This window comes from Microbulbifer yueqingensis, assembly GCF_900100355.1.
Classification (GTDB): Bacteria; Pseudomonadota; Gammaproteobacteria; order Pseudomonadales; family Cellvibrionaceae; genus Microbulbifer; species Microbulbifer yueqingensis.
The window spans coordinates 1-57,441 of record NZ_FNFH01000006.1; the positions used below are offsets into that span (position 1 = coordinate 1).

Sequence of the window (57,441 nt, forward strand, 5' to 3'; positions counted from 1 at the left end):
AAATTGCTAGTCAAATGTGCAGACTTCGTTTGATCCAGCGGATACAAAATGAACAGATTAATACACTAATCCAGATCCATGCTAAGGAAGCGTCACCCGAATTATCGAAGTATATGCTCGATTCAGCTATCTCTCGCGCCAAGAAAAGAATGAGCGAAATTAATGAAGTGTGTGGTTGAGGTAAGGGCAGTAGTTGTGAATGGCAGGCATACACCATAACAAGCGCAAGCAGTTTGCTACGGCCCTTCGGGCCTCCGCGGGACGTCCAATGCTATGCACATTTTGTGCGGGTCGCTGCTCTCCCAGGTTCGCACAAAAGGTGCATAGCATTGGTCGCCCCTGTTGCGGGCGTTAGGCGAACTATATCCAAGGGATAATATGAAAGTAAACGTGCTGTCTGCTCTCTGCGTAATCTTGCTGGCCCCTTCAATCATATATTTCTATGATTTCATCGCTGAATTATCGTTCTACTCTAAAGGCCTCGGCTCAGACGGTCTAAAAGACTTCGAAACTATAATTCTATTTGTAAGCAGCATTGCATTGGGCCAAATTGTAACTTTGTTGACGCTAATTCCTGGGTTTCTAGTCGGTCGGCACTTGCTGGTAAAGAAAGGGTTTCATCCAACTTGGTTTTTGAGGGTGCTTAGATTCTATGCGGTGATATTAGTGGCGACCCTGCCTCTGCATAGTATTATCGGAGCTGCATTAGTAGTTTCATTAAATCAACGTAGTTCCGCGCTGGAGTGCGCCTAACAAGCGGCGGCAGGCGGACCCAGTTTCCGCTCGTTCCTCGCTACAATTGGCCCGCTGCGCTGGGCGTTATGAGCTAATCGAGCATGCTTAGAAGGAAATGCCCCAACTGCTCTCAGAAATCACTGAAAGTACCAGTTTTAAGCAATAATTATATTTGCTCGGAGTGTGTATCAATATTCCATCAACCATGGTGGGCGAATATGCTCGAGGCAGTGATCGCGTCAGCGCTTGGTACTGCTGCATTTTTCTACCTATTGTTTAGCTTTAGCTGGATAGGGCTTGCTGCTGTATTGTTAGCGTTGCCGCTTTTGGTAGATCAAATTTTCAGGAGATTTGGCCCCGTTAAATTAGGTAGAGTAAGAGGTGTACTCCGTAAGCGCTCATAACAAGGCCGGGCAATTTGCTCCGGGCCTCCGGCCCTCCGCGGGACAGCTTACCTTGTGCACCTTTTGCGCAGGTCGCAGCGCTCCCACTTTTGCGCAAAACGCGCACAAGGTAAGCTGCCCCTGCCGGTGGCGTTATGCGTAAGAATTGGCTCGAATGAGGAAGCAATGGCTAAGAACAGTCCTGGTACTCTACGCACTGACGTATTTGATTGGTGTCCCTCAAATATCCTTGGCGTTTAAGGAGAATCCTTGCGCACAGGGCAGTGGGTTTGACTTTTACTTGAGGGGTGGTGAAGCACTAATATCAGCCCTTTCATCTGGTGAGGTTCTGGAAGTTTATGGTCATAGATCTTTCGCGATCGGGCCATTGCTAGCCTTTAACGCTGCAGGTTGGGGTGCTTGTGATTACAAGCAGGTAACTTTTTGGTTTTTTGGCCTCGCGCTCCCTATCTATGGAGAGTATGGCCTTAGTGATTAGCACGCATAACAAGCGCCGGCACAATCGCGCACTACGTGCGCTGGACTCACAACAAGTTGCTCGCCTGTGCGGCGGGCGTTAGTTTCTGGAGGCAACTTAAGCATGTTCGGAATTTTCAAGAAAAAAGAAGTAGAGTGGCCTTTTGACCAGCCCAAGAATTGTGCTGTTTTTACTATCAGCCAGATTATCGAAGGAAAGTGCCCAATCCAGGTTGTGTATCACGATGCAGAAGATGATAGCTGGCAATTTTTGAGTGATATTGAATATACAATGGATGATGCCAAGTTGGTTGGCTTGGAAGAAATCACCAAAATTGATCCTACGGTCTTCGAGGTGGCAACAATAAAGCCAGGCTACCACGCATGGAGAAATCAAGTCGGCGACAAATGGGAAGTGGCTAAAACACCACATGAAGTCGAAGAGTAAACTAACAAGAAAAGGCAGCATCGCCCCTGCGGGGCTGGACCTCACTCCGCTTGGCTAGTTGTTAGGATTTCAAGCTATGGAAATCGTGCCTACCCGGGAAGATGATTGGGAGTCGTTAAAAAAGATTCGTTTGGAATCGCTTCGTGATTCACCTGATGCCTTTGGTATTACATATGGCGAAGCCAACAGCCTTAACCAGGATCAATGGCAGTTAATTGCATCTGAGGAGAGCAGCGTGAAATTTCTAATTGCACGCTGTGGCGGATGTGCCATTGGTTTGATTGGTGGTGTTTACGCTAATGGAGAGTGTGAGCTCACTTCAATGTGGGTTTCCCCTGCCAGTCGCAGGAGTAATGTCGGCTCAAGGCTTGTCGAGGCGCTGCTTGATCACGCTCTTTCGGAGGGATGCGGAAGAGTCACACTAAAGGTTTCTGACAATAATAAACCGGCTTTTAAGTTATACCTGAAAATGGGGTTTGAATTTGCCGGAGAGGCGGGCGTGTTAAAAGGTAATAAGACTATAAAGTTAAAAAATATGGTCTGGCACGCAGCGTCAAGGCCCTGAAATATTAAAGTAGGGAAGAGCAATAACCGGTCTGGCAGGGCTTGTAGGCATTTTTCCCTCTGTTTCGGCCGTGGCAAGTTATAGATCGGCGTTTTCAGGCTATTAGAGAGCGCGTCTGCCGCCCTTGGGAAGATATGAGTTTCGAATACAAAATCAATGAACCTGTAACCACGGACCAGTTTGTAGCGCTATTGAAGGCATCGACTCTGGGAGATCGCCGTCCTATAGAGGATAGAGAGTGCATGGAAGGTATGATTGCAAACAGCAATCTTACGGTGACTGCCTGGCATAAAAACCAGCTTATCGGCATTGCCCGGAGTGTCACGGACTTCAATTATGCCTGCTATCTGTCAGATCTGGCTGTGAGCCTGGAATACCAAAAGTCCGGCATTGGGAGGCGGCTGCAAATTCTCACCCAGGAGCAGCTCGGGCCGAAATGCAAGCTGATACTTATCGCTGCCCCGGCCGCCAATCAGTACTATGAGCATATTGGTTTTGATCATAACCCGCGCTGTTGGGTGCTTGAACGTAGATCGAGCATCAGTAGCTGAAAAGAAAAAATGGTGTGGGCCAGAATCGGCCCTCCCTTTCGTTGATGTTAATCGAATGAATAGATTCTTGGTAACATTTGTAGGGATTGTATTGACCATGACAGCGAATGCCGAAGAGGGAAAGGGAATCATTGGCAGGGTTTACGAAAATGGAGCCCCCGTGATTTACAAATTTGTCAATGAATTGCCCGGTGACGACATAAGGGCTGGATTGCCCTGGCTGGCGGTGATCTCCTGGAAATACGATGGTTCATCCAACAACGGAATGCCCCTGGAAAAGGATAACCAGGGGATGATTGCGCTGGAGGATGCAATCGAGGATCACATAGAAAGCGATGGCTTTCTTCGTCACGTATACAGTCGTACTGGAAATGACCTCAAAGAGCTTGTCTATTATATTGGCGACCAGGAGAGATTCTTGGAAGCACTTAATAATACGTTGGGCAGTCATCCACGCTACCCGATAGAAATCAATTTTTATGAAGACCGGTCATGGGAAGATTTCCGGCGGCTATTAACTGACTTCTCGAATGCTCCCGTCAGGTAGGTAAAGAGGTCAGTATGGACTGTTGGTAAGCCTGGCCCGCCACTGGTATCCACGCTGTGTGGTCAGGTATCGGCCTGTCAGCGAGACATGTGATGGGTGTGTTGAGAGAGTGTGCCCGAACTGGATGATATTTCGACCAGGGCCAGGTAATTGAAAGAGTTGGTGAACCGGGCAGGGCCCGACATGACTTGATTCACAGGGGAAAATGATGGCAGGGAACACAAGGAATAGTTCTGGTTACCGGGCCAGCCGGCTGAGGCTGGTGGCGTGGGCGGGCGCGGTAACGATGCTGCTTCTCCCCGCCATCGCCATGCAGTTTACGGAAGAGGTGAACTGGCAGGTGGCCGATTTTGTAGTCTTTGGCGCCCTGTTGTTTGGCGCGGGGATCGCCTACGAGCTGGCTGTGCGGATGACGCCCAACGCCTCCTATCGCGTGGCTGCAGGCCTGGCGCTGGCGGCCGGATTCCTGCTTGCCTGGCTTAGCCTGGGGGTCGGAGTGATCGGCCGGGACGGAGACCCCGCCAACCTGATGTTTTTCGGGGTGCTGGGTGTGGGCATTGTCGGCGCCTTGATGGCGCGCTTCAGGCCCGCAGGTATGGCCTGGGCGCTGTTTGCCACGGCACTTGCCCAGGGGCTGGCCGCCGGTATTGCCCTGATGGCGAAGCTGGGTCAACCCTGGAGCGGCCCGTTCGAAATCCTTTTGCTCAATGGCTTTTTTGTCGCGATGTTTTCAGTAGCGGCGCTGCTATTCCTGCAGGCTGAGCGGCAGGGCAGCGCGGCCTAGGTCCTGCGCCTGCGGTGGTAAGCGCAATGGACAGGGAAAGTAAGGGAGTTTATTCCTATGGCCGAACGACTTTTACGCTGGTGGGGGGAGCTTACCCGTCCGGAGAGGACCGCGCTTGCCACGCTGGCGGCGATCGGTACGGGAATACTATTGTTCGTACTCGGCATCCAGCTCGGCCAGGCCCTGTGGCTTTTTGCCGGGCTGGTTGCCTGAGTCGCGCGTCTACTTTTCCTGTCAGTCTTTCGCCACCCCGAGTTCCCCCAGGGTGCGGGCGATATCCTCGGCGCTGGTGGCCGGTGTGATGTCCTTGTCTATCTTCAGGATATTGCCGTCCTTGCCGATGTACACCGTCACGCGCCTGGCAACATTCAGCATTGGCATCAGCACGTCGTAGGCTTCTGCCACCTCTCCTTCCGGGTCACTCAGCAGCGGGAAGTCGGCCTTCTCTGACTCGGCGAATTTCTTGTTGGTCTCAAGCTCATCCGTGCTCGCCATGAAATAAGCCACATCGTACTCACGGATCAGGTGGCCGTTTTCCGCCAGTGACTTGCACTCGATGGTGCAGCCCTTGGTAAATGCCTTGGGGTACCAGGCAATCACCACCGCCTTTTTCCCCTTGAAGTCCGCCAGCGAATAGGTCTTGCCATCGGATCCCTGCAGGGTGAAATCCGGCGCCGGCTGGCCGACTTCCAGCGCCAGGGCAGGGACGCAGAGCAGGGTGGCAACCAGCAGGGCAAATACGCGTTTCATGTTCACTCCAGGATTTTGGGTTCTCGACCAGGTTCTACGGCCACATGTTACCGGTGGTTCTCTCCGGCCGCCAATACGTCTCTTCCCGTGTTGGCGCTGGCACAAGGGTCCTGCCTGGCTTATTTTCATACAGATGCGCCGCATGGATAGCGCGGCCGTAACTGCACCAGGGACCGGAGGCTCATATGCGGGCAATGATTGTGCCGCTTTTCTCCCTATGGATGGGGGTTCTCCCTGCCGCGCACGCCGAGCCGGGCAAGCACCTGTTTATTCTCTCGGGCCAGTCGAATATGGCCCGACTCGATGTGGACGCCTACTTCACTCCGCTGATGGAAGCCCGGCTGGGCCGGGATCGTGTGATTGTGGTGAAGGATGCCGAGGGCGGCCAACCGATCGCTCGCTGGTATCGCCGTACAGAAAGTGGAGTTGCTCCAGCGCGCCCGGGCAACGATTTATATACACGCCTCCTCGAAAAGGTTCGTCGCGCGGTGGGCCGGTCGAACCTGCTGTCGGTCACTTTTGTGTGGATGCAGGGCGAGAGGGATGCGCGCAGCGGCATGAGCGAAACCTATGCGGGTGCGCTCGCGGGCCTGCTGGCACAGCTGGAGGCGGACCTGGGTCGGCCCGACATCAACGTGGTGATCGGCCGCCTGAGTGATCACGGCCTGTACGGCCCAGGGCGCAGCCACTGGCGGCGAATTCGCGAGATCCAGGTGCACTTCGCTGAGTCCCGGCCGCGAGGCGCCTGGGTCGATACGGACGACCTGAATGACGGACGCGACCAAAACGGGGTAATGGTACACAACGACCTGCACCTGACCCCCGCGGGCTACCGCGAGCTTGGCGCGCGCTTTGCTGCCCGTGCCCAGGAGTTGCTGCAGCGACGGGCGGGCGGTTACCGGCCGGTTGGTGGACCCGGACCGCACGGGGCTGCGGTGAATGCACCCTCTTCCCCCGGCGATAGGCCAGAATAAGGAAAGCTGGACTTGAGCGGCGCCCATGACCTTCAGTGAATTCTTTTCCACCGTCCCCCTTCTCGGAATGGGCGCCATTTCGATACTGGTAGTCATGGTGTCGTTGGGCCTGGGTACACTGCTCGGCCGGCTGACGGCGCGCGGGCGCGACAGCCGCGGTGACGCTTCCATGGGCAGCGTCGTGGCCGCGACCCTTGGCCTGCTGGCCTTCATGCTCGCCTTCACCTTCAACATGACCGCCGAGCGCTTCGGCCAGCGCAAGGCCCTGTTGCTGGAAGAGGTAAACGCCATTGCCACCACCTACCTGCGGGCTGATTTCCTCGATGAGCGGGGGACGGTGAAAGCGCGCAAGCTGCTGGCTGAGTACGCCCGGGTGCGGGATTTCGACCCGCGCGCAGGCGCCCTGGAGGATTACCGCAGGCGCCTGCAGCGCAGTGAGCAGATACAGCGGGCCCTGTGGGAGCTGGTGGCCCAACACGAGGCGCGGGGATACGAGCCGGAAAGGCTGCGGGCCTTCTACCAGCCCCTGAACGAAGTTCTGGACTACCACACGCGGCGTACGCTGGTCGGTGGTGAGTACCGGATACCCGCGCCTATCTGGGTGGCGCTCTACGCCATCACCGCCTTGTCGATGCTGGCAATCGGCTTCCAGCTGGGCGTGAGCCGGGGCGGCTCGCTCCTGGTGGCGCTGGCGCTGGCCGTGGCCTTTTCCCTGGTGATCCTGCTGATCGCCGATCTCGATCGCAGTTACGAGGGCTTCCTGCTGGTGGACCAGGCGCCGATGAAGGAGCTCAGCGAGCAGCTGCAGCAAGGGGAGCGCCCGCCGCCAGCGGGCTAGCAGGTTGCCAGGCTACAGCGTCTTCAGTTCCGAGGAATTGATGAATTCCCGCATGAAGATTTCCCAGAAGGCGATGAACAGTGCCGCCAGCAACGGGCCGATGGCAAAGCCGCTGATGCCGAACATCATCAGGCCGCCCACGGTGGAAAACAGCACGATGTAGTCCGGCAGCTTGGTGTCCCTTCCCACCAGGATGGGGCGTAGCAGGTTGTCCACCAGGCTGATCACGGCGATGCCGAATACCAGCAGCACAGTGCCCTTGATCATAGAGCCGATGGCCAGGAGGTAAACGGCGGCGGGGAGCCAGATCAGCGCCGCGCCGATGGCTGGCAGCAGCGACAGCAGGGTCATCATCACCCCCCACAGCAGTGGTGCCGGCAGCCCCAGGGCCCAGAATATCAGGCCGCCCAGGCTGCCCTGGGTCACCGCCACCACCAGGTTGCCCTTGATGGTGGCCCGGGTGACCTCGGCGAACTTGGCCAGCAGCAGCTGCTCGCGCTCGTCGCCCAGGGGCAGGGCCCGGATCAGCAACTGCACCAGCGTCTCGCCGTCGCGGATCAGGAAGAAGGTGAGATAGATCATCAGGCCCAGCATCACGAAGAAGTTGAGCGTGTTCTGCCCCAGCGCCAGCGCGTTCTTGGCGATAAAACTGCCGGCGCTCATGAAACCGCTCAGCAGGCGCTCGCGCAGCTGGTCGAAGTCGATCCCCATTCGTTGCAACAGAGCCTCGAAACCGGGGAAGGCGTTACGCACCCGGTCCACCTGTTGTCCCACGTCAATCTCGCCACTCTGGACCTTCTGGTACAGGGCGATTACCTCGTTGACAAAAGAACTCGCCACCAGCAACACCGGGATTACCACCAGCACGGTACACAGCAAGAGCGTCAGCAGGGCCGTAACGTTGGGCCAGCGCGGATAGCGGTTGTACAACAAGCGGTAGACCGGGTGGAAAATCAGCGCGATGGCACAGGCCCAGAAAATCGGCGTGAAGAAGGGTTTGAGCAGGAAGACAAACGCCACCGTAACCAGCAGCAGGGCGAAGATAAACGAGCGACGTTCCAGTTTGGCCTGAACCAAGGGGGCCCCCAGTCTTGTTGTTGTCGATGCGCGCTATGCTATCACTGCTGCCAGCCACTTGCGCAGCTGCTGTTCGCAATCACCAGCGCCGGTAACCGCAGGTGTCCACGTGGAAGCGCACCCCGCTGTAAATGCCGAGCCCCATGTCCCACTTCTTGCCAACATCGCGGTGGATGTCCCGCAGGATGGGCACCAGCTCCTTGCGGGAGTAATCGCGCTCCGGGACCAGGTCCACGCCGCAGAAGTGCATGTGCTTGCTGCGCTTCGAGCCGCCCGCCTTGGCGTTGTAGCTGGAGGTGCGCCAGCCGGAGAGGACCGTGACAGGCCCGATCCGCGGGATGATCTCTTCCTGGATGACCCGCAGGGTGTCCACCATACTCTCCCAGTTCTGCTCCGGAGGCAGTGCAAACGGGGGCTCGCCGATCTCCTGCCAGTCGCTACCCTGGCGCAGCAACTGGTATGAGGGGAGCACCCCGTCCACCTTGTTGATGTGCAGGAAGTGTTGCAGGCGCGTGTAGATCTCGCGCCGGTCGGCCTCGTCGAGGAAGCGCTCGAATGCGCGGGCCGAGGCGGCAGCGTAACCCTTGATGTCGGACACGTCGGGAATGCGGGCCGTCTCGGGAACGCGCTGTTCCGGCACATAGGCCCTCGGCGTCACCACCCGTTCCGCCAGGTCCTGCACCATATTCACGGTAAAAATTGCCAGCAGCAGTACCCCTGCCAGCACCAGTACACTGATCCAGATGACCCGGCGTCGCTCGATATGGATGTCGATCCACTCGTGGTCCGCGCTCTCTTTGATGTCCATGGTGAAGCCGCTCCGGGATTAAGACTGCTTACCAGCTGCGGTAGCCGCAGGTATCGATATGGAAGCGCACGCTGCTGTAGATGCCGAGCCCCACCTGGCTGGAGCGCCCCACCTGGGCGTGGACCATCCTGAGCTCCTCCACCAGCTCCCCACGGCCGATATTGGACAGGGGCACCAGGTCCAGCCCGCAGAATTGCCGGTGCTTGCTGCCGCCGGCGCCGCCGCCGCGGCGGTTATAGCTGTCTGTGCGGTAGGCCGACAGTATTTCCACCGGGCCGATGGCGGGGATCACCTGGTCGCGCACCACCTTGAGGGTCTCGACGATGTTCTCCCATTCGCTGTGGGGCGGGATGGCGAAGGGGGGTTCATTGATTTCCAGCCAGTCCGACCCCTGGCGGAAGAGACTGCCGGTCTCAACCACTTCACCCACGCCCCGTGAATCGAGGAATCGCTCGAGCTCCTTCAGGCGGGCGCGGTTGTCCCCCTGGCGCAGGAAGCTCCGCAGCGTGTGATTGGTGGGTACGCGGTAGCCCTGCACGTCGCGATAGGGCTTTTCCAGTGACTTGAGGTAGAGGTACAGCCACAGGCCGCCCACGATGCCCAGCAGCATCAGCGCGATACCGGCAATTACCAGGCGGTTGGTGCGCTGCCCCGGTGGGCGGCGGCGATAGTTCGAAAACGGCTGGCCTGCGGGCATGGTCTCCCTGCCTGTGGTCGTCGTCGTGGTGAGGCACGGCGCGCCATCTGTCGGCGCGTTATCATTCAATATAGTCGTTTCCGCGCCATTTCTCCGGGTGGGAGCGGACGGCAAGCGTGGGCCACAACGAAAACGCCCCCGGGGATCGCTCCGCGGGGGCGTTTGGGACCGGGCGGCTCAGCTGGCCACCCGCGGGTCGGTTCAGCCTTGCGGGCCGGCGGACCTGACGGTTTCGCTCACCTCGAACTTCTCGATGTTCTCGGCGAACAGGCGTGCCAGTTTGGTGGCCTGCTCGTCGTAGGCGGCCTTGTCACTCCAGGCTTCGCGCGGGTTCAGGAAGGCCTTGTCCACACTGGGTACTTCCAGCGGGATATCCAGGTTGAGGGCCTCCAGGTGCTCGGTCTCGACGCCTTCCAGGGCGCCGCTCTGGATGGCGGCGATGACGGCGCGGGTGACCGGGATCGGGAAGCGCTTGCCGTTGTCGCCGGAGCCACCGGTCCAGCCGGTGTTGACCAGGTAGACGTTGGAGCCGAAGTCCTCGATGCGCTTCATCAGCAGGTCGGCATACTCGCGCGGCGCGCGCGGCATGAACGGCGCGCCGAAGCAGGTGGAGAAGGTCGGGTGGATGCCCGCCTCCGCGCCCAGCTCGGTGGAGCCCACGCGCGCGGTGTAGCCGGACAGGAAGTGGTAAGCGGCGGCTTCCTTGGACAGGATCGATACCGGCGGCAGTACGCCGGACACATCGCAGGTCAGGAAGATGACGTTCTTCGGCTCGCCGGCCTGGTTGCCTGGCTGGCGCATCACCACGTGCTCCAGCGGGTAGGAGCAGCGGCCGTTCTCGGTCAGGCTGGTGTCGTGGTAGTCGGCGGTGCCGTTCTCGTCGGTGACCACATTTTCCACGATGGCGCCAAAGCGGATGGCGTCCCAGATAACCGGCTCGTTTTCCTTGCTCAGGTTGATGGTCTTGGCGTAGCAGCCGCCCTCGATATTGAACACGCCGCCCTTGGCCCAGCCATGTTCGTCGTCACCGATGAGGTAGCGCTCCGGGTCGGCGGACAGGGTGGTCTTGCCGGTGCCGGACAGGCCGAAGAACAGGCATACATCGCCGTCCTTGCCCACGTTGGCGGCACAGTGCATCGGCATCACGTCTTTTTCCGGCAGCAGGAAGTTCTGCACGGAGAACATGGCCTTCTTCATTTCACCGGCGTAACGCATGCCCGCCAGCAGTACCTTGCGCTGGGCAAAGTTGATGATTACCACTCCCTCGGAGTTGGTGCCGTCGCGTTCCGGCTCGCAGACAAAGTTAGGGGCGTGCAGGATGCGCCACTCTTCCTTGCTCTTCGGGTTGTACTTTTCCGGGCGGATGAACATGTTGCGGGCGAACAGGGTGTGCCACGCGGTCTGGGCGGTGACCACCACCGGCAGGTAGTAGTCTTCATGCTGGCCAACGTGCAGCTGTTGCACGAAGGTGTCGGAGCCCGCGACGAACTCCTCGACACGGCTCCACAGGGCGTCGAACTTGTCCTGGGGGAAGGCGCGGTTGACGTTGCCCCAGGCGATGCTATCGCTGGTGGAAGGCTCCTCAACCACGAAGCGGTCCGCCGGGGAGCGCCCGGTGCGCGCACCGGTCTCGGTAACCAGCGCGCCGGTGTCGGACAGTTTGCCCTCACCGCGCAGCAGCGCCTGCTCTACCAGTTGCGCCGACGACAGGTTCTTCAGGACCTGCGCCGTATCATCGATCTGTGCCATTCGTGGAATACCCGTGCAAATTACGTGAAACAATTACGTGAATAAAATCTAGTGTGGTCACGCCACAGGGAGCGGGGCCACCAATATTCGGGTGGCGAATTATGGCAAAGTTCAATTTGGCGGGATAGCAATAAAGGCCGTTTTTTGCCCAATGACAGCGTTGTCTTGTGAAATTTTGTGCCGCTTTATTTGTTTTTGCGATAATGTAGTTTTACTACATAGATATGGTGAATTTTTGAGGCGAAACCGGCAAGGGACCGGGGGCGGGAGCGCCCGGTTGGAAGCGGGCGCTCGCCGTAGCAGTGAGGTCAGTGCAGCGTGTGGGGCGGCGCGTTGAACAGGGCCTCGATATCGTCCCCGTCGAAGCGGTAGCGGTTGTTGCAGAACTGGCAGTCGGCGGTGATTTCGCCACCCTGCTCTTCCAGTAACTGGTACACCTCCTCCGGGCCCAGGGAGATCAGCGCGCGGGCGCTGCGCTCCCGGGAGCAGCTGCACTTGAAGCGGATATTGGCGGTGCCGAGCTGGGCCGGTTTCAGCTGGTGAAACAGCCGTGTCAGCAGCTGGTCGTGCGGCAGCTCGTGGAGTTCCTCGGCGGTCACGGTTTCCGCCAGGTGTTGGGCGGTCTCCCAGGCGTCCTCGTTCTCCTCCGCGTTGGCGGCATTGTTGCCCGGCAGTACCTGCAGCATGATGCCGCCCACGGTGTCGGGCCTGGATTCGATCCAGAAACGGGTGGCGAGCTGTTCCGACTGGGTGAAGTAGTCCTCCAGGCACTCCGCCAGGCTTTCCTTCTCCATGGGCACTATGCCCTGGTAGCGCTCGCCGTCCTCGGGCTCCACGGTAATGGCGAGTGCGGCGCGCTTGCCGATCAGCTGGCGTAGGGTGGCGCCTTCGTCTATCTGCGCCTCTTCCGCCACCCGCGCAATACCGCGCAGGTCGCTGTGGTGGGTGCACTCGGCCATGATCAGTGGCACGTCGCCCTCGCCACGGGCCTGCAGGTTCAGCAGGCCCTCGAACTTGAGTGTGGTGGACAGCAGGCAGGCGGCGGCGAGGAATTCCCCCAGCAGCTCAGCCACCGGCTGCGGGAGCTGGTTGTTTTCCAGCACTTCGCGGTAGGCATCTGACAAGGTGACAACCTGGCCACGGATATCGTGGTGGGAGAAAATGAAGCGTTCCAGCTGGTCGGACATGAATCGAAGGCCTCGGGAAACTCTGGGTAAAGCCGCGGGATTCTAACCTAAATGTTAGCTGTCCGGCGTATCCCTCAGCCGCACCGGCGGGATACCTCCCGCTCGAGGGCGGCCGCGCGCTGCTGGCGCTCGCGTTCGGTCATGCGTACTTCGTCGCCGCTCTCGTCGACGATGGCCACTGCTCCCTGCATGATCCGCAACTGCCGTTGCAGCCGGGCGCAGGCGCGCAGGCGCTGTTGCTGTTCCCGCTGCTGTTGCTGGCGGCGGTTCCGGTCGTAGTCGTCTTCGAGAGTGGCCAGTGTGACGCGGCGTTCGCTGCGCGATTCCCCGGTGGGCACGGCCTGGGCGTCGTTGACCGGGCGCAGCTTGCCGGACAGGTCTTCTGCCTGGGCCTGCCGGGGCGGCCGGTCACCGAAGTGCACCTTGCCCTCTTCATCCACCCAGCGGTAAAGCCCGTCTGCGCCGGCCGCAGGGGCCAGCAGCAGGAGTGCCAGCAGGCTGCTGCCGGCGAGTCGGCTGCTCACTGTGCGTCCTGCGGCGGTTCTGCCTCGGCAGTCTCCGCCAGGGTGCTGAACAGTCCCGCCGAATGGCGGTTGGGGATATGGTAGGTCTGCAGGATCAGCGGCTCCTGCTCACGGGCTGCGGCGGCATCCAGCACCATGCGATAGCCTGCCTCATCGCGGAGTTCGACAAACTGCTGCTCGTTGCTCTCCATGAGCTGGGCAAACTCGTCAAAATCCGTCACCTGGTGCCCATTCACTGAATCGATAATCCAGTTTTTCCAGTCGTGGTAGCCCAGGTTGACCCCGGCCGGCAGCACCTTCAGGGCCACCACCAGTTCGCGCCGTCCCTGCTCGCTCCACTGGTTGCGGGCGTACAGGTACTCCACCGGCGCCTTGGAGTGCCAGTTGTTGCCCCAGCGCTTGATCAGGTTCATGTTCAGCGGCACGAACACCACGCCGCCGTAAATGTAATAACGCGGCCGCTGGTCGAACTTCTCTGCCACCACCAGCGAGCGCGACGGGGATGGGGCGGCCAGCTCGACTTCCGCCTCGATGATCTCCCCATCGCGGGCGAATTTCACCGGCAGCTTGTCTCCCACATGGTAGAGATCCGCCGCGTAGTGGTAGTTAGTGCGCTGGTTCTCGCGCCACTCCACGGTGCGGTCGGCGGCAACTTCGTAGCCGTCCACTTCCAGCAGTACATCGCCCGGCTGGAGCACCCTGGCCGCCGGGGAATCGCTGAACACCTTGACGATCAGCGCGCCCTCCTGGTCCTCGCCCAGGCCCGCGGCGCGCTTCATCGACGGGCTTTCCATGCTCTGGGTGACTGCGCCCAGCTCCGGAAAGCCCTGGTGTACGCCGTCTTCCGCATCTTCCAGCACGTGTTCGATCACGCTCGGCGGGACGAAATAGCCAAGGTTCTCGGCACCCTGGCTGTGGTTGGTCTGCATCGCCACGCCGACGATGCGGCCGTCGGAAATGACCGGCCCGCCGCTGTTGCCCGGGTTGATGGCGGCGTCAATCTGGCCCGCCATCAGGTAGCTGCCCGCATGGGCATAGAACTGGTGCTCTACCCGCGACAGCACGCCGCGGGTGATGGACAGGGACTTGCCGCCCATGGGGTAGCCGTACACCGATACCTCTTCCTGCAGGTCCGGCAGCTCGCCCAGGTCCAGCGGCCGGGTGCCCTTGAAGAAATCCTCGTCCTCCACGGTCAGCAGGGCCAGGTCGGCGTCGTGGGAAACAAAGGCCACCTGGGCGAGGAACTTCTGTGCGTCGCCGTGGCGCTGTACCTGGATAAAGCTGCCGTTGGCCACCACGTGCGCATTGGTGAGGATGCGCTTGCCGTCGATGACGGCACCGGAACCGGACAGTTGCTTGGCATTGAGCAGCGACCAGGGGTTGAAATAGTCCGGCGCGGCGGCGGTGGTGTAGATCTTGATGATCGAGCGCTTGAGCTGTTCGTGCTCGCGGTTATCGGCCACGGCGGCCTGGCACAGCAGCAGGAGGATAGCGGCGAGGCTGAGGATTCTTGTCATCATCGATAGGTGTCCCGTCGGTGTGGGGGCCGGTTGTGGGGCCAGTTTAGCAGCTGCGGTCCAGCGGACCGCCTGCTGGGTTCTTTGTATGGCAGGCGGGTCGGTATGGTCCCGCCGGGCCCGGTTCAGTCCTGCTCGCGCAGGAAGCGGTGGATCTGGCGGCGCTGCTTCTTGTTCGGGCGTTCGCTGCGGATGCCAGCATTGGCGGCCTTGCGCTCCGCGGCCTCGCGTGTCCGTCGCGCGCGGCTCGCCTCGGTCTCGCGGTACAGGGTCTGGGCAATCTCGGCGCCGCGGCGCTGGTCCGACAGGGCCAGCACCTCGACTTCCAGCTGGTCCCAACCCTGGCGCAGGGTCAGCGTGGTGCCGGTGGTTATCTCCCGGCTGGCTTTGACCCGCTGGCCGTCCAGGTGCACCTTGCCGCCCTCGATCATCTGCTTGGCGATGCTGCGGGTTTTGTAGAAGCGCGCGGCCCACAGCCACTTGTCGATACGTACTTTTTCCATCGGGGGATTACAGCGCAAGGATTTCTTCGAAATGGTGGATGGCGGGAAAGTCGGTGATATCCCGCAGGGGGCCGCGGCTGTCCGGCTGGCGGATACAGACCAGGTGGCCGATGCCGTAATCGCGGGCAGCGGCGAGGACATGCTCGTTATCATCCACGAACAGGGTGCGATCTGGCTCGAACTCCACATACTCGCGCAATGCCGACCAGAAATGGGTGCTCTCCTTGGCGTGGTTCAGCTCATGGGAGGAGATGATGCCATCCATCCAGCGGTCGATGCCGGTGATCTCGAGCTTGTGGGCCAGCCCGTCCGGGTGGGCATTGGTGACCAGCAGGACGTGCTTCTCCATCTGCCGCAGGGCTTCCAGGAAGGCCTGGGTCTGCGGGCGCAGGGCGATGCGGTCCTCGATCTCGCGCAGGACCGCCGGGATATCCAGCTGCAGCTCCCGCGACCAGAAGTTCAGGCAGTACCACTCCAGGGTGCCGCGGCGGGAATCAATCTGCTTGACCAGCTGCTCTTCAGCTTCTTGCAGGTTCAGTCCGTGGGTCTGCGCGTAGCGCTGGGGCAGGTGGGTCAGCCAGAAGTGGTTGTCGTAGTGCAGGTCGAGCAGGGTGCCGTCCATATCCAGCATCACCGTGTCGACGTCTTGCCAGTCCAGCATGCGGTCGGTAAACCTCTCCAATCGAAGGCATGTACAACCTATTATGCCCGATTATGCCCCGGCCCGCCGCACGCCCTGCAGCATCGCCAGCTGCGCCCCGTAGTAGAAGGTCATGACCAGCGTGCCGGCCAGGGGGACCGTGACCAGGAACCGGTTGAGGCCGATCAGGGTATCGGACAGCAGGAAGGCCAGGGCACCGCAGTAGAGCAGCGTGGCCTCGCCGCGGTGCGCCGCGGCGGCCATAGCCATGGCCACGCTCGCCAGCAGGTAGGCGGTGACAGGGAGGGTGAGATCGCCGGCCGCCGGCAGCAGCACCTGCGCCAGTAGCAGGGCCGCGCCCAGCACCGGCAGCCCGCGGCGCAGGAAGCGCACCGAGCGAAAATCGGCGCGGCGCAGGAAATTGGCCGTGTAGGTCAGCTGGGCGACCAGGAACGCGGCCAGGCCGGCCACGAACTGGTTGGGGAAGTCGAGTGCCAGCAGTACATCACCCAGGGCGCAGAAGGCCAGCGCAGTTGCGGTGAGAATGCGCCCGGTGCCGGCCAGGCGCCTCAGGGCCAGCCAGAGGAGCAGCGCGATGGGAGCGGCTTTCACCAGTGCCAGCCAGGGCGTGCGAAATCCCATGGCATCGAAAATAATGTAAGCGACGGCGAACAGCAGGAAGGCACCCAGCGTTCCCATATCCCCGCGCGTGGTCTGTGCGGCGCCGGATCCTGCGGCTGCCGTGGTTGCGGTCGTGGTCATGTTCCCTGTTTTCTTCTAATTGTGTTTTCCTGTACGGGGCAATCGTGCCGGGAATCCGGCGGCAGGGGCCCGGCCAGAGTGGTCGCGGTTCACCCCGTCACCGGCGCCAGTATCCGGCACGCGCGCGCAACGTGCAATGGTACGGGGTCCTGCGACAGCCACGGGGCAGTCGAAATAAACAACAAGGAGAGCGGTAGCTATGAAGGTTGAAAACATTCTCGAGACAATCGGCAATACCCCACACGTGCGGATCAACCGGCTGTTTCGCGACGATATCGAAGTCTGGATGAAGGTAGAGCGCTTCAATCCCGGCAGCAGCATCAAGGATCGTATCGCGCTGGCCATGGTCGAGGAGGCCGAGCGCAGCGGCGCCCTGAAGCCCGGTGGGGTCATCATCGAGCCCACCTCCGGCAATACCGGTATTGGCCTGGCGATGGTGGCAGCGGTACGCGGTTACCGGCTGATCCTCACCATGCCGGAGTCCATGTCGCTGGAGCGGCGCCGTATCATGAAGGCGATGGGCGCGGAGATAGTCCTTACCCCGAAGGAGACCGGCATGCCGGGGGCCATCGAAAAGGCGGGCGAGCTGATGCAGGAATACGACAACAGCTGGATGCCGCAGCAGTTCCGCAACCCCGCCAACGTGCAGGTCCATCGCGACACCAGTGCCCGCGAGATCCTCGCCGACTTTCCCGAAGGCCTCGATTACCTGATCACGGGTGTCGGCACCGGTGGCCATATCACCGGTTGCTCCGAGGTTCTCAAGGAGCGCTTCCCGGACATGAAGACTTACGCCGTGGAGCCGGAGAAGTCCCCGGTTATCAGCGGCGGGGAGAAGGGGCCCCACCGGCTGCAGGGCATCGGCGCCGGATTTGTGCCGGATATCCTCAACACCCGTACCCTCGATGGCACCATCCAGGTATCGGAAGAAGACAGTTTCGAGATGGCACGCCAGTGCGCCGCGCAGGAAGGGATCTTCGTCGGCATTTCGTCCGGTGCCACCCTGGCCGCGGTGAAACAGCGCCAGGAGGATTTTGATCCCGGCAGCCGCGTACTCGTATTCAGCTACGACACCGGCGAGCGCTATCTCTCGATCGATGACCTGTTCCCGGCCTGAGCCCGGGATGCAGGCGTTATCGGCGGCGGGGGATTACGCGTATAATCCCGCCCTCGATAACCAGGGGGATTCATGGGTAAAGAACTGGACAGAAAAGAGCTCCTAGAACAGGTAATTGCTATCTGCGAGCGTGCCGGCGAGGCGATTCTCGAGGTATACCACGACAGCGCCGATCTCGAGGTGGATACCAAGGCCGACGACTCCCCGGTGACCGCTGCCGACCTGGCCGCGCACCGGGTACTGGCGCCCGCGCTCGCCGCGCTGGTCGAGGGGGTGCCGGTGCTGTCCGAGGAACAGGAAATGCCCTCGTTCGACGAGCGCAGCCGCTGGCAGCGCTACTGGATCGTCGATCCACTGGACGGCACCAAGGAGTTCATTCGCCGCAACGGAGAATTCACCGTCAATGTGGCGCTGATCGAGGACGGCGAGCCGGTGCTGGGGGTGGTTTACGTACCGGTACTCAACATCACCTACGCCGGCTGCAAGGGTGCCGATGGAAATATCGCCTTCAAGCGCACCGCCACTGGCGAGCGGGAAATCCGCGTGCGTTCCGTGCGTGCGCGGCTCGATGCCGGCGAGCCGGTGGAGCTGGTGGCCAGTCGCAGCCACGGGGCCGGAGCGGTTGACGCGCTGCTGGAGCGCATCGAGGGCAAGCTGGGTCACACGGGACTCAAGAACATGGGCAGCTCGCTCAAGCTGTGCCTGGTGGCCGAAGGCGCAGCCGATCTCTACCCGCGCCTGGCGCCAACCTGCGAGTGGGATACTGCCGCTGCCCAGGCCGTGGTGGAGGCCGCTGGCGGCACTGTGGTCGACGACCGCTTCGAGCTGCTGCGCTACAACCGCAAGGATTCCCTGCTCAACCCGTATTTCTACGTGATTGGCGATCCCGCCTTCGACTGGCGCGCCCTGCTCGCCGACTGAGGCGGTTCCCTCCCGGCCTGCTAAGCTCTTCTCTGCCGCGTCTCCCCGGGACCCGGGCCGTTGAGGCCCGCCTCCCGGGGCGCGGTACGCGAGTCTGTCACCACCGGCAGTCCGGGGTTGAGCCATGCCCAGTTACAGCAGTCCATACGCCGCCCTCAGCGAGGTAGAAATACGCCGGTTGCGCCAGCAACTGGAGGAAGAGATTGCCTGGCTGAACTGCCAGCTGGAAGCCGGCCACGAAGAGGACGGCGCCCCGGACCTGGCCCTGGCACAGACCTACCGGGAAATGATCTTTTCCCGCCGCGCTCTGCTCGGGCGCCTGCCCCGCTGAATTGCCTGTGCCCACCAGGGCGCCCACCAGCCGCCGCGTGCGGCAGATAGCCTCCCGCGCCAAGCCAGCACAAAACCTGCAATCGGGTCTACGCTTGGTGAGTTAACGCCATAAGAGTAACGGCCGATGCGCTACCCGGTAGTGATCCACAACATCGAATACGCCGGTTACGGTGCCATTGCACCGGACCTTCCCCACTGTCACTGCCACGCGGAAACCCTCGACGACATCCTGCAGAAAATGGCCGAAACCATCATGCAGCGACTCGAGGAACTGGGCGCTGCCGGTGGCGTGCCCCCGGAACCCAGCGAGATAGACAGCCTGCGCCAGAACCCCGCCTACGACGATGGCCTGTGGGCCATTATCGATGTGGCGCACGAGCAGTTTTCACCCAAGGCGCAGCCCTGAATTTACGAGGAGCGCTTTTCTGCACCAAGGAAGGTTGTAATGAAAAAGGTCACGTTTGTTGCGGCACTCTTGTGCGCCAGCCCCGCCCTGGCCATCGAGTGGAACAATCCTTTTGTCGGTATCTGCGCCGGAGAGTACCAAGTGGTCGGGACCATCGGCGCCGGCGCCGGTGAGTTGCAGGTCAACAAGGACCGCGACGGGTTCGCCTATGCCAGCGTGGGACTAACCCCGACAGTGGGGGTGTGGCAGACCGAGTTGCGCTACTCCTACTTTGACGACGGTGGCGTGTCATCGGACCTGTACGGCCTGAATTTCAAGGTCGATTTCAGCCTCGACTGCGACATACAGTGCCTCTACTGGATGGCGGGGTGGACCTACGGCGAGTTCGATGTCGACACCATCGACATTGACAACAACCAGGTTACGCTCCTGGTGGAAGAAGATGGCAATGACGACTTCTGGCACGCCGGTGTCGGCTATCGCTACCGCTGGACCCGCAATTTCGACACCTCGGTGGAGTACATGTACAACGATGTCGGTGACGTGGTCGACTTCGACCTCGGTCACCTGCGGTCACTGACGCTCAACTTCAGCTATCGCTTTTTCGGCCCGCAGTAACCGGCGGGAGTCGCGGCATCAAAGCCGGCCACTGCGCTTGAGGCGCCAGTAATTTTCCACCAGCGCCAGGTGCATTCGCTCGGGCCTGGCATCGGCGACGATAACGTTGCGCGCGCGCAGGTGCTGCAACAGCCGCTGGCGCCGCTGTACCAGGTCCACCGTGGCCAGGTGCTCCAGCGCCGCCGGGAATTCCTCCACCGGTGATCGCACCAGTTCATCCAGGGCCCGCTCCCGCAGGCTGGCGACCATCACCAGGTGCCGGCGGGAAAGCAGTTCCACGGCTGCCAGCAATTCGTCGCTGTCCTCGTCCCGCAGGTTGGTGACCAGCACCACGAGCGCCCGCTTTTGCTGGCTTTCCATCAGCTCTCGCGCCGCAGTGCTGTAGTCGCTGTGGGCGGTGCTGGTGTGCAGGTCGTAGACATGGTTGAGCAGCAGGTTGATGCTGTCGTCGCCGCGCGTGGGTGCCAGCCGGGCGCGGCGCTGCCCGTTGCCGGTGGCGAATGCCTGCAGGCCGACAGCATCACCTTGGCGCACGGCCACGTAGGCCGACAGCAGCAGCGCGTTCAGGGCGTGGTCGAAATGGCTGTAACCATCGTCCCGCGCGCGCATGCGCCGGCCGCAGTCCAGCAGGTAGATAATCTGCTGGTCCCGCTCATCCTGGTACTCGCGGCTGATCAGCCTCCGCAGGCGGGCGCTGGCCCGCCAGTCCACCTGGCGCTGGCTGTCGCCACGACGGTATTCCCGCAACTGGTGAAAGTCCATTCCCTCACCGCGCCGCTGTTGCTGGTTCAGGCCCAGGTAGCGCAGGCTCTGTTCGGTTGACAGGGCCTGCAGGGAGGAAACGCCGAGGAAGTCGGGATACACCCTGGCCGATGTGGGCTCACCCAGGGTGACTTTTTTCTGCCACAGTCCCCAGGGCGAACTCACCAGCGCCTCGATACGGCCGAACCGGGCCTGCCCGCGGCGCTGCGGTGTCACCGGGTATTCCACCCGGGCCGCCTGGCCTGGCTGCAGCTCGACTTCGCGCGGGAGTCCGGCGGCGGCGAGTTGCGGGGGCACCTGGTCGCAGGTCTCCAGCCGCAGGCGCCGTTCCCCGAGATTTTCCATTTCCAGGGTTACCGTGCTGCGCACACCGAGGGCCAGGTTGCGGGCCAGCTGGCGGTTGCCATCCAGCCCCGGGACCCGGTAGCCGGTCAGGGCATCCAGCAGCATCCCACCCAGCAGTGCGGCCCCGGCCGTCCACCAGAGCATCACCAGCGGCGGCTGGAGTTCCGGCAGCCAGATCCTGCCTGCGCTCACGGCCAGTGCCGCAGCGCACAAGCCTGTCGCCAGCTTTACCAGCCTGGCGCTGGGCCGCATCGCCGGCAGTCTCACAGGCGCGGCGCCTCCACCGTGTCGATGATCTGGGCCAGTACCGAATCGGGGGTCTGGCCGTCTATTTCCATATCCGGCGACAGGCCCACCCGGTGGCGCATCACCGGCACGGCCATGGATTTCACGTCGTCCGGCAGCACGAAGTTGCGCCCGGCCAGGAGCGCCTGGGCCCGCGCGGCCTGCAGCAGGCCGATACTGGCGCGGGGGCCGGCACTGCGGCGCAGCTGTGCGTTGCCGCGGCTGGCGCGCACCAGCCGCACCGCGTAGTCCACCACCTGGCGGTCCAGCTCGACCTCGGGAACCAGTGCCTGTAGCTGCCGCAGCCCGTCCACGCCCAGTTGTGGGGCCTGCTGCACCTGCAGTTGCCGTTCGATACGACCGCTGCTCGCCGCAGTTGCCAGCTGCACCTCGGCTTCCATCGAGGGGAAGTCGATCAGCACCTTGAGCAGGAAGCGGTCCAGTTCGGCCTCCGGCAGCGGGTAGGTGCCCTCCTGCTCGATCGGGTTCTGGGTGGCGAGGACCATAAAGGGTGCCGGCACCGGCAGCGCCTCGCCGTCGATGGTGACCTGCTGCTCCTGCATGACCTCCAGCAGGGCAGCCTGGGTCTTGGCCGGTGCCCGGTTGATTTCATCGGCCAGCAGCAGGTTGGTGAATACGGGGCCCCGGCGCACCTCGAAACGGCTTTCACCAGTATTGAAGATGGCGTGGCCGGTGACGTCGGCGGGCATCAGGTCGGGGGTGAACTGGATACGCCGGAAGTCGCCGCCGAAACAGCTGGCCAGGGCCCTGACCATCAGCGTCTTGCCCAGGCCGGGCACGCCCTCGAGGAGCACGTGCCCGGAGGCGAGCAGCGCGATGATGACCTGGTCGACCACCTCCCGCTGGCCGATCAGCAGGCGATTCACTGTATCGCGCAGCGCGGCGATCTGCGCAATGGCCGCGTCCCAGTCCCGGTCGGGGGTGTCGGTGGTGCCGGGCTGTCCTTCCCGGGTCGGTGCGGTGGGTTCGCTCATAGGGTTGCCTCTATTCTTTGCAGACAGCGGATTTGCTGGGTGAACGCTTCCTCGTTATCCGGCTCGGGCGCACCCCACAGGCACGCGGCGATGGTGGACTGGTCCATGCCGCTGGCCGCGGCAAGCCGCTGGCACAGGCTGCGCCGCATGGGGGCACTGGCCTTCCCGGCACCGAGCCGGCGCAGCACGCGGGAACGGTAATCCCCGAGCAATTGCCGGCAGCGGTCGTCATGCCAGTAGTAGTAGCCGCAGGCGGCAATATGTTCGCGCAGCGAGCGGCGCGCGGTTTCCGCCTCCGGTATTGCCAGTCCGAACCGGCTCGCGCGGTACAGCAGCCACAACAGCAGGGCCAGTGTCCCGGCGAGGAAAAACTCGGCAGCATAGCGCGCGGCCAGCTGGCCGAGGGAATCGAAACGCGGCCGTGCCAACAGCACGAATTCACCCGCGCCGGCCAGCTGGTAGAGCAGCCAGGCGTGGCCAAACTGGCCGATTCGCTGGGACTGCCAGAGAGTGTCGTCGGCGAGCAGGGTTATCTGCCCGGCGCCACGCGAAAACTGTATCAGCGGCACGCCTTCGGACTGGTTGTCGATGGTTGCCCAGAATACCGGGCCGCCGGGGGCCAGCCCCCGCTCTATGATATCCGGATGCTGCAGCAGCAGTGCCGGGTCGAAGAAAACCTGGAATTCATCGCCGGTGCCGGCGGTAAGTGTGCTCAGGTACTCGGCGCCGACCTTCGGCTGGCACAGGTCGTCCTCGATCTTCAGTAGCTCGGCGAGGGTGCGGTTGAACTCGCAGGTGTCCCCGCCGCCGGGGCGGCTGTACACCGGCAGGGCGAACTTCAGGAAATCGTCCAGTTCTCCCTCGGTGACCGTCACATCCAGGGCTTCCAGCAGCGCGTCACCGCCATCGCCGTCTGTCTGCCGCGCGATGACAATGGCATGGCCGCCGCGCTCTACCCAGTGCATGAACTCCTGCAGGCGATTGTCGTTGTAGATGAAGCTGGAGCTGCCCAGCAACAGTGTGTCGTCCTCCCGCAGGCTGCGAATCGAAGCAATGTCCTCTTCCCGCCTGACGGGCAGCCCCGTGTGGTCTAGGAAGCGCTCCGCGGCCAGGTAGGGATTGCGGTAGGCCTCGGTGCTCCAGCCGCTATCGCGCTCCTCGGTATAGCGCTCGAAGAAGGTCAGGAACACTGCGGCGACCGCGAACAGTGCCAGCGCCAGTGCCCCGTACAGCAGGTGATTACGCTTCATCGCTGAAGATCTCCCGCCAGTGCCTGCAGTGCTCGCGCAGCCGCTCTTCGCTGGGTGCGCGGTGGGCATAGGCCAGCAGCTGCCAGTCGCCGGTCAGCTTCCACATAAAGGTCACCAGCTGTTCGCTGACGCCGCCGGGCGCGACCTCATGCTCGACGATGCGGGCGCACTCGTGCTCGGTATGCTGGTCGCCGAAAGCAAAATCGTAGTGGCTGATCAGGTGGGAGAGCGTCGCCCGGTACAGCAGGCTGAGCGCGGGGCGGGATTCCCCCCGCTGCCACAGTGCCATCACTTCCGCGCACACGTCGTCCGGCAGGCTCTCGCGGGATACGTCCAGCCCGAACAGCACGCCGGGGGATTGCGGGGCATCTTTGCGTGCAGGGCGGCGCAGCCGGAACTGCAGCCGCTGCCGGTGGCGCCAGAGCAGGTAGCCGCACAGGAACACGACGCCTGCCCACAGCAGCACCTCGGTGACCCCGGCCACAAGCGGTCCCCAGCGGGATTTCTCTTCGCTGTCCCCGTCGCCGCCCAGCAGGTCCACCAGCCAGAAGAAGAATTCAACCAGCCACTCAGGCAGTTGCTCCCGCTGGGTCTCGCGGTCCTTTAGCCGCCAGCCGCTCTCTTCGCGCACTTGGTGAAAATCCTCGCCTTGCAGGACCTCCCCGATCTGTTCGCGGGCCTCGGCCGGTGTCTCCGGTGCCCCGGCCCACGCCGGAGCCGGGCCGCTGCCCAGGCCCGCGGTGATTACCAGGGCAAGCAGCAGCGGCAGCACAGCAGCCCGGCGGGATTCGCGCGGGGAGGCGACCTGCCGGCGCTGGCGCAGCTTGCGGAACTGGATCTCGATGTCCCAGCCCTCGAGCTCGATGCGCCGGCTGATATACAGGCAGAAACCGCAGGTCACGTAAAATGGTGCCAGCGCAGCCATGGTCAGCAGGTAGAGCCCGTTGGCAAACCACAGCGCTGCCTGTTCGTGGCCGGCAATAATCTGCCCCCAGTCCAGCTGCAACTGTTCGGGTACCAGCAGGTACACCACCGCGGCGAGGGCGAGCCACAGCACCATCTCCAGGTGAAAACCCACCAGCGTGAGCCACGAGGCTGCACCGGCGAATTTGCGGTGGAGTACGCTGATACGCGCCTTGCGCCGGGCGCCGGTACTGCCCTCCAGGAGAGTCACCGGCAGGTCGAAGGACCGCGTGGGGCTGAGCCGCCGCCAGGTCAGCCAGGCCAGCCAGTCCCGCCGGTTGAGGGAGAAGAACTGTTTCAGCGCTGCCCCGGCCGACATGCGCTCGGAAAACAGTGCGCGGCTCGCAATTAACAGGGGCAGGCGGTCGAAGGCCGGTTTAAGCCACCACACCAGCAGGAAACCCCAGCCGGGGGATTCCGGCAACAGCCACAGGATCAGGGCAAAAGCGGCTGCGGCCGGGACCAGCCAGGCAGCGAACATGGCCGGCCAGTGGCGCCGCGCGAGGGCGACGCCCAGGTCGGTAGACTCCCAGGGCGTGCGCAGCCGCGCGCGGATTGCGAGTTGGTCAAGGTTCACTGCGACCCTCCCCGCGCCCGGCGAAGGCGAGGTAACCGAGTACCAGGGCCCACAAGGTCGCGCCGGTGGCCAGCTTGAGCCCGGCGGGCAGGGACTGCCCGGAGGACCAGAAGGCCTCCAGGAATGCAGCGATCACCAGCATCAGGAAGGTGCCGTACATAATCTGCATGGCGCTGGCGGCAGCACGCCGCAGCGCAGCCGTGCGCGTGCGGCCGCCGGGATCGATCAGCGCCTGGCCGAGGCACAGGCCCGCCGCGCCGGACAGGGCGATGGCGGTCAGCTCGAAGGCGCCGTGGCCGATGACAAACGGATAGAAGGTGCTGCCGAAGCCGATGCGGGTAAGGTGCCCGGCCACCGCCCCGATATAGACGCCATTGAACACCAGGAAAAAGATGGAGCCGATCCCGAACAGGAGACCGGCGGCAAAAGTGCGGAAGGCGATACCGATATTGTTCTTGATATAGAAGCCGAACATGTACAGGTCGGATTCCGCCCCTCGCTCCCGGCCGGGCGTTCTCCCGGCAGGATCGTACATCGACTCGAACGTCGCCACCTGCTCGGGCGGCAGCAGGGTGTAGACGAGCGAATCATCCAGGTAGCAGCCGAGGCCCAGTACCAGTGCCGGGAGCAGGAACAGGGCCGTGGCCAGCCATACCGCCCGTGCCTGCGCGCGCACCGCGCGGGGGAACCCTGCGAGAACGTAACCGACCCAGGCGCTCTTTTGCAGCGGTCGCCGGCGGTAGATCCGCTGGTGTGCGGCCATTACCAGGCGGTTCAGGCGCTCCAGCAGGTCGCGGGTGTACTGCCGCTCTGTGGCGACCGCCAGTTGCTGGCACACCTGGCGATACCGCGCGGGAAGGTCAGCCACCCTGCCGCCGTCGGTGCGCAGCGCGGCTTCCAGTTCGAGCCAGCCGGCTTCGTGCCCGGCCTCGAAATCCCGCTGTTTCATCTCAGCGGGCCCCCAGCAACCACAGGCCGATGCCACGCAGGAACTGCAGGGCATTCGCGCCGGTCTTGCCCGTCACCGGTTCAAGCAGCCCGGCCAGCTCTTGCTGGCGCGCCTCGCTGAGATCCCGGTGGCGCTCGGTGAGGCTGATGATCGCGCGCTGGTCCTCGGCGTCGAGCCCCCGCGGCGGCACGCAGGCCGGCAATTCGGGCAGGCTCGTGCGGGCACCTTGCGCAGCGCGGTAAATCACCACCGTATCCGCCGCCATATCCCCGAGGCGCCGGAACTGTCCCGAGAGGGTCATGCTGACCAGGCCGATCCCGTAGGCAAATGGCAGGAAATCGGCAAAGCGCAGCAGGTTGCGGAGCAGTGAGGCGCTCCAGGAGACAGGTGTGAGGTTAGCGTTGACCACCGCCAGGCCAAACGCCTGCTTGCCCGGAGTCTGGCCGTTGCGCAGCACTTCGAACACCACCGGGTAAAACCACTCGAGCAGGAAGGAGCCCACCAGCCACAGGCCCCAGCCGGCAGTATTCAGGCCGGCCAGCATCAGGCCAACCCACAGTGCAACCACAATCAGGGTGCGGTAGAAGAGGTCGACGGCGTAGGCCAGGATGCGTGGCACAGGCCCCGCGGCCTGTGCCTGCAGGTCGATACCTTCGGGGGTCTCAACCGTGTAGCTGGTATCTAGCAATGTGGGTACCGCTTGGGCCGGATCAGTCTTCGGCGCGGCCGAAGATATTGCGGTAGGCGATACCGCCGGCCACCATTACGGTCGGGATTGCCCAGATCAGGCCGATCATCAGCGCCAGGGCGCCGGCCAGGTAGACGAGGATGCACACGATTCCCAGCCCGAAGAAGGCAAACCAGTGCTTGGTGATGGCCTTGCGGGAGGTCTCCAGGGCTTCCCACGGGCCCAGGCCCTTGTCGACGATCAGCGGCAGGGCCAGCATGTAAGCGATCGACAGGTAAATACCCGGCAGTACCAGTAGTATGAAGCCGATTACGATGAGGATGCCCATCAGGATACTGCAGATTGCCAGCGGCACGATCTTGTCAAAATAGGAATAGACGATGCTGCCGGATACGACCTCATCGCGGGCAATCTTGATACCGATCATCATCAGGCCTGCGGTCAGCGGGGCCGTGACCGCTGTGATGATCAGCTGGTGAAGCAGGGATGGGCCATCAGTGATCGATGAGGTAACCGAGACAGAAGTGCCCTCGGCGCTCCAGTTATTGATGCCGGTAAACATGCCCGCGATAAAGTCCACGATCACGTAGGCAAAAATGTACAGGAGTACTCCCAGCCATATAGAGCCCTTGTTGCCGCTGATGCGACGCCAGGCTTCGGACAGGATTCCCCCGATCGGCAGGCTGTAATCGCCCGCGAGGCCCTTTTCCAGCGACCCGTATTCGCCGCCATGTTCGCCGGAAGTGAGCTCTGCCTCTGGCGCCTGGTAAATATCGCTCATTAAAAACTCCATTTCTTGCTGTTTTTTATTCCGCGGGCCGGATAGCTTTTGTGACGGGCCGGCCGTTTGAGCTGATAAATATCTCACAGCGCCCGGGAATGAACAATGACGCGCCGTTACAGGTGTCGCCATGGGTTTCCCTCCTGGGGCGGGTGCTCCGGGGCACCGCGCCATGGCGTTCGTGCACTGGTCGTTACCTTTCGCTAACATTTGCGGCACCTGTTCCCGAGGAGAGAAATCCGGTGAAGAAACTGATTGTGGTTGTGCTCCTGCTGGGCGCAGCCTATGTGGCCCTGCCCTGGTATACGGCCAGCCAGATTGCCGAGACGGCGCACCAAGAGGAAATCGAGCGTTTCCGCGGTTATGTCGACCTGCCGGCGCTGCGCGCCAATCTCAGGGCACATATGCAGCAGCAGCTGCGCGATTCAGTGGATAGTGAAGTGTCGCCGGAACTGAACGAGTTCCTTGCCGCCGGTGCCAACCTGTTCCTTGGGCCGCTGCTGGAAGGGCTGGTCACCGCGGAGGGACTGGCCGCCCTCTTGCGTGGGGGTGACCAGCTCTGGCAGTTCGAGCGTGAGCTCTATCGCCAGGAGCCGGGTGGCCGGGCACCCCGGAGACGTGACGCCAGTGATGGCGACAGCCAGCTGGAGCTGCAGGGCTGGCACTTCACCGCTTTCGACCGCGCTGCCGCAGACTACGGTACCGGCGACGCCGCCGAGCTGCGTCTGATCCTGGAGCGCCAGGGGCTGCACTGGCGCGTGGTGGACCTGCGTTTTCCCGAAACCGATACGGACAACAATGATGAAAATGGATGAACCGGTTAATGTCTTCGGCGATCCCCTGCTGGCCTGCGGTACCGATCCCATGACGGGCTTTTTCCGCGATGGCCACTGCAACACCTGCGCTGAAGACCAGGGCTCGCACACGGTGTGCGTGGAGGTGACGGAGGACTTCCTGGAGTTTTCCCGCAGCAAGGGCAATGACCTTACCACCCCCCGGGACGAATTCGGTTTCCCGGGGCTGGCGCCAGGGGATCGCTGGTGCCTGTGTGCCGCGCGCTGGCTCGAGGCACACGAGGAGGGCACGGCCCCGCGGGTGTACCTGCAGCGCACCCATATCCGGGCGCTCGAGGTGGTGCCGCTGACGGTGCTGCGCCGTTACGCGGCCGACCTCAACTGAAACCGGGCTTGCTGTTCCTGACAGAGGACGGAGTCTATGAAAGACCTGCGCGTTGCGGCCATACAGATGACCAGCAGCCACTCTCCGACTGCCAACCTGGAGCGGGCTGGCGCACTGGTGCGCCAGGCGGCGGATGCGGGGGCGGAGCTGGTGCTGTTACCCGAGTATTTCGCCCACTTGGCGGATGGTGGCAGTGCCGGCGTTGCCGAGGCATATGCCCCCGGCGATGCAGATCCGGGCCACCAGCCAATCCAGGCCGCACTGCAGGGCTGGGCGCGCGACTGCGGGGTGTGGCTGGTGGCCGGGGCGATGCCCCTTTCCCAGCGCCCGGACGGCGAAGCTGTGGCCGGGCAGCGAATCCGCTCGGCATGCCTGGTCTACGATGAGCAGGGTGTGCTGCGGGCCCGCTACGACAAGATGCACCTGTTCGACGTGGAGGTGGACGATGCCGCCCGCAGCTATCGCGAGTCGGCCGGAATCGAGCCCGGTGATGCCCCCCGGACAGTGTCCACGCCCTGGGGCCGGCTGGGCCTGAGCATCTGCTTCGACCTCAGGTTCCCCGAACTCTATCGCCAGCTGGCCGCCGATGGCGCCGAGATCCTGCTGGTGCCGTCGGCCTTCACGCGCGTCACCGGCAGGGCGCACTGGCTTACCCTGCTCAAGGCACGGGCAATCGAGAACGGCTGCTTTGTGGTTGCCGCCAACCAGTGCGGCGAGCACTCCCCGACCCGGCACACCTGGGGCCACTCCGCCATACTGGATCCCTGGGGCGAGGTGCTGGCCGAGGCCGGCGCCAGTGAAGCGGTGCTCGTGGCCGACCTTAAAGCGGAGCGCCTGGCTGAAGTTCGCGCGCAGATGCCCCTGCTGGAAATGCGCAGGTTACATCCATAGGGGTGCATCTGGATTCCCGACACGAGGAGGTGGTATGGCTGGAACAATGCGACGGGCGCTCGTGCCGGTGGCGGATGGCACCGAGGAAATCGAGGCGGTTACCATTATCGATGTACTGCGACGCGCCGGCGTCGAGGTCACGGTGGCCTCCGCGATGCCGGCGCTGAAGGTAACCGCATCGCGCGGCGTAGTGATCGAGGCGGACTGCCTGCTGGATGAGTGTGGGAACGGGCCCTGGGACCTGGTGGCACTTCCCGGTGGCATGCCCGGTGCGGAACACCTGGCCGGGAGCGAGTTGCTGATGGGGATCGTGCGCGAGCAGCTGGCTGGCGATCGCTGGCTAGGCGCGATCTGCGCCGCGCCGGTGGTGGTGCTCGGTCGCCACGGCCTGCTCGGCGACCGCCGTGCTACCTGTCACAGTGGCTTTCGCAATGAACTGCGGGGGCTGGCAGCGGCAGTCAGCGACGATGTTGTGGTGCGCGACGGCAACCTGGTCACCAGCCAGGCGCCGGGTACGGCGATGGCGTTTGCACTGGAGCTGGTCTCCTGCCTGCTCGGCGGGGATAAGCGTCGGGCGGTGGCCGGCCCGATGGCCGCAACCTAACCCCGTTTTGCACAGGGCGAAACCCGGAATGGGGCGAACCTATGGTCCGGGGGAAAAATGCGGCACATCCATGTACCGCTGAACCTCGAGCTCTGTATCCATTCTTGGGAGGCCCACGCTTATTCTGCCGGTGGCCGGCTTTTCCTCAATAGCCTCTTTGGGTCATTTTGCTCGCGCCCCCGGCATGTGTATGGGCTTAAAGAAGCCCCTCGGTAATGCACCTGGCGATCAGTTGCCCGGCATTCTTGCAGCCGGCTTTCTTCATGATGTTCTTGCGGTGATTCTTGACCGTATCGATAGCGATATACAGCTCTTCTGCGATCTCCCGGCTGGTCATTCCCCTGGACAGAAACCGGATTACCTCAGTTTCCCTTTCGGTAAACACAGGATTGGACGGTTTGGGCAGGCAGGAGCCCTCGTCCACCGGGATGTTCAGGTACGACGGCTCGCCCATCATGCCGATAACGGACATGTGGCGATTGCTCTCATCACACAGGTGGCTGATGTTCGTGTGTATGTTGAGGCTTTTGCTCAGGCGGCCTTCGCCATCGCCCGTCAGCATGATCGCCTGGTGGTTGAATAGCTGGTAAGAGCCGTCGGCGGTGCGGAAGCGGAAGCAATACGAATTCTTGTACTTCTTGCGCTTTTCCGGCGGTATCTGCTCGTAGATGATTTCCACTGCCTTTTGCTCGGCGCGGGCCACAAACGGCATGTCTTCCGGGTGAACCTGGTCGAGGATGTCCTGGAATGTCACGGTTTCAGGATCAAGGCCGTGAATATCCGCGATGGACGGGCTCACGTAATCGAGGCTGAACGTCTTGAAATCGACGATGTAGAAATAGAAGGGCCCATTACTGAATATCGAGGAGACCAGGTGGTCCAGGTCGAACCGGTCCAGTTCCACCTGCCTTGGGCTCAGGTGCTCCCTGGAGGAGGCCCACACCGCCTTCAACAAGTCACTATCAGGTTTCATTTGCTGCTCTTGCTTCTGGTTTTTCTTGCAGCCAATGCCGGGGCGTCGCCGGGCCCTGTCGTGGACCGGTGTCCCCTGCTGTCCGGCCAGGATGAAACAAGTCACCCAAAGTTGATGCAATTCTCTTGGTAAGTGTGATTTATATCACAAAAATGGTAGATTTCCACTGTGCAGGAGGAGAGGCCGGCTCCCGGCCTGAGTGAGAGCTGCTCCGGGCGGAAGACCTTGGAGAAGGTTGTGTGCCAGCCGGCAGGCGGTCGCAGAGGGGGCCCCGCAAAAGAGGCGGTCCGGTGAGTGACGGTCGGCAGTGGGAGGACCGGCGGTAGGCCTGGGCGACCTGCAGTGCGAAGCTTAGTGTGAAGGTTGAGGGTGTCAGGTGCCCACCAACTCCATAGTTCGCTGGTCCCGATCGCCCCGGTAATACTTCTCCAGCACCTTGCCGAAGAGGCTGTCGCCACCGGCTGCCAGCTCGAACAGGGTCATCGACGATTTCAACTTCAGGTCGTCAGGGCTGCCGAAGATGTCGTGGGCCGACAAGCCCTCCAGCTGCAGTAGCCGCTCACAGCACTCCGCCAGCCGCGGCCCCAGCACCGGATGCGCCAGGTAGGCGCGGGCCTCGGCGAGGCTCGCTATCGCGTAGTGCCGGGCAGTGGCGGAACGGCCCAGGCCGGCCAGCTGCGGAAAGATAAACCACATCCAGTGACTGCGCTTGCGGCCCGCAGCCAGCTCGGCCAGCGCCGACTGGTAGGTCGATTGCTGGGCTGTGACGAAGCGCTCTAGGCTAAACCCGTTTTGCTGCGGTGGTTGGTTCATGCTGCCTCCTGCTGTTGCTGGAACCGCACCGCCAGTGTCCTGAGCCTGCGGGACCAGTAGCCAGATATTAGCCGCAAAAGAGCCCTCTGCCACAGCCGGCCGGGCGCCCCTCACCGGGCGCTCCTTGCCGGGCCAGGGCGCACAATCATGGCTCGCGCCAGCGCATTACGGGCGTTCCGGCGACCCAGATTGGGGCAGAGAATCCCGGTTGCCGCAGTTTTAATCCGGGATATCCTATTTCCGGCGTCCCTGAATTGATGTGCTCGCCAAACCCGGCAGTATTCAATGGCAGCGAAGAAGCGCTGTTTCGCCCCGAATCCATCCCGGCCAACTGCACCGGGGTGAGATGAGGTCGCCGGGCGACAGCAGGAACGCTGGCCGAAATCGGGCCGGCGACCGCGAATCCTGAGAACATGCTTCGCCAGTGCAGTATTCATCGAGAGAGTCAATAGAACCAATAATTCGGGGAAGTGCTGATGAGAACAAAATTATTCCAAAAAGACCGGCTCGCGGTCACTATTTCCATGGCTCTTGGGGCGACTATGCTCCCGGCAGCCGGTGCCATGGCCCAGGACGCAGCCCTGGAAGAGGTGGTTGTTACCGGTATCCGCGGCAGTCTTGACCGTTCCATGGACATGAAGCGCGACGCGCAGGGTGTTGTAGATGCGATTTCCGCCGAGGATATCGGCAAGATGCCCGATACCAACCTGGCAGAATCCCTGCAGCGTATCACCGGTGTCTCCATCGATCGCCAGAACGGCGAGGGCAGCCGGGTCACCGTTCGCGGCTTTGGTCCCGACTACAACGTGGTGACCCTCAACGGTCGCCAGATGCCAGCGGCCAACATTGAGGCCACCAGCGCCTCCGCCTCCCGCTCCTTCGACTTCGCCAACCTGGCTGCCGAGAGTGTAAGTGCGGTGGAAATCTACAAGACCGGACGCGCCGACCTGCCCACTGGTGGTATCGGTTCCGTGATCAATATCCGCACTGCCCGCCCGCTGGAGCAGGACGACATGGTCCTGAACCTGGGCGCCAAGACCACCCACGATACCTCTGCTGGCGACAATGGAGATTCCCTGACGCCGGAGCTGTCAGGCATCTTCAGCACCAAGTTTGCCGACGACACCATCGGTGTGGCCGTTACCGGTTCCTACTCCAAGCGCGACAGCGGCTACGCCAAGTCCGAGACTCCTTCCGGCTGGTACACCATCCCGGGCGGCCAGGGTGACTGGGGTTCAGTAGCTCCTGACAACCCCAACTTCGTAAACCCGCCGCAGGAAGGCGACGTCTACTCCATGCCGCGTGGCATCGGTTATGCCTTCGGCGAGGTTCAGCGCGAGCGCACCAACGCTCAGGTGACCCTGCAGTGGGCCCCGCGCGACAACTTTGAAGCGACCCTCGACTACACCTACGCCGAGCAGGACGTTGAACAGCAGTACAACGCCATGGGCGCGTGGTTCAACGGTATTCCCCTGTCCGGTTCCTTTACCGAGGGCCCTGAAAGTGGCGGCGTAGTGGCGCCGATTGTCTACACCGACGGCAGCGGCGCTGACGTGACCTTCAATGCCGGTGACTGGGGCTCCATCAACGAGAACAACTCCGTCGGCCTGAACCTGGTGTGGGATCCCAGCGAAAACCTGACCCTGGAGTTCGACTACCATAACTCCACTGCTGAAAACGGTGCGAAAGACGGTCGCGGTACCAACAACACCATCGCCGGTGTGCAGTTCAACCGCGCTGCCACCACCGTGAATTACGGCAAGGACCTGCCGACCACCAGCTTCACGTTCATCGACGGGCAGGATTTCGATCCGGCGCAGATGCTGACTTCCGGCACCAGCTTCCGTAACAGCTTCATGAAGCACGACATCGAGCAGACCCGGTTTGCCGGTACCTTTGATGTCGATGCCGGCCCGTTCAAGAGCATTGACTTTGGTGTTGGCTTCACCGAGTCCACCAACCGCTCTGCCTACGCCGTTGCCGAGCGCGGCACCTGGGGTGGCTACGGCACTCCGGCCGATTACGACGACAGCATCTTTGTGCGCAAGAGCATGGCCGGTGCGCTGGACCAGTTCGGCAGCGCCGACAGTGCAGACATGACGCCCTACTACTATGCGGCTGACTTCGACGGCATGCTGAATGCGATCTCTGCGATTGCTGCGCGGGATATCGCTGCGGGCACCGGTGAGGCAATCAGCCCCTGTGGCACCGTGCTGTGTGTGGATGACGACTTCACCACCGACCGCACCGTAGTCGAACAGCAGCAGTCTGCCTATACGCAGTTCAATCTTGCCTGGGAAGACGTCCCCATGCCCATGAACCTGGTGCTGGGCCTGCGTCTTGAGAACACCCTGGTAGATGCGAGATCCAAGGTTCCCACCTACGATTCGATCTCCTGGACTGGCGATAACGAGTTCGACGCCAATGCTACTGGTGAGACCATCGAGCGCCGTGAAGGGGCCTACGCCAACTTCCTGCCGAACATCGACTTCGATATCGCACTGACCGAAGACGTGGTTGCCCGTGCTTCCGTGAGCAAAACCATCACTCGCCCGGGCTTCGGTGACATCCAGGGTGGCCAGACGATCAATCCGCGTCTGCGCTTCAATGGTGGCACCTCCAATCTCGGCAACCCGGACCTGGATCCTTTCGAGTCCACCAACTTCGACCTGTCTGCCGAGTGGTACTACGGTGAAGGCAGCTACGTGTCCGCCGGCTATTACCGCAAGGACGTGAAGAACTTCATCGGCCAGACCTCCTACCAGGAAACCACATTTGATCTGGCGCATCCATTCAATGGTCCGCGCTACCAGGCAGCGGTGGCAGCGCTGGAAGCGGCGGGTGAAGAAGTCAACGCGACAAGCGTGCGGACTTACCTCAATACGGAGTACGGCGAGCCGTTCACTGGCTCTGCAGAAGCGGGCGATCCTGCCGCTGTCTTCACCGTCATCACGCCGGTCAATGCCGAGGATGCCACAATCGACGGCTTCGAGGTTGCTGTCCAGCACATGTTCGGTGACTCCGGCTTCGGTGGTATCGTCAACTTTACCACTGTCGACGGCGATATCGCGTACGACAACTACAACACCAACAAGGGTGAAGGCGTTGACAACCAGTTCGCACTGCTGGGCCTGAGCGACTCGTTCAACGTCGTAGGTTTCTACGACAAGAACGGTATCCAGGCACGTATTGCCTACAACTGGCGCGACAACTTCCTGACCGGCACCTTCGACGGCAACGGCGAGCGTAACCCGGTTTACACTGAAGCCTATGGCCAGTGGGATGCCAACGCCAGCTACGACATCCAGGACAACCTGTCCGTGTTCGTGGAAGGTATCAACCTGACCAACGAGACCCAGCGTCTGCACGGTCGTCATGAAAACATGATGATTGGCACCATCCAGACTGGTGCACGCTATAACCTGGGTGTGCGTTACAGCTTCTGAGGCATCCGCCAATAGGAAGTAACTCCAGGAAGGGGGGCAGCTTGCTGCCCCCCTTTTTTGTCAACCGGTCAGTCAGGGCTGCATTGGCGTGTAGTTTTCTGCTGGTGTATGTTGGGTCCTTCCTGAAGCGGTAAGAATCTGCAATGCAACAGGCTCCATTATCCATTCTAGTTCTGGGCGGCGGCGCCGCCGGTTGGCTAACGGCAGCGGTACTGGCAGCGGAGCACAGCCGCGCCCGCGGGGGTGACTGTGAAATCACCCTGGTGGAGTCCCCCGACCTGCCCACGGTGGGTGTCGGTGAGGGTACCTGGCCTTCGATGCGCGAGACTCTCCGTCGCATCGGCCTGTCGGAACTACGACTGTTCACAGAGTGTGACGCATCCTTCAAGCAGGGCTCACTCTTTTCCTCGTGGCGTTCGGACAGCAAGGACGATCGCTACTACCATCCATTTTCACTCCCCCACGGCTACTTCGAGCTGGATCTGGCAGCGTACAGCGGGCAGGACAATTACGCCTACACGGTGACGCCGCAGGCAGCCATCTGTGATGCCAGCCTCGCACCCAAGCAGCTCTCCACACCCGAGTATGCCGGGGTACTCAACTACGGTTACCACTTTGACGCGGTAAAGTTCGGCAAGTGCCTGCGTGACCACTGTGTCGAGCAACTGGGCGTGCGACACCTGCAGGCGGAAGTCGAGCGTGTAGAGGGTGACAGCGACGGCTCCGTCGCTGCGCTGGTTACCCGTGACGGGCAGCGACTGGCGGCCGACCTGTTTATAGACTGTTCCGGCAGCGCCGGACTGATCATCGGTGAGCATCTCGGTGTCGGCTGGGAGAGCAAGGCTTCCGTACTGTTCAACGACCGGGCGCTGGCAGCGCAGGTTCCGCACCCGTCACCAGAGGCACCCATAGCCTCTGTCACGCGCTCAACGGGACGCCCCCACGGCTGGATCTGGGATATCGGCCTGCCGACCCGCCGCGGTATGGGATATGTCTATTCGAGCGAGTTCACCAATGAGGAAGAGGTCGAGGCGGATTTCCGGCGTTTTCTCGCCGATGAGGCCGCGGTGCCGCTGGACAGCGACCTTCCTGTCCGCAAATTGCGTTTCTCCCCGGGTCACCGGACAATTTTCTGGCAAGGCAATTGTGTCGCCGTCGGCATGGCGGCCGGTTTTATCGAACCCTTGGAGGCCTCGGCGCTGGCGCTGATCGAGCAGTCCGCGGGCCTGATTCGCGATTTGCTGCCGGCCCAGGCCAGCGAAATGGAGATGGCCGCAAAGCGCTTCAATCGCCAGATGCTGTCCCACTGGGACAATATTATCGAGTTCCTCAAACTCCACTATGTGCTGTCTGTACGGACCGACTCCGATTACTGGCAGGCGCACCGTGAGCTTTCCTCCATCCCGGAATCGCTCCGGGAAAACCTCGCCCTGTGGCGGCACCGCCCCCCGGGCAGGCAGGACTTTCCCGAGGCGCAGCCCCTGTTTCCGCCAGCCAGTTACCGCTATGTACTGAATGGTATGGGGCACCCGTGCGATTTTGCGCGCGCCCCCCGGGCCGACCGCAATTCCGAGCGGGCCCGCTCCTTGCTGGGCGAGCTGGAGCGGCAGCTGGCCAGTTTCCGCCAGGGCCTCCCGGATAATCGGCAGCTGATCGAGCAGCTGCTCGCGCGCGAACCCGGACGGGATGGTGCCAGATGAATTACCCCGAATTTATTCCTCCAGTGGAGACCCGGGACGATGTGCCCGCGGAGCAGGTTGCCGATATTATCGAAGGCCGGACCACTCCCCTGTTGATGAAGGGGGCCCTGGCTCACTGGCCCCTGGTACAGGCGGCCAAATCAGGCGCGCTGGCTGACTATCTCGCCAGCTTTGACCAGGGTCGGCCGCTGGTTGTATTTCGCGCCGATGCCGAAGCGCAGGGGCGTATCTTCTACAACGAGGCCATGGACGGGTTTAACTTCACGCGTGGCACCGGCCAGCTGGTGCCGACGCTGAGAGAGATAGAGGCGCAGGCCCCAGGCGAAGACTGTTGCTATGTGGGCTCGACGCCGATCGATCACCACCTGCCGGGCCTGCGCGAACAGAACGACCTGGAGCTTGCCGGTCGCCAGCCGCTGGTATCCATGTGGTTTGGCAATCGCACGCGTATAGCAGCGCATTTTGACCTGCCCGAAAACCTGGCCTGTGTGGTGGCGGGCCGCCGCCGCTTTACCCTTTTTCCGCCCGAACAGGTCGCCAACCTTTATCCGGGACCGCTGGATTTCAATCCGGCCGGCCAGGCAATCAGCATGGTGGATTTCTATGCGCCGGATTTTGAGCGCTTCCCGCGCTATCGCGAGGCGCTCGCTGCGGCGACGGTAGCGGAGATGTCGCCGGGTGACCTGCTCTTCGTGCCCAGCATGTGGTGGCACCAGGTAGAGGGCCTGGATGACCTCAATATGCTGGTCAACTACTGGTGGCGGTCAACCCCTACCTGGACCGGGTTGCCCCATGATGCGATGCTGCACGCGCTGCTGTCGATCGGCACGCTGCCGGAAGCACAGCGCCAGGCCTGGGGCCAGCTGTTCGAGCACTTTGTGGTGCATCGCGAGGAAGCGGTTGCACATATACCGCCGGAACGGCGCGGCGTCCTGGGGGAAGTCGATCGTGAAATGGCGGTGCAGCTGAAAAAATTATTGATAGAAAAACTGCAGCGGATGCCCTGAATCCACGGACTGGTGAATTGACGAAAGGATGAGGTAGCTATGACCCAACCCATCAAGAAAATTGTGATTGCCGGTGGCGGCACGGCCGGCTGGATGACAGCCGCGGCCCTGTCCAAGTTGATGGGAAAGGACCTGGACATCACCCTGGTGGAGTCGGAGTCCATCGGCACAGTCGGCGTGGGCGAGGCCACCATTCCCACACTGCTGTTCTTTCACCGCCTGCTGGGTATCGACGAGAAGGAATTCCTCGCTGCGACCCAGGCTACCTACAAGCTGGGCATCAGCTTCGAAAACTGGCGCGATGTCGGCAAGGACTACATTCATGCCTTTGGGGTCACCGGTAAGGACTGTTGGGCCTGTGGTTTCCAGCATTTCTGGCTGCGTGCGAAGCAGCTTGGGCTGGCCGGCGATTTCGGTGACTACTGCCTTGAGCGGCGAGCCGCAGAGGCGGAGAAATTTACCCACCTCCCCAACAATGGCCTCAACTACGCTTTCCACTTTGATGCCAGCCTCTACGCGAAGTACCTGCGCCAGTTCAGCGAGAGCAATGGCGCCAAGCGTGTTGAAGGCAAGATCGACCAGGTGATGCTGCATCCGGAGAACGGCCACATCCGCGCACTGAAGCTGGATTCCGGCCGCGAGCTGGATGGGGACTTCTTCATCGATTGCACAGGTATGCGCGCGCTGTTGATCGAGAAGACCCTGCACACCGGTTTCGAATCCTGGTCCCACTGGCTGCCCTGCGACGGCGCAGTTGCGGTGCAGACTGAAGCGGTAGCGCCGCCAATTCCCTACACGCGCTCAATCGCGCGGGAGAGTGCCTGGCAGTGGCGCATCCCGCTGCAGCACCGGGTGGGCAATGGCCTGGTCTATTCCGGAGCGTACCAGAGTGACGAGTCTGCAAAACGGCAACTGATGGACAATATCGAGGGCAAGCCGCTGGCCGACCCCCGGATAATCAAGTTCCAGACCGGCCGCAGGCGTAAGCAGTGGCACAAGAACTGCCTGGCCGTCGGCCTGTCCAGTGGGTTCCTGGAGCCGCTGGAGTCGACCAGTATCCACCTGATCCAGCAGAACATTGTGCGTTTCCTGCGGCTGTTCCCCCACCGGGAGATTCGCCAGATCGAGGTCGATGAATACAACCGGCAGGCCGATTTCGAAATGGAGCGCATCCGCGATTTCATCATCCTGCACTACAAGGTAACCGAGCGGGACGATACGGAATTCTGGCGCTACTGCCGGCAGATGGATGTGCCGGACAGCCTGGCTGCCAAGATCGATATGTTCCGCGAAACCGGCCATGTATACCGCGAGGGCAACGAGCTGTTCGTGGACTCATGGCAGCAGGTGATGATCGGCCAGGGGCTGATGCCGGAGCGTTACCACCCGCTGGTGGATACCATGCCCGAGCAGGAGCTCAGGGATTTCATCGCCCACGTCAAGGCGGGCGTGGATGGCGACCTGTCACGCCTGCAGGACCACAACACTTACCTGGCCAGCCTCATGTCAGGCCAGGGACAGTGACTCCCCGGGTGGGTTGCCGGCCACGGCGCCGGCTCCCGCCCGTGACCACACGGCGGGGAGCGTTCCCGCCACGACCGGGCATGCGCAATCCTGGTGCAAAGCCCGGTCCCTGCTGCCCCCTATTTGATCCTTCTCATCGAAAAGCCCCCCGACAGCGCCAGCAGGCGTGATAGAAATAGCCCTGACAAGCTCCGGCCACTGCCACCCATGTGGTGCCGCGAATGATGAGAGCGCGGCGGCCGAGCAAGACAGCCCACACAAAAATATGATGTATTGGGAACAATAAAGATGGCAACTCTGGGAACAAACCTGGAGACGGGAGCGGTCAGCGCGTCCTCGTCTTCACAGTCCAGCCACCAGTTTGCGCTGGTAGCACTGACCTCACTGTTTTTCATGTGGGGCTTCATTACCTGTCTCAATGACATCCTGATCCCGCACCTGAAGAGCGTGTTCGACCTGAACTACGCCCAGGCGATGCTGGTGCAGTTCTGCTTCTTCGGCGCCTACTTCATGATCTCACTGCCGGCCGGCAAGCTGGTGGGCGCGATCGGCTACCAGCGCGGTATCGTGGTGGGCCTGTCAGTAGCCGTGGTCGGCTGCCTGCTGTTCGTGCCCGCGGCGCGCCTGCAGGTCTACTCCCTGTTCCTGATCGCGCTGTTCGTCCTGGCGGCGGGCATCACCATCCTGCAGGTCTCCGCCAACCCGTACGTGACCGCGCTGGGTGATGAGAAGACCGCGGCCAGCCGCCTGACCATGACCCAGGCGTTCAATTCGCTGGGTACCACGGTGGCGCCCTTCTTCGGCGCCTTCCTGATTCTGTCCGTAGCGGGCATCGGCGCCGGACAGCTGTCCGCTGCCGAGCGTGCCGCAGCGGTCGAGCTGCCCTACCTGATCCTCGCCGGTGCCCTGGCTGCCCTGGCCATCACCTTCGCGCTGCTGAAGCTGCCGCGCATCGAGGGCCACGCCCCCACCATGGAATCCGGGGTCAAGGGTGACTCTGCCTGGCGTCACCCGCACCTGGTGCTGGGCGCGATTGCCATCTTCCTGTACGTGGGCGCCGAAGTGTCCATCGGCAGCTTCCTGGTTAACTTCCTGTCCGAATCGCATATCGCCGGTATCACCGAAGAGAAGGCGGCCTACTACGTGGCCTTCTACTGGGGTGGCGCGATGGTGGGCCGCTTTATCGGTGCGGTGGTCATGCGCTACCTCTCCGCCGGCAAGGTGCTCGGTGCCTGCGCTACCGGCGCCTGCGTGCTGCTGGCCCTGGCCGTCGGCGGCACCGGCAAGGTGGCCATGGTGGCCATCCTCGCGGTGGGCCTGTGCAACTCAATCATGTTCCCGACCATCTTCAGCCTGGCTCTCGCCAAGCTGGGTCCGGTGACCAGCCAGGGCTCCGGCATCCTGTGCCTGGCAATTGTCGGCGGCGCCATAGTGCCGCTGCTGCAGGGCTTCCTGGCCGACCAGATCGGTGTGCAGCTGGCCTTCGTCCTGCCCATCGTCTGTTATCTCTATATCCTCTTTTACGGTGTCCGCGGACATCGTATTGCCACGGAAAGCTGATGGGGCTTTCGTCATCTCCCTAGAGAGGGTTTGCCCGGCAGCGATAGCTTGCCGGGCTTTTTTTTGTCCGGGAAAAACGTTAAGGGTGGGATTGGTCGCGCCGCCGCCGGGGCGGGTGCCGGCGGGGCGCTTTCGGGAGGCGAGGGACAGCGTTAGGTGATGGCCGCCTGGCCGCGGCTCGCGTCCAGGTATTCCTTGATCGGCTGGCGGTAATTGCGGCTCACCTTGACCTCGGAGCCGCTGGCCAGGGTCAGCAGGTACTCACCCTTGCTGAGTACCTGGATATGCTCGATAAAATTGAGGTTGACCAGCGTGGAGCGGTGCACCCGCTTGAAATTGTCTGAGCAGAGCTGCTCCTGCAACTCCTTCATGGTGCTGCGCATCACGTGGGTCTCGCCACTGGCGTGCACGCACATGTAGTCGCCGGCGGCATCGATCCACTCGATATCGGCCTGGCAGATCATGGTGATGCGGCCGCGATCCTTGATCGCCAGCTTGGCCTTGCCCTCCCGGGGCTGGCTCTCCGAGGGTGCGGAGCTGGCACCCCCCTGGCTGCGCTGCTCGATATCCTCCATCGAGGCCAGCAGCCGGTTCTTCTCGCTGCCGCCGGTGTGCGCGGAATCGCCCTGCAGGCGCTCACGGGCACGCGACAGCGCGGTCTGCAGCCGCTCGGTCTCCAGGGGCTTCAGGACATAGTCCACCGCGTGGACCTCGAAGGCGTCCACGGCGTACTGGTCGTAGGCGGTGGCAAACACCACCAGCGGGATGGTGTCGCCCTGCAGGCGGCGCACTACCTCGAAGCCGTTCATGCCCGGCATCTGCACATCCAGGAACAGGATGTCCGGCGTGTGGCGCGCGACGGCGTTCAGCGCCTCGCGGCCGTTGCGACAGCTGGCCACCACTTCGATATCCGGCAGCTCCTCCAGCATGGCCTGCAGCAGGCGCAGGGCCAGTGGTTCATCATCGACGATCACCGCTCTCAGGTGGGTCATGCGGGTACCTCCTGTGGTGTTGTTGCCCCGGCTCTGGTGGCGGGCAGCTCGAGCGGCAGGTGGATGCGTACCAGCATGCCACCGCCTTCCTTGTGCTCCTGGCTGAGGCTGTAATTATTGGAATACAGGGTGCTGAGGCGTTCGCGCACATTGGCCAGGCCCACTCCGGTGGAGGCCTGTTCCTGCGCGCCCGCGTCTTTATTGTTCTCGCGCTCTTTAGAGTCCTCATGGCTGCCCGAGTCGCAGATGCACAGCTCCAGCTGTGATCCCACCCGGCGTGCGACCACCTTGATCACTCCGCCGGACTCGCTCAGGGCAATGGCGTATTTTACCGCGTTCTCCGCCAGAGGCTGCAGCAGCATACTCGGTACCCGCGCCTGCTGCACCTCCGCGGGGATATCCAGCTCCACCTGCAGGCGATCGGCAAAGCGGGTCTTCTCGATCTCCAGGTAGAGCAGGACAGCATTTATCTCCTGCTCCAGGCTTACCTTCTGCACCGGGTCCTCCGTCAGGGAGTGGCGCAGGAACTGGCTGAGACGCACTACCATATCGCGGGCCTCGCCAGCCTGGTCGAAGCGGATCAGGGCATTGATGCTGTTTAGCGTGTTGAACAGGAAGTGGGGGTTCAGCTGGTAGCGCAGCATCTTCAGCTGCGCCTCCTTGGCCACCGCCTCGGCGTGCAGGCGCTTGATCTGCTCGCGCTCGTGCACCGCCGCCACCTCCAGCATCTTTTCGTGCTCGTGCTCCAGCAGCAGGTAGTATTTCACCCCGCAGTAGAGGGCACTCCAGAACAGGAATACGAACAGCGAGGCGTAATACCAGCCGCCGAACTCCGCCCACAGGGAGTGCTCGCCGGTCAGGCGGATATACATCTCCATGCGCACCAGGGTCCAGATGCCGGCGATGACTGCCACCGCAACCAGGTAGATGAAGGTGCGCAGTGCCACCGGCGTCTCCCAGGCGATATCGAAGATCGGCCGGAGCAGCAGTGACAGCAGGAAGGCGACAGAGCACTGGAACAGCGTGTTAGCCGGCTCGAACCGGGGCCACTCGACCGAGGAGTGCCAGAAAGTCAGCGACAGGAAGGTAACCACCAGAATACCCAGCCAGCTGACCAACTGCAGTTTCCAGAACCAGCGCTGGGAGTGCAGCGGGACCAATGGGTCAGCCTGCTGTGGGGGAACTTGTGGCATGGTGGCCCGGGATTCTATCTCTATGTCACTCATCATCGGGTTGGTTAACCGTTGCACAGATGTTAACCCGGTCGCAATTGGGCGGCCAGCGCCAAGGGCGACCACCGGTCCGCCTCGTCGGTGGTTTGGCCCGCCTCGTCGCTTGTGACCAGCCGGCCCGGTGCATCGTTCCCGCCCGGCGCACATTCGGTCCGGCTTGTCGTGACGGTTACGGACCGGGATGAGGCGTCCCGGCGCGGCTGTGATAGAGTGGTTTTTAGGCATCGGGACGGGCACAATCTGTCCCCTGCCGACACCTGCACCGCCCGGCGGTGCAGAAAGAATAAAGTCTCACAGGACTTATACAGCGAGTCATCCCCGGCTCGCGCCCGCGGGCGGTTCGCGCATGCGGCCGCCCCGCGATTCAAAAGATTGCAGGGGTAGGACCGGATTTTCCATGAAAGAGCTAGTTACCGGTGCGGGCGAGGTAGGTGGATCCCATGTGGGATCTGCGGCGCCGGTCAGTTCCGCGGCGTCCGCCACAGTCCCGACACGCACCGGCCTGGTGGTGCTCACCTCCCTGTTCTTTATCTGGGGCTTCATCACCAGCCTCAACGATATCCTGGTCCCGCACCTCAAGAACGTCTTTGAGCTGAGTTATACGAAGGCGATCTTCGTCCAGTTCAGCTTCTTCGCCGCCTACTTTATTGTCTCCATTCCCGCCGGCATGCTGTTGCGGCGCGTGGGTTACCAGCTGGGACTGGTAATGGGGCTGCTCATTGCCTCCGCCGGCTGCCTGATCTTTATCCCCGCCGCGCGCATGCAGGTGTATGAGGTATTCCTGCTGGGCCTGTTCGTACTGGCCTCGGGTATCACCATCCTGCAGGTATCCGCCAATCCGTACGTGATTGCCCTGGGCAGCGCTGTCAGCGCCCCCAGCCGGCTCAACCTCACCCAGGCGTTCAACTCGCTGGGCACCACCCTGGCGCCCTTCTTCGGTGGCCTGGTGATCTTTGCCGGGGTTTCCAGCGGCATTGACCGCACCACCGCCGAGGGCCTGCAAGCCTTCCGGGCCCAGGAGGCGGCCCTGGTAGAGGCCCCGTACTTCTGGCTGGCGCTGGTGCTGCTGTTGATGGTGGCGTTCTTCTCCTATTTGCGCCTGCCCAGCATTCCCGGCCACCAGCTGCCCTCCCAGGTTCGCTCCCGCGCCGGGGACCGGCTGCAGCTGCTGCGCCACCCGCGCCTTTCACTGGGTGCCGTGGGGATCTTCGTCTACGTGGGCGCCGAGGTGGCGATCGGCAGTTTCCTGGTGAATTTCTTCGGTGAGCCCGGCGTCGCCGGCATGAGCACCGGCGAGGCCGCCCGCTACGTATCCTACTACTGGGGCGGGGCGATGATCGGCCGCTTCGCCGGTGCCCTGTTGCTGCGCTACGTGTCCGCCGCGCTGATGCTGGCCACCTGCGGCCTGGGCGCCGCCGTGATGATCGTGCTGGCCATGATGTCCACCGGCATGCAGGCGGTGTGGGCCATTATCGCGGTGGGGCTGTTCAACTCCATCATGTTCCCCACCATCTTCAGCCTGGCGCTGCAGGGCCTGGGCCGCCATACCAGCCAGGGCTCGGGGATCCTCTGCATGGCCATCGTCGGCGGCGCCTTCGTGCCGCTGCTGCAGGGTATCCTGGCCGACCGCATCGGCATCCAGCTGTCCTTCCTGGTGCCGCTGGTGTGCTACTGCTACATCGTCTACTACGGTACTTTCTCCCCGCTGCTGCGCAACCGTCTGTAAGACTGGCCGCCCGGGTAGGGTCGCGCGGTCGGGCGGGTGGATCCGTCCGCCCCGATTCCATCTTGTCCGGTATTCGGACCACGTCACCGACTATCCGCCCCGCGGCACTTGGCAGCGCGGGCCGGTAATTGCATTTTGTCAGGCTGCCGGGCGTCCCGTGCGCACGGCGCAGGAACAAAGATAAAGACCGCAGTACAGGGTTCGACTATGCAGGCAGGAAAACTTCACTTGGGACCTTCCGATAACGCCGCGACCGCGTTTCCGGTCACAGAGCAGCCCTGGAAACTGGTGGCGGACGTAGGCGGCACCAACGCCCGCTTCGGCCTGGCGCGGGAGGTCGACGGCAGCGCGGCCGTGGAGGAAATCCACACCCTGCGCTGCGCCGACTTCGAGTCCCTCGAGCAGGCCGCCCGCGCCTACCTGGAATCCATCCCCGCTGCCATGGCCGCCGCTGTCGGCGAGGCCTGTATCGCCGTGGCCGGCCCCATTGACGGCGACCGGGTAGCGGTTACCAACCTGCCCTGGCGTTTCTCCGGCACCGGCCTGGCCAGTGCGCTGGGCTACAGCCGGGTCGCCCTGCTGAACGACTTCGCCGCCCTGGCCATGGCCTGTCCGGGCCTCGACGGGACTCACCTGGAGAGAATCGACAACCTCACCGGCCCGCTGCCGGAGCACGAGCCGGTGCGCGCGGTGGTGGGCCCGGGCACCGGCCTGGGTGTCTGTGGCCTGCAGCGCACCGCTACCGGGTGGGAGCCCCGCCCGGGCGAGGGCGGCCACGCGAGCATCGCCCCGGCTACCGACGAAGAGTTCGCCATCATCCGCTACCTGCACCGCGAGTTCGAGCATGTCTCTGCCGAGCACCTGCTGAGCGGCCCGGGGCTGGAAAATATCTACCGCTCGCTCGTCGCCCTGCGCGACGTGCAGGCCCCGCAGCGCACGGCGGCCGACATCAGTACCGCCGCCCTGGTGGGAGACTGCCAGCTGGCCGGCGATGCCGTGGAAACCTTCTGTGGCCTGCTGGGTAGCTTCTGCGGCGACGTAGCGCTGGTGATGGGCGCCCGCGGCGGCCTCTACCTGGGTGGCGGCATCCCGCCGAAAATCCGCCCGCTGCTGGTGCGCAGCGATTTCGAGCGCCGCCTGCGCGCCAAGGGGCCCATGTCCGCTTACCTGGAGAACTTGCCCGTGTACCTGGTGAGCCACCCCTTCCCGGCCCTGCACGGCGCTGCCGATTACCTCGGCGGCCAGAAGTAATACGACCGATAAAACAGAACGACAGATAAGAACGCAAAGCGTAATGAGGAGAGAGTCCATGTCATTTTCCCGGCAAGTGGGCACAGGCCTGTTGCTGTGCAGCGCGATCCTCGCCGGCTGCGGCGAGCGTGCAGCATCCACCGACGCGAAAGCGGAAACACAGGGTGCCGAGACGGCCGCCCAGGCCGGCGGCGACGTAAGCGCCTGGCCGAAACTCGAGCCGGCGCTGCCGAAGGACCCGGCCGTCGAGGCCCGTGTCGACGAGCTGATGGCGCAGATGTCGCTGGAGGAAAAGGTCGGCCAGATGATCCAGGCCGAGATCAAGTACGTCACCCCGGAAGACGTGAAGAAATACCACCTGGGCTCCGTGCTGAACGGCGGTGGCAGCTACCCGGACAATGACAAGTTCGCCACCCCGCAGGACTGGCTGGCCCTGTCCGAGGCGTTCTTCGAGGCCTCCATGGACACTTCCGACGGCGGCACCGCCATCCCCATCATCTGGGGCAGCGACGCCGTGCACGGCCACAACAATATCGTTGGGGCCACCCTCTACCCGCACAATATCGGCCTGGGCGCCGCCCGTGACCCGGAGCTGATCCGCCGCATCGGCGAGGCCACCGCGCGTGAAGTGGCGGTGACCGGCGTTGACTGGACCTTCGCCCCCACCGTGGCGGTAGTGCGCGACGACCGCTGGGGCCGCACCTACGAGAGCTACTCCGAGGACCCGGCCGTGGTGAAGGCCTATGCCGAAGCCATGGTGAAGGGCCTGCAGGGCGAGAAGAACGACGACGACTTCCTGCGCGGCGAGAACCTGGTAGCCACCGCCAAGCACTGGATTGGCGACGGCGGCACCATGCGCGGTATCGACCGCGGTGACAACCAGGTGCCGGAAAAGGAGCTGGCCGAGGTGCATGCGGCCGGTTACTTCGGCGCGCTGCCCGCCGGCGTTCAGACCGTAATGGCCTCCTTCAACAGCTGGAACGGCGACCGCCTGCACGGGCACAAGCACCTGCTGACCGACGTGCTGAAAGAGCGCCTGGGCTTCGACGGCTTCGTGGTGGGTGACTGGAACGGCCACAAGTTCGTGCCCGGCTGCACCGTGGACAGCTGTGCCGCAGCCATCAATGCCGGCCTGGACATGTTCATGGTGCCGTCCGACTGGAAGGAGCTGTACAAGAACACCCTGGCCCAGGCCCAGAGCGGCGAGATCCCCATGGCGCGTATCGACGATGCGGTGCGGCGCATCCTGCGCGTCAAGGTTCGCGCCGGCCTGTTCGAGCACCAGCGCCCGCTGGCCGGCAAGGACGGCATCCTCGGCAGTGACGAGCACCGTGCGCTGGCACGCGAGGCGGTGCGCAAGTCGCTGGTGCTGCTGAAGAACAACGACCAGCTGCTGCCGCTGAAGCCGACCCAGAACATTCTCGTCGCCGGCGATGGCGCCGACAACCTGTCCAAGCAGAGCGGTGGCTGGACCATCTCCTGGCAGGGCACCGGCAACACCCGCGAGGATTTCCCCGGGGCCACCTCCATCTTCGAGGGCATCGAGGCAGCCGTTGAGGGCGCCGGTGGTGAAGCGCTCCTGAGTGAGCAGGGCGAGTTCGCGGCCGACAGCTTTGCCAACGGCGAAAAGCCGGACGTGGCCATCGTGGTGTTCGGCGAGGAGCCCTACGCCGAGTGGCACGGTGACCTGTCCAGCCTGGAATACCAGCTGGCCACCAAGAAAGACCTGGCGCTGCTGAAGAAGCTCAAGTCCCAGGGCATCCCGGTAGTGAGCGTGTTCCTGTCCGGCCGCGTACTGTGGGTGAACAAGGAGATGAACGCCTCCGATGCCTTCGTAGCCGCCTGGCTGCCGGGCTCCGAGGGCGCCGGCGTGGCGGACGTACTGTTCACCGATGCCGACGGCAATGTGCGCTACGAGTTCACCGGTACCCTGCCGTTCAGCTGGCCGGAAGAAGTGCACCAGACCGTGCTGAACCCCTACCACAAGAATTACGAGCCGCTGTTCGAGCTGGGTTACGGCCTGCAGTACGGCCAGGAATCCCTGGTGAGCAACGAGCTGACCGAGGACGGCGAGACCTACACCGACGGCGCGCTGGAAGATGCCTGGATGCTGGTGTCGCGCCCGCGCGCGCCCTGGCAGCTGCAGATCGCCGAGGCCGACCGGGCTCCGGTGGTGATGGCCGGCAACCGCGCCGTCAGCGGTGACGACGAGAACATCATCGTGGCCTCCATCGACATGGAGTCCCAGGAAGATGCCCGCCAGATCCAGTGGAAGGGCCTGCGTGGCGGCAGCGTGACGCTCGCCGCAGAAAAACCGCAGGATCTGAGCCGTTACCTGAAGGAAGGCGCCGCGCTCAGCTTCGATGTGCGCGTCGACAGCAAGCCCGAGCAGCCGGTCAGTGCCGCCGTCGCCTGTGGCGAAGACTGTGTCGCCGAACTGCCGCTGCAGAATGCCCTGCAGTCGCTGGAAACCGGCGAGTGGTCAAAGCTCTCCATCGACCTGCAGTGCTTCGTCGACAAGGGAGCCGACTTCAGCCAGGTCTCCAATGCGCTGGCACTCAGCACCGAAGGGCAGCTCTCGCTCGCGGTTGCTAATATCAAGTATGTGCCCAACGCTGCGGAAGACGCAGAGATCCGCTGCCAGGGCTGATACTGGGAGCGTAGTGAGTACTGACTGATCGCAATGCCCGGGCAATCGCCCGGGCATTGCGCATTGGGAACCGGATAATAATCACAGGCAGAGCCGCGACTCTTCTCGTCCGCGGCCTGCACCGCCAAGGAGAGAAAATGAACAGCAATAATATTTTCCGTACAGGTGCGCTGGCACTCGCGCTGGCCCTGGCCGGCTGTGGCGGCGAGGAGCCCGCCCAGCAGTCCTCCCAACAGGCCGGCGATAAACCCGCGGCCGAGGGTGAACAGCAGATGGCAAGCAAGGATATCGACAGCCGCGTGCGCGAGCTGGTGAGCCAGATGACCCTGGCGGAGAAGGTCGGCCAGATGACCCAGGCCGAGCGCCGCCACGCCACGCCGGAAGACGTGAAGAAATATCACCTGGGCTCCATCCTCAACGGCGGCGGCTCCTTCCCGGGTGAAAACACCCGCGAGGACTGGGTGCAGATGATCCGCGACTACCAGGATGCGGCCACCTCCACGCGCCTGGGAATCCCCATCATCTACGGCACCGATGCCGTGCACGGCCACAGCAACGTGGTGGGCGCGACCATCTTCCCGCACAACATCGGCCTGGGCGCCACGCGGAACCCGGAGCTCGCGCAAAAAATTGCCGATGTCACCGCTCGCGAAGTGGCTGCCACCGGCGTTTCCTGGACTTTCGCCCCCACCCTGTGCGTAACCCGCGACGAGCGCTGGGGCCGTTCCTACGAGTGCTTCGGCGAATCCCCCGAGCTGGTGGCCGAGTTCGCCGGCCCGCTGGTATACGGCTTCCAGGGCGGCCCCATGGAGGGCGAGACCCTGGCCGACAACAAGATCGTGGCCACTGCCAAGCACTGGGTCGGTGATGGCGGCACCACTTACGGCACCGGCGACGAGAACTACGAGATAGACCGCGGCGACACCCAGCTCTCCGACGAGGAGCTGCGCGAGCTGCACATCGCCCCCTACAAGCCCGCCCTGGATGCCGGCGTGGGTACCGTGATGATCTCCTACAGCAGCGTCAACGGAACCAAGATGCACGAGCACAAAGAGCTGATCACCGGCGTGCTGAAGGAAGAGCTGGGCTTCGACGGCTTCACTATCTCCGATTGGGAGGCCCTGAAGGAAATCCCGGCCGAGACCAACCGCGAGCGGGTGGTGCGCTCCATCAACGCCGGCGTGGACATGGTGATGGAGCCCGAGAAGTGGCAGCAGTTCATCACCGACCTGACCGCCGCCGTTGAGGCCGGCGAGATCTCCATGGCGCGCATCGATGATGCCGTCAGCCGCATCCTGAAGGTAAAGCTTGAGGCAGGCCTGTTCGAGAACCCGCTGCCGCCGCTGGCCAACGGTCCCGACGCGGACGAGCTGCTGGGCCACAAGGACCACCGCGAGCTGGGTCGCCAGGCCGTGCGCGAGTCCCAGGTAGTGCTGAAGAACACCGATCGCCTGCTGCCGCTGGCGAAGGGCAAGAAGGTATTCGTGGCCGGCTCCCACGCCGATGATATCGGCCTGCAGTCCGGCGGCTGGACCATCGAGTGGCAGGGCAAGGCCGGTGATATCACCGAGGGCACCACCATCCTCGAGGGCATCAAGGAAGTGGCCGGCGGTCCGGTGACCTACAGTGCCGACGGCGCCGGTGCCGAGGGCCACGACGTGGCTATCGTGGTGGTGGGCGAGGATCCCTATGCCGAGGGCATGGGCGATTACCGCGAGGCCCCCTGCGAGCTGTGCAAGCCGCTGACGCTGAGCGACGAGCAGCTGGCGGTACTGGAAAAAGTCGAGGCGAGCGGTGTACCCACTGCCGTGGTGCTGGTCTCCGGCCGCCCGCTGCTGATTGCCGACCAGCTGCCCCAGTGGGAGGCATTGGTGGCAGCCTGGCTGCCCGGCACCGAGGGCGCCGGCGTGGCCGACGTACTGTTTGGCGACTACGCGCCCAGCGGCAAGCTGCCGGTCACCTGGCCGAAGAACCTCAAGCAGATCCCCATCAATGTGGGTGACGAGGAGTACGATCCACTGTTCCCATACGGCTTCGGCCTGACCTATGCCGAAGATGGACGGGCCGAAGAGGGCCCGGCCGGGGAGGGGCAGCAGTGAAAACAGGCTGGCAGTGCCGCCTGGTCCTTACCGTACTCTCTGTTTTCGCCATCGCCGCCTGTAGCGGCGGTGGCGACGAGACCCAGACCGAAACCGCGAGCGCAACCGCAACTCCCGGCGCGCAGGCCTGCCTGGCCACGCCACTGGAGAGCGGCTACTGCCTGGTATGGCGCGACGAATTCGACGGCCGGGAGCTGGATACCAGCAAGTGGAGCTACGAGCGCAACTGCTGGGGCGGCGGTAATGACGAGGCGCAGTGCTATGTGGACGACCCGGACAACGTCTGGGTCGCCGACGGGCAGCTGCACCTGAAGGCCATCCGCGAGGACGCGGTCGGCCCGGCAGTAATGGACGATCACCCGGATTACGACCCGGCCGACACCAGCGGCAGCGGCACCTACACCTCGGGGCGCCTGCGCAGCGCCGGCAAGGGCGACTGGAAATATGGCCGCTTCGAGATCAGGGCGAAACTGCCCCGCGGCCAGGGTTCCTGGCCCGCGGTGTGGATGCTGCCCACCGACTGGGACTACGGCAGGTGGGCTAGCTCCGGCGAGATCGACATCATGGAGGCGGTCAACCTGCATGTGGGCGGTGAGGACCGGGTACACGGCACCCTCCACTACGGCGGCCCCTCACCGGAAAACGTCCACAGCGGCGAGCCCTACCGCCTGCCGGACGGCGCCAACCCCGCCGACGGCTTCCACGAGTACGCACTGGAGTGGGAAGAGGGCGAAATCCGCTGGTACGTGGACGGCGACCACTACGCCACCCAGACCAGTGATGGCTGGTACTCCACCGCCGAGCCCGACAGCCCCCACGCGCCCTTCGACCGGCGCTTCCACCTGCTGCTCAACCTCGCGGTGGGCGGCAACTGGGCCGGCAAGGAAAACGACACCGGCATCGACGAGAGCGCCTTCCCGCAGCAGATGGAAGTGGACTACGTACGCGTCTATCAATGCACCCGCGATCCCGAGACCGGCAAGGGCTGCGCCGCGCGCGGCGAGGACTTTGTCCATAACCCGGGCAAGCAGCCCCCCGAAGCCTGACCGACGCGCCTCCTGCGGAATCCCCCCCGGTATTCCGTAGGAGCGGCCGCTGGCCGCGACCGGCCCCGGTAGCCCCCGCACATCGCCAATCGCGCCAGTCCCTCCGCCCACCGTATCCCTCTGGGCGACCGCGCTCCAACCGTTATGATGTAGGCAACATAAAAATAACTGGGGGAAATTGCCCGCGATGATAAAACGAATCCTGCTCCCGGCCCTGCTGCTGGCCGCTGCAAACACGCTCGCCGCCAACGCCAATGACCTGGCGACCGAAATGCGCGAGCTGGACACCGCCCTGTTCGACTCCTTCAACCGTTGCGCCGACAGCGACCAGCTGGCCCGCCACGAGGCCCTGTTTGCAGAGGATGTCGAGTTCTACCACGACAACGGCGGCGTCACCTGGGACCGCGCCAGCATGATCGAGAACACCCGCAAGAATGCCTGCGGCAACTACCGCCGCAAGCTGCTGGAGCAGACCTTCCGCGCCTACCCCATCAACAATTTCGGGGCCATTACCCAGGGCGTGCACGTCTTCTGCGAAAACGCCACCGGCCGCTGTGAGGGCATGGCGGATTTCGTCATGGTGTGGAAGAAGACCGACGACGGCGAGTGGAAGATCACCCGCGCGCTGAGCTACGGCCACCGCCCCTTCGACAGCGCCGCGGCCAACGAAAGCGCTGCCGCCGGCGACTGAATTCGCTCACGCGGTGTTTTTGCGAAAATGATTTCACGCACACCCCGCTGCAGCTTTCCCGGCAGCGGGTTTAAAACAATAACCAGGGGGAATCCATGAAAAAATCCATACTCGCCGCCGTGGCGGCCTCACTCCTCTCCTCGGCGGCCATCGCCAAGACCACCATCATCCACGCCGGCCAGCTGCTCGCGGTTCCCGGCGACAAGCCGCTGAAAGAGCGCAGTATCTTTATCGAGGACGGCGTCATCACCGATGTGCGTGAGGGCTATGTGCAGGAAGGCAGCGCCAGCGTCATCGACCTGAAGGACAGCTTCGTGATGCCGGGGCTGATGGACATGCACGTGCACCTGCAGGGCGAGCTGGGCCCCACCAACGATTCCGATGCGCTGAAGATGTCCAAGCAGCTGATGCAGATGCGCTCGCAGATGTACGCCATGCGCACCCTCAAGGCAGGTTTCACCACCGTGCGCGACGTGGGCTCCAGCCCGCAGGAAATGTATGCCATGCGTGATGCCATCAACAATGGCTGGATTGACGGCCCGCGCATCATCGCTGCCGGCGGTGTGGGCATTACCGGCGGCCACGCGGATATCAGCGGAGTGAGTCCCGAGCTGATGGCCTTCCACGACGAGAAGAACAAGACCGTGTGTGACGGCCCCTACGACTGCCGTCGCGCCACCCGCCACGCCATCAAGTACGGCGCCGACCTGATCAAGATCACCTCCACCGGCGGGGTACTTACCGACCGCGCCACCGGCACCGGCCAGCAGATGGAAATGGACGAGCTCAAAGAGGTAGTGCAGGCGGCCAAGCGCATGGGCCGCAAGGTAGCCAGCCACGCCCACCAGGAAGCGGGCATCATCGCCGCGCTGGAAGCGGGCGTGGACAGTATCGAGCACGGCTCCTACGCGGGCCCCGCCTCGCACAAGCTGTTCAAGCGCAGCGGCGCCTACCTGGTACCGACACTGCTGGCTGGGGACACGGTGGTGCAGATGGCGAAGAATACCGAGATCCTCACCGAGGCCCAGAAGGAAAAGGCCATCCGCGTCGGCAACGACATGAAAGGCAATTTCGCCAAGGCCGTCGATGCCGGCGTGAAGATCGCCTTCGGCACCGACACCGGCGTATCCAAGCACGGCGACAACGCCCGCGAGGCGGTGCTGATGCACCAGGCCGGCATGGACACCATGTCCATCATCCAGTCCGCCACCGTCAACGCCGCCGACCTGCTCGGGATGACTGATTCCATCGGCACCCTGGAAGTCGGCAAACAGGCCGACATCATCGCCACCGACGGCTCGCCGCTGGCAGATATCGAAGAGCTGCTGGATGTGGACTTCGTCATGAAGGGCGGCAAGGTGTTCGTGCAGTAACAAGGCACAATCTCCGGGGAAGCGGTACCGCCGCTCCCCTCACCACGCCCTTGTAGGAGCGGCCGCTGGCCGCGACCGCCGCCACCCGCTCCGCTAGCCCTACCGTTCGACCTAACCACCAACGTGTCTTCCTGCTCCGCAGTCCCTGGATGCCGGCCTCCGCCGGCATGACGCTATTGGTTCTCATCACCTGTAGGAGCGGCCCATGGCCGCGATTAGCCGGGATGCAGGCAAAATCCCGTGTCATAACCTCCTTGCGCCGTCACCCCAGCGCAGGCCGGGGTCCAGGTACTACTGAGCCACTCCCTACCTCCAATGTGAATTCCTGCTTCCTGGCCCCTGGATGCCGGCCTACGCCGGCATGACGATGTTTTTTATTACCGTCCCGCCGCCGGCCCACTTCACGTGTGCGCTCTACAGGGCTCCCCGTAGGAGCGGCCGCTGGCCGCGACCACCGCCGCCACCCGTTTCGCTATGATGTTGGTTCTCGTCACCTGTAGGAGCGGCCCATGGCCGCGATCAGTGGCCGGCCGTCCCAACAATGATCCTTCCACCGTCCCAGGCTTGCTTTCTTCCCCCAAATAAAAAAGGCCCTGTCCCGGCAAAACCCGGACAGGGCCCTTAAAAACAAAATTAAATAAAAACTAAATCGCGTATTACGAGGACGAGGCGGGCGGTGACTGAAGCCGCCCGCGCACGTCGCTGGTTACTGACCGAGTCCTGTTACTGGCACAGGCCCTGGCTGGTCGCAGTATCGTGGCTCAGGCCGCCGCCGCTCAGGTCGGTGACGCAGAAGCTTGCAGACACGTTGCCGCCGGCAGTGCTGCTGCTCACCACGGTGGCGATACCATTGGCATCGGTGGTCGCGGTAGCGCCGGTTTCGGTGATGTCACCGCTGAAGTTACCGGTCACGGTCACACCGCTCACGCCGCGCCCCAGGTCATCCAGCACGGTCACCGTGCCGGTGGCATACTTCTGGCCCTTGGCGGCCGACTGGGTACCGTTCACCACGCTGGAAACATACATGGTGGTGGCCGCTGCGCCGTCGCTCACGGATACATCAAAGCTGGCCTGGTCGCTCGCACCCTCATTGTCGGTCACGGTCAGGGTCACGGTGTAGGTGCCCGCCGCCGCGTAGCTGTGGGAAGCCGTCGCGGTGGTCGCAGAGGCGCCGTCGCCGAAGTCCCACTGGTAGGAAGCAATCGAACCGTCGCTGTCGGCACTGGCGCTGCCATCGAAGCTGCAGCTCAGCGCGTCACAGCTGTGGCTGGCGCTGGCCACCGGGGCCTGGTTGCCACCGCTACCGCTCGCGGCACCATAGATATCGAAGTTATCGAAATAGTAGGTGTCGCCGTTCAGGCTGTTCGGGTCGAACAGGACCACCAGGCTGTTAACCGCGCTGTCCGGCGTGGCCCCATCGATACGGTCTGCCAGCTGGAACTTCAGGCGCTGCCAGCCCGCTTCCTCGCCCACATAGGCCGCGTACTTGGAATGGCGTCCGGTAGGGTAGTTGTCGGGCGTGGCCACGCTGCTGTCCTCCAGCTGCACCAGGATCTCGGTGCCCGGGGCGGCGGTGGTAAACACGTCCATATAGAACGCCTTGGTACCTGCCAGCAGGGGCGCCGCATCCGCAACCGCAGTGGTATCAGCCGCGATCACGTCGTACAGGGCCGCCGCGGAGCGGGTGTAGCTCGCCACGGTAGAGGAACCGTTGGTGGCGTCCGGGGCCGGGTTGGCCGCGTCCATGATGAAGGTGCCATCGAAGTAGGTGTAGCCCAGGCTGCGGTTCGCCTCGAAATCATCGAGTACCGTCTCCTGCGCCATCTGCGGTGATACGTGCACCGGCAGGGACAGGCTGCGGCTGCCGCAGTCGTCGGTCACACTCACGCCAAGCTCACCGCCGGTGCTGCCCCACTGTACGGTGACAGTGTTGGTGCCGGCACCGGACACCAGGGTGGCGTCGGCCGGAACCGACCAGCTGTAGCTGGCGCCGTTGCCGATGGCGCCGGCCACGGAGTAGGTGGTGGATTTGCCGTTGTCCACGATGCGGTCGCCCACCACGCTCGGCTGGCCGTAGTCGTACACCCGCACGTAATCCACCTGCATGGTCTGCGGCAGCTGTGAATCGTCTACCGGGCCGCCCAGGCTGCCGCCCACGGCCATATTAAGCAGGAAGTGATACTGGTAATTCTCGAAGGTCCAGTAAGACGCATCGGTGAGGTCGTCCGGGGTGAGTGTGGCGTACAGCTGGTCGTCCACATACCAACGCATCTCGTTGGGTTCCCATTCCAGCGCGTAGGTGTGGAAGTCGGCCGACCAGGGTTCCGGCTGGCTCAGCACCTTGTTACCAGTGTGGGAATTGTTCGGGTAGGGCTCGCCGTAGTGCAGGGTACCGAACACAAACATGTCCGCCTGGCCGGTGGCCTCCATGATGTCGATCTCACCGCTGATCGGCCAGCCTTCGGCCGGGTCGGTGGGCAACATCCAGAACGCCGGCCACATGCCGGAGCTGTTCGGCAGCTTGATGCGTGCCTCGAAGCGGCCGTTGGTCCACTCGCCGCCGTTGGGCATATTGGCGGTGCGCAGGCGCGCCGAGGTGTAGTTCTTGGCTTTCACGCGCTCCTTGCGCGCAGTGATGGTCAGGATGCCATTCTCTACAGTGGCATTCTCGGCCTGGTAGGACTGCAATTCGTTGTTGCCCCAGCCGCAGATACCGTAACTGCAGCCATCGCCGAGCATTACTTCCCACTTGGTGGTATCAACTGCAGTACCGTCGAAATTATCTTCCCAAACGGGGGCGGGATTTTGGCATTGCTGCCCGATGGCGATGGATGAACTCAGCATCGCCGCGCCGAAGATGGCGCTCTTCGCTCTCTTGTCGCTGTGCATTCTCGATTTCCTCGAAGTCATTATTATCTGCACAGCCCACGACCGCTGCTGTGCGACCCAGCAAGTTAGCAGTGTGAAGAAACGATGACAGGGAACCGGCGGGTCAAATCGCCGGGGCGGATCAAATGCACGGCAATGTGGCTCGATCTGGGTGATTAATCGCCGCTATGCCCCATAACGGCGCACCGCAAACAGTCGAACAAAATACACCCATCACGGACCAGACGGGGAAGAAAGGGCGCTTCTGCAGTGAACGGGAGGCAAAAAGCGGGAAAATATCCCACAGAAA

At 62.9% G+C, this 57,441-nt stretch carries 52 protein-coding genes; 29 read left to right on the forward strand and 23 right to left on the reverse strand.

The features are described 5' to 3' along the window. The first annotated feature begins 1,719 nt into the window (after nt 1-1,719). The 6 genes from BLT26_RS13280 to BLT26_RS16510 all read left to right on the forward strand — a co-directional run bounded on the left by BLT26_RS13280 (nt 1,720) and on the right by BLT26_RS16510 (nt 4,703). The gene (locus tag BLT26_RS13280) at nt 1,720-2,043 is read left to right on the forward strand and encodes a hypothetical protein (RefSeq protein WP_091515298.1); all 324 of its coding nucleotides are present in this window, start codon (nt 1,720-1,722) and stop codon (nt 2,041-2,043) included. Between the two features lie 76 nt (nt 2,044-2,119). Next, on the forward strand, nt 2,120-2,608 hold the full coding sequence (locus BLT26_RS13285; protein WP_091515302.1) for a GNAT family N-acetyltransferase: 489 nt from the start codon (nt 2,120-2,122) through the stop codon (nt 2,606-2,608). A 134-nt stretch (nt 2,609-2,742) separates the two neighbouring features. Next, nucleotides 2,743-3,159 (forward strand): GNAT family N-acetyltransferase, encoded by a 417-nt coding sequence (locus tag BLT26_RS13290; protein WP_091515307.1) that lies wholly within the window; start codon nt 2,743-2,745, stop codon nt 3,157-3,159. Nucleotides 3,160-3,256: 97 nt separating this feature from the next. After that, nucleotides 3,257-3,706 (forward strand): DUF695 domain-containing protein, encoded by a 450-nt coding sequence (locus tag BLT26_RS13295; RefSeq protein ID WP_091515917.1) that lies wholly within the window; start codon nt 3,257-3,259, stop codon nt 3,704-3,706. 286 nt (nt 3,707-3,992) lie between these two features. Beyond that, the gene (locus BLT26_RS13300) at nt 3,993-4,490 is read left to right on the forward strand and encodes a hypothetical protein (RefSeq protein WP_217631444.1); all 498 of its coding nucleotides are present in this window, start codon (nt 3,993-3,995) and stop codon (nt 4,488-4,490) included. 57 nt (nt 4,491-4,547) lie between these two features. Continuing rightward, nucleotides 4,548-4,703, forward strand: a complete 156-nt coding sequence (locus BLT26_RS16510; protein ID WP_175453120.1) for a hypothetical protein — start codon at nt 4,548-4,550, stop codon at nt 4,701-4,703. 21 nt (nt 4,704-4,724) lie between these two features. Here BLT26_RS16510 and BLT26_RS13305 read toward each other — a convergent pair whose 3' ends face one another. Beyond that, nucleotides 4,725-5,240 carry a peroxiredoxin gene (locus BLT26_RS13305; protein ID WP_091515311.1) on the reverse strand — a complete coding sequence of 172 codons (516 nt, stop codon included), beginning with the start codon at nt 5,238-5,240 and terminating at the stop codon, nt 4,725-4,727. 185 nt (nt 5,241-5,425) lie between these two features. Between BLT26_RS13305 and BLT26_RS13310 the strand changes: the two genes are divergently transcribed. Continuing rightward, entirely contained in the window at nt 5,426-6,214 is a 789-nt protein-coding gene (locus BLT26_RS13310) for a sialate O-acetylesterase (RefSeq protein ID WP_091515315.1), read from the forward strand. Between the two features lie 25 nt (nt 6,215-6,239). Then, entirely contained in the window at nt 6,240-7,052 is an 813-nt protein-coding gene (locus BLT26_RS13315) for a bestrophin-like domain (RefSeq protein ID WP_091515319.1), read from the forward strand. 12 nt (nt 7,053-7,064) lie between these two features. Here the strand turns inward: BLT26_RS13315 and BLT26_RS13320 are convergent, their stop codons facing one another. The 10 genes from BLT26_RS13320 to BLT26_RS13365 all read right to left on the reverse strand — a co-directional run bounded on the left by BLT26_RS13320 (nt 7,065) and on the right by BLT26_RS13365 (nt 16,516). Then, nucleotides 7,065-8,129: an AI-2E family transporter gene (locus BLT26_RS13320; RefSeq protein WP_091515322.1), complete on the reverse strand. Its 1,065-nt coding sequence runs from the start codon at nt 8,127-8,129 to the stop codon at nt 7,065-7,067. A 79-nt stretch (nt 8,130-8,208) separates the two neighbouring features. Next, entirely contained in the window at nt 8,209-8,937 is a 729-nt protein-coding gene (locus BLT26_RS13325) for a D-Ala-D-Ala carboxypeptidase family metallohydrolase (protein WP_091515325.1), read from the reverse strand. Between the two features lie 28 nt (nt 8,938-8,965). Continuing rightward, nucleotides 8,966-9,703 carry a D-Ala-D-Ala carboxypeptidase family metallohydrolase gene (locus BLT26_RS13330; RefSeq protein WP_245720710.1) on the reverse strand — a complete coding sequence of 246 codons (738 nt, stop codon included), beginning with the start codon at nt 9,701-9,703 and terminating at the stop codon, nt 8,966-8,968. 132 nt (nt 9,704-9,835) lie between these two features. Continuing rightward, complete coding sequence (locus BLT26_RS13335; protein ID WP_091515332.1) at nt 9,836-11,383, reverse strand: phosphoenolpyruvate carboxykinase; 1,548 nt, start codon at nt 11,381-11,383, stop codon at nt 9,836-9,838. 308 nt (nt 11,384-11,691) lie between these two features. Continuing rightward, nucleotides 11,692-12,570 (reverse strand): Hsp33 family molecular chaperone HslO, encoded by an 879-nt coding sequence (hslO, locus tag BLT26_RS13340; RefSeq protein WP_091515335.1) that lies wholly within the window; start codon nt 12,568-12,570, stop codon nt 11,692-11,694. Nucleotides 12,571-12,644: 74 nt separating this feature from the next. Then, complete coding sequence (locus BLT26_RS13345; RefSeq protein WP_091515339.1) at nt 12,645-13,094, reverse strand: DUF4124 domain-containing protein; 450 nt, start codon at nt 13,092-13,094, stop codon at nt 12,645-12,647. Further along, nucleotides 13,091-14,614, reverse strand: coding sequence for a S1C family serine protease (locus BLT26_RS13350; protein WP_091515342.1), 1,524 nt, complete (start codon nt 14,612-14,614; stop codon nt 13,091-13,093). The genes BLT26_RS13345 and BLT26_RS13350 overlap by 4 nt, the downstream gene beginning before the upstream one ends. A gap of 122 nt (nt 14,615-14,736) precedes the next feature. Then, the gene (locus tag BLT26_RS13355) at nt 14,737-15,114 is read right to left on the reverse strand and encodes an RNA-binding S4 domain-containing protein (protein ID WP_091515345.1); all 378 of its coding nucleotides are present in this window, start codon (nt 15,112-15,114) and stop codon (nt 14,737-14,739) included. A gap of 7 nt (nt 15,115-15,121) precedes the next feature. Beyond that, nucleotides 15,122-15,775, reverse strand: coding sequence for a GMP/IMP nucleotidase (gene yrfG, locus BLT26_RS13360; protein WP_091515348.1), 654 nt, complete (start codon nt 15,773-15,775; stop codon nt 15,122-15,124). A gap of 51 nt (nt 15,776-15,826) precedes the next feature. Further along, a complete protein-coding gene (locus BLT26_RS13365) occupies nt 15,827-16,516 on the reverse strand; it encodes a lysoplasmalogenase family protein (RefSeq protein ID WP_245720711.1) in 690 nt (229 codons plus the stop codon). A 199-nt stretch (nt 16,517-16,715) separates the two neighbouring features. Here BLT26_RS13365 and cysK point away from each other — a divergent pair, with 199 nt between their 5' ends. The 5 genes from cysK to BLT26_RS13390 all read left to right on the forward strand — a co-directional run bounded on the left by cysK (nt 16,716) and on the right by BLT26_RS13390 (nt 19,911). Then, nucleotides 16,716-17,633: a cysteine synthase A gene (cysK, locus tag BLT26_RS13370; RefSeq protein WP_091515353.1), complete on the forward strand. Its 918-nt coding sequence runs from the start codon at nt 16,716-16,718 to the stop codon at nt 17,631-17,633. A 72-nt stretch (nt 17,634-17,705) separates the two neighbouring features. Beyond that, nucleotides 17,706-18,554, forward strand: a complete 849-nt coding sequence (cysQ, locus tag BLT26_RS13375; RefSeq protein ID WP_091515356.1) for a 3'(2'),5'-bisphosphate nucleotidase CysQ — start codon at nt 17,706-17,708, stop codon at nt 18,552-18,554. 124 nt (nt 18,555-18,678) lie between these two features. Next, the gene (locus BLT26_RS13380) at nt 18,679-18,885 is read left to right on the forward strand and encodes a hypothetical protein (RefSeq protein WP_091515360.1); all 207 of its coding nucleotides are present in this window, start codon (nt 18,679-18,681) and stop codon (nt 18,883-18,885) included. A 126-nt stretch (nt 18,886-19,011) separates the two neighbouring features. Beyond that, nucleotides 19,012-19,293 carry a type II toxin-antitoxin system HicB family antitoxin gene (locus tag BLT26_RS13385; protein ID WP_091515364.1) on the forward strand — a complete coding sequence of 94 codons (282 nt, stop codon included), beginning with the start codon at nt 19,012-19,014 and terminating at the stop codon, nt 19,291-19,293. A gap of 39 nt (nt 19,294-19,332) precedes the next feature. After that, nucleotides 19,333-19,911, forward strand: a complete 579-nt coding sequence (locus BLT26_RS13390; protein ID WP_091515368.1) for an outer membrane beta-barrel protein — start codon at nt 19,333-19,335, stop codon at nt 19,909-19,911. A gap of 18 nt (nt 19,912-19,929) precedes the next feature. On the opposite strand, the gene BLT26_RS13395 is transcribed toward BLT26_RS13390, so the two are convergent. From BLT26_RS13395 to BLT26_RS13425, 7 genes are read right to left on the reverse strand one after another with little or no spacing between them, the layout of a single operon-like run. Continuing rightward, nucleotides 19,930-21,285, reverse strand: coding sequence for a DUF58 domain-containing protein (locus tag BLT26_RS13395; RefSeq protein WP_217631445.1), 1,356 nt, complete (start codon nt 21,283-21,285; stop codon nt 19,930-19,932). Next, nucleotides 21,282-22,298: an AAA family ATPase gene (locus BLT26_RS13400; RefSeq protein ID WP_091515375.1), complete on the reverse strand. Its 1,017-nt coding sequence runs from the start codon at nt 22,296-22,298 to the stop codon at nt 21,282-21,284. The genes BLT26_RS13395 and BLT26_RS13400 overlap by 4 nt, the downstream gene beginning before the upstream one ends. Next, the gene (locus BLT26_RS13405; RefSeq protein WP_091515378.1) at nt 22,295-23,548 is read right to left on the reverse strand and encodes a DUF4350 domain-containing protein; all 1,254 of its coding nucleotides are present in this window, start codon (nt 23,546-23,548) and stop codon (nt 22,295-22,297) included. Before BLT26_RS13405 ends, BLT26_RS13400 begins: the two co-directional genes overlap by 4 nt. Further along, nucleotides 23,538-25,088 carry a hypothetical protein gene (locus tag BLT26_RS13410; RefSeq protein ID WP_091515382.1) on the reverse strand — a complete coding sequence of 517 codons (1,551 nt, stop codon included), beginning with the start codon at nt 25,086-25,088 and terminating at the stop codon, nt 23,538-23,540. Before BLT26_RS13410 ends, BLT26_RS13405 begins: the two co-directional genes overlap by 11 nt. Further along, nucleotides 25,078-26,037: a stage II sporulation protein M gene (locus tag BLT26_RS13415; protein WP_091515386.1), complete on the reverse strand. Its 960-nt coding sequence runs from the start codon at nt 26,035-26,037 to the stop codon at nt 25,078-25,080. The genes BLT26_RS13410 and BLT26_RS13415 overlap by 11 nt, the downstream gene beginning before the upstream one ends. 1 nt (nt 26,038) lies before the next feature. Further along, nucleotides 26,039-26,725, reverse strand: coding sequence for an RDD family protein (locus tag BLT26_RS13420; protein ID WP_091515389.1), 687 nt, complete (start codon nt 26,723-26,725; stop codon nt 26,039-26,041). 22 nt (nt 26,726-26,747) lie between these two features. Then, the gene (locus BLT26_RS13425; RefSeq protein WP_139169556.1) at nt 26,748-27,506 is read right to left on the reverse strand and encodes a DUF975 family protein; all 759 of its coding nucleotides are present in this window, start codon (nt 27,504-27,506) and stop codon (nt 26,748-26,750) included. A gap of 242 nt (nt 27,507-27,748) precedes the next feature. On the opposite strand from BLT26_RS13425, the gene BLT26_RS13430 reads away from it, so the two are divergent. Genes BLT26_RS13430 through BLT26_RS13445 form a run of 4 tightly spaced genes read left to right on the forward strand, consistent with a single transcriptional unit; the run spans nt 27,749 to nt 30,180 of the window. Further along, nucleotides 27,749-28,321, forward strand: a complete 573-nt coding sequence (locus tag BLT26_RS13430; RefSeq protein ID WP_175453121.1) for a DUF2939 domain-containing protein — start codon at nt 27,749-27,751, stop codon at nt 28,319-28,321. Next, complete coding sequence (locus BLT26_RS13435; protein ID WP_425435284.1) at nt 28,314-28,685, forward strand: DUF2237 family protein; 372 nt, start codon at nt 28,314-28,316, stop codon at nt 28,683-28,685. Before BLT26_RS13430 ends, BLT26_RS13435 begins: the two co-directional genes overlap by 8 nt. Before the next feature lie 36 nt (nt 28,686-28,721). Then, entirely contained in the window at nt 28,722-29,576 is an 855-nt protein-coding gene (locus tag BLT26_RS13440) for a carbon-nitrogen hydrolase family protein (protein WP_091515404.1), read from the forward strand. 34 nt (nt 29,577-29,610) lie between these two features. Continuing rightward, nucleotides 29,611-30,180, forward strand: coding sequence for a DJ-1 family glyoxalase III (locus BLT26_RS13445; protein WP_245720712.1), 570 nt, complete (start codon nt 29,611-29,613; stop codon nt 30,178-30,180). Between the two features lie 196 nt (nt 30,181-30,376). On the opposite strand, the gene BLT26_RS13450 is transcribed toward BLT26_RS13445, so the two are convergent. Together BLT26_RS13450 and BLT26_RS13455 are read right to left on the reverse strand one after the other, a co-directional pair. Further along, nucleotides 30,377-31,153: a LuxR C-terminal-related transcriptional regulator gene (locus BLT26_RS13450; RefSeq protein WP_091515411.1), complete on the reverse strand. Its 777-nt coding sequence runs from the start codon at nt 31,151-31,153 to the stop codon at nt 30,377-30,379. Nucleotides 31,154-31,525: 372 nt separating this feature from the next. After that, nucleotides 31,526-31,966 carry a DUF1810 domain-containing protein gene (locus tag BLT26_RS13455; protein WP_091515415.1) on the reverse strand — a complete coding sequence of 147 codons (441 nt, stop codon included), beginning with the start codon at nt 31,964-31,966 and terminating at the stop codon, nt 31,526-31,528. Between the two features lie 476 nt (nt 31,967-32,442). Here BLT26_RS13455 and BLT26_RS13460 point away from each other — a divergent pair, with 476 nt between their 5' ends. The 5 genes from BLT26_RS13460 to BLT26_RS13480 all read left to right on the forward strand — a co-directional run bounded on the left by BLT26_RS13460 (nt 32,443) and on the right by BLT26_RS13480 (nt 41,203). Beyond that, entirely contained in the window at nt 32,443-35,412 is a 2,970-nt protein-coding gene (locus BLT26_RS13460; RefSeq protein ID WP_091515418.1) for a TonB-dependent receptor, read from the forward strand. A 143-nt stretch (nt 35,413-35,555) separates the two neighbouring features. Beyond that, nucleotides 35,556-37,112 (forward strand): tryptophan halogenase family protein, encoded by a 1,557-nt coding sequence (locus tag BLT26_RS13465; RefSeq protein WP_091515421.1) that lies wholly within the window; start codon nt 35,556-35,558, stop codon nt 37,110-37,112. Beyond that, nucleotides 37,109-38,119 (forward strand): cupin-like domain-containing protein, encoded by a 1,011-nt coding sequence (locus BLT26_RS13470; protein WP_091515425.1) that lies wholly within the window; start codon nt 37,109-37,111, stop codon nt 38,117-38,119. Before BLT26_RS13465 ends, BLT26_RS13470 begins: the two co-directional genes overlap by 4 nt. Before the next feature lie 39 nt (nt 38,120-38,158). Then, complete coding sequence (locus BLT26_RS13475) at nt 38,159-39,643, forward strand: tryptophan halogenase family protein (RefSeq protein WP_091515428.1); 1,485 nt, start codon at nt 38,159-38,161, stop codon at nt 39,641-39,643. Nucleotides 39,644-39,931: 288 nt separating this feature from the next. Further along, nucleotides 39,932-41,203, forward strand: a complete 1,272-nt coding sequence (locus BLT26_RS13480; RefSeq protein ID WP_091515432.1) for a sugar MFS transporter — start codon at nt 39,932-39,934, stop codon at nt 41,201-41,203. A gap of 152 nt (nt 41,204-41,355) precedes the next feature. Here the strand turns inward: BLT26_RS13480 and BLT26_RS13485 are convergent, their stop codons facing one another. Both BLT26_RS13485 and BLT26_RS13490 read right to left on the reverse strand, forming a co-directional pair. Beyond that, nucleotides 41,356-42,195 (reverse strand): LytR/AlgR family response regulator transcription factor, encoded by an 840-nt coding sequence (locus BLT26_RS13485; RefSeq protein WP_091515434.1) that lies wholly within the window; start codon nt 42,193-42,195, stop codon nt 41,356-41,358. Next, entirely contained in the window at nt 42,192-43,445 is a 1,254-nt protein-coding gene (locus tag BLT26_RS13490) for a sensor histidine kinase (protein ID WP_175453122.1), read from the reverse strand. Before BLT26_RS13490 ends, BLT26_RS13485 begins: the two co-directional genes overlap by 4 nt. Nucleotides 43,446-43,824: 379 nt before the next feature. Here BLT26_RS13490 and BLT26_RS13495 point away from each other — a divergent pair, with 379 nt between their 5' ends. The 7 genes from BLT26_RS13495 (at nt 43,825) to BLT26_RS13525 (ending at nt 54,263) form a co-directional block, all read left to right on the forward strand. Next, a complete protein-coding gene (locus tag BLT26_RS13495) occupies nt 43,825-45,153 on the forward strand; it encodes a sugar MFS transporter (protein WP_091515441.1) in 1,329 nt (442 codons plus the stop codon). Between the two features lie 228 nt (nt 45,154-45,381). Further along, entirely contained in the window at nt 45,382-46,404 is a 1,023-nt protein-coding gene (glk, locus tag BLT26_RS13500; RefSeq protein ID WP_175453123.1) for a glucokinase, read from the forward strand. A 58-nt stretch (nt 46,405-46,462) separates the two neighbouring features. Continuing rightward, nucleotides 46,463-49,054, forward strand: coding sequence for a glycoside hydrolase family 3 protein (locus BLT26_RS13505; protein ID WP_091515447.1), 2,592 nt, complete (start codon nt 46,463-46,465; stop codon nt 49,052-49,054). 137 nt (nt 49,055-49,191) lie between these two features. Further along, nucleotides 49,192-51,153 carry a glycoside hydrolase family 3 protein gene (locus BLT26_RS13510; protein WP_091515451.1) on the forward strand — a complete coding sequence of 654 codons (1,962 nt, stop codon included), beginning with the start codon at nt 49,192-49,194 and terminating at the stop codon, nt 51,151-51,153. Continuing rightward, complete coding sequence (locus BLT26_RS13515; RefSeq protein WP_245720713.1) at nt 51,150-52,199, forward strand: glycoside hydrolase family 16 protein; 1,050 nt, start codon at nt 51,150-51,152, stop codon at nt 52,197-52,199. The genes BLT26_RS13510 and BLT26_RS13515 overlap by 4 nt, the downstream gene beginning before the upstream one ends. A 187-nt stretch (nt 52,200-52,386) precedes the next feature. Next, the gene (locus tag BLT26_RS13520; protein WP_091515454.1) at nt 52,387-52,890 is read left to right on the forward strand and encodes a nuclear transport factor 2 family protein; all 504 of its coding nucleotides are present in this window, start codon (nt 52,387-52,389) and stop codon (nt 52,888-52,890) included. 95 nt (nt 52,891-52,985) lie between these two features. After that, entirely contained in the window at nt 52,986-54,263 is a 1,278-nt protein-coding gene (locus BLT26_RS13525) for a metal-dependent hydrolase family protein (RefSeq protein WP_091515458.1), read from the forward strand. Between the two features lie 723 nt (nt 54,264-54,986). Here BLT26_RS13525 and BLT26_RS13530 read toward each other — a convergent pair. Then, entirely contained in the window at nt 54,987-57,152 is a 2,166-nt protein-coding gene (locus BLT26_RS13530; protein ID WP_217631446.1) for a PKD domain-containing protein, read from the reverse strand. Nucleotides 57,153-57,441: the final 289 nt, after the last annotated feature.

Coding starts and splice junctions, on each gene's coding strand:
- BLT26_RS13280 (WP_091515298.1), top strand. CDS start 1,720: ATGTTCGGAATTTTCAAGAAAAAAGAAGTAGAGTGGCCTTTTGACCAG.
- BLT26_RS13285 (WP_091515302.1), top strand. CDS start 2,120: ATGGAAATCGTGCCTACCCGGGAAGATGATTGGGAGTCGTTAAAAAAG.
- BLT26_RS13290 (WP_091515307.1), top strand. CDS start 2,743: ATGAGTTTCGAATACAAAATCAATGAACCTGTAACCACGGACCAGTTT.
- BLT26_RS13295 (WP_091515917.1), top strand. CDS start 3,257: ATGACAGCGAATGCCGAAGAGGGAAAGGGAATCATTGGCAGGGTTTAC.
- BLT26_RS13300 (WP_217631444.1), top strand. CDS start 3,993: ATGCTGCTTCTCCCCGCCATCGCCATGCAGTTTACGGAAGAGGTGAAC.
- BLT26_RS16510 (WP_175453120.1), top strand. CDS start 4,548: ATGGCCGAACGACTTTTACGCTGGTGGGGGGAGCTTACCCGTCCGGAG.
- BLT26_RS13305 (WP_091515311.1), bottom strand. CDS start 5,240: ATGAAACGCGTATTTGCCCTGCTGGTTGCCACCCTGCTCTGCGTCCCT.
- BLT26_RS13310 (WP_091515315.1), top strand. CDS start 5,426: ATGCGGGCAATGATTGTGCCGCTTTTCTCCCTATGGATGGGGGTTCTC.
- BLT26_RS13315 (WP_091515319.1), top strand. CDS start 6,240: ATGACCTTCAGTGAATTCTTTTCCACCGTCCCCCTTCTCGGAATGGGC.
- BLT26_RS13325 (WP_091515325.1), bottom strand. CDS start 8,937: ATGGACATCAAAGAGAGCGCGGACCACGAGTGGATCGACATCCATATC.
- BLT26_RS13335 (WP_091515332.1), bottom strand. CDS start 11,383: ATGGCACAGATCGATGATACGGCGCAGGTCCTGAAGAACCTGTCGTCG.
- hslO (WP_091515335.1), bottom strand. CDS start 12,570: ATGTCCGACCAGCTGGAACGCTTCATTTTCTCCCACCACGATATCCGT.
- BLT26_RS13350 (WP_091515342.1), bottom strand. CDS start 14,614: ATGATGACAAGAATCCTCAGCCTCGCCGCTATCCTCCTGCTGCTGTGC.
- BLT26_RS13355 (WP_091515345.1), bottom strand. CDS start 15,114: ATGGAAAAAGTACGTATCGACAAGTGGCTGTGGGCCGCGCGCTTCTAC.
- yrfG (WP_091515348.1), bottom strand. CDS start 15,775: ATGCTGGACTGGCAAGACGTCGACACGGTGATGCTGGATATGGACGGC.
- BLT26_RS13365 (WP_245720711.1), bottom strand. CDS start 16,516: ATGACCACGACCGCAACCACGGCAGCCGCAGGATCCGGCGCCGCACAG.
- cysK (WP_091515353.1), top strand. CDS start 16,716: ATGAAGGTTGAAAACATTCTCGAGACAATCGGCAATACCCCACACGTG.
- cysQ (WP_091515356.1), top strand. CDS start 17,706: ATGGGTAAAGAACTGGACAGAAAAGAGCTCCTAGAACAGGTAATTGCT.
- BLT26_RS13380 (WP_091515360.1), top strand. CDS start 18,679: ATGCCCAGTTACAGCAGTCCATACGCCGCCCTCAGCGAGGTAGAAATA.
- BLT26_RS13385 (WP_091515364.1), top strand. CDS start 19,012: ATGCGCTACCCGGTAGTGATCCACAACATCGAATACGCCGGTTACGGT.
- BLT26_RS13390 (WP_091515368.1), top strand. CDS start 19,333: ATGAAAAAGGTCACGTTTGTTGCGGCACTCTTGTGCGCCAGCCCCGCC.
- BLT26_RS13400 (WP_091515375.1), bottom strand. CDS start 22,298: ATGAGCGAACCCACCGCACCGACCCGGGAAGGACAGCCCGGCACCACC.
- BLT26_RS13405 (WP_091515378.1), bottom strand. CDS start 23,548: ATGAAGCGTAATCACCTGCTGTACGGGGCACTGGCGCTGGCACTGTTC.
- BLT26_RS13415 (WP_091515386.1), bottom strand. CDS start 26,037: ATGAAACAGCGGGATTTCGAGGCCGGGCACGAAGCCGGCTGGCTCGAA.
- BLT26_RS13425 (WP_139169556.1), bottom strand. CDS start 27,506: ATGAGCGATATTTACCAGGCGCCAGAGGCAGAGCTCACTTCCGGCGAA.
- BLT26_RS13435 (WP_425435284.1), top strand. CDS start 28,314: ATGGATGAACCGGTTAATGTCTTCGGCGATCCCCTGCTGGCCTGCGGT.
- BLT26_RS13440 (WP_091515404.1), top strand. CDS start 28,722: ATGAAAGACCTGCGCGTTGCGGCCATACAGATGACCAGCAGCCACTCT.
- BLT26_RS13445 (WP_245720712.1), top strand. CDS start 29,611: ATGGCTGGAACAATGCGACGGGCGCTCGTGCCGGTGGCGGATGGCACC.
- BLT26_RS13450 (WP_091515411.1), bottom strand. CDS start 31,153: ATGAAACCTGATAGTGACTTGTTGAAGGCGGTGTGGGCCTCCTCCAGG.
- BLT26_RS13455 (WP_091515415.1), bottom strand. CDS start 31,966: ATGAACCAACCACCGCAGCAAAACGGGTTTAGCCTAGAGCGCTTCGTC.
- BLT26_RS13460 (WP_091515418.1), top strand. CDS start 32,443: ATGAGAACAAAATTATTCCAAAAAGACCGGCTCGCGGTCACTATTTCC.
- BLT26_RS13465 (WP_091515421.1), top strand. CDS start 35,556: ATGCAACAGGCTCCATTATCCATTCTAGTTCTGGGCGGCGGCGCCGCC.
- BLT26_RS13470 (WP_091515425.1), top strand. CDS start 37,109: ATGAATTACCCCGAATTTATTCCTCCAGTGGAGACCCGGGACGATGTG.
- BLT26_RS13475 (WP_091515428.1), top strand. CDS start 38,159: ATGACCCAACCCATCAAGAAAATTGTGATTGCCGGTGGCGGCACGGCC.
- BLT26_RS13480 (WP_091515432.1), top strand. CDS start 39,932: ATGGCAACTCTGGGAACAAACCTGGAGACGGGAGCGGTCAGCGCGTCC.
- BLT26_RS13485 (WP_091515434.1), bottom strand. CDS start 42,195: ATGACCCACCTGAGAGCGGTGATCGTCGATGATGAACCACTGGCCCTG.
- BLT26_RS13495 (WP_091515441.1), top strand. CDS start 43,825: ATGAAAGAGCTAGTTACCGGTGCGGGCGAGGTAGGTGGATCCCATGTG.
- BLT26_RS13505 (WP_091515447.1), top strand. CDS start 46,463: ATGTCATTTTCCCGGCAAGTGGGCACAGGCCTGTTGCTGTGCAGCGCG.
- BLT26_RS13510 (WP_091515451.1), top strand. CDS start 49,192: ATGAACAGCAATAATATTTTCCGTACAGGTGCGCTGGCACTCGCGCTG.
- BLT26_RS13520 (WP_091515454.1), top strand. CDS start 52,387: ATGATAAAACGAATCCTGCTCCCGGCCCTGCTGCTGGCCGCTGCAAAC.
- BLT26_RS13525 (WP_091515458.1), top strand. CDS start 52,986: ATGAAAAAATCCATACTCGCCGCCGTGGCGGCCTCACTCCTCTCCTCG.
- BLT26_RS13530 (WP_217631446.1), bottom strand. CDS start 57,152: ATGCACAGCGACAAGAGAGCGAAGAGCGCCATCTTCGGCGCGGCGATG.